General features: G+C 71.1%; 51 protein-coding genes and 5 tRNA genes (2 of these 56 running past the window's edge). 23 read left to right on the forward strand and 33 right to left on the reverse strand.

Features of this window, described 5'->3' with window-relative positions; genetic code table 11:
• On the forward strand, nucleotides 1–83 hold the 3' end of the coding sequence (locus ACFW6B_RS04500; protein WP_386591905.1) for an LLM class flavin-dependent oxidoreductase. The gene continues 886 nt to the left of window position 1, outside the view; only the last 83 of its 969 coding nucleotides appear in the window; the start codon falls outside the window, past its left edge; its stop codon occupies nucleotides 81–83.
• Between the two features lie 128 nt (nucleotides 84–211).
• Here ACFW6B_RS04500 and ACFW6B_RS04505 read toward each other — a convergent pair whose 3' ends face one another.
• Nucleotides 212–1,606, reverse strand: a complete 1,395-nt coding sequence (locus tag ACFW6B_RS04505) for a sugar porter family MFS transporter (RefSeq protein WP_386591907.1) — start codon at nucleotides 1,604–1,606, stop codon at nucleotides 212–214.
• A gap of 353 nt (nucleotides 1,607–1,959) precedes the next feature.
• On the opposite strand from ACFW6B_RS04505, the gene ACFW6B_RS04510 reads away from it, so the two are divergent.
• Nucleotides 1,960–2,301, forward strand: a complete 342-nt coding sequence (locus ACFW6B_RS04510) for a DUF4326 domain-containing protein (protein ID WP_386591908.1) — start codon at nucleotides 1,960–1,962, stop codon at nucleotides 2,299–2,301.
• A gap of 84 nt (nucleotides 2,302–2,385) precedes the next feature.
• On the opposite strand, the gene smc is transcribed toward ACFW6B_RS04510, so the two are convergent.
• The 3 genes from smc to ACFW6B_RS04525 form a co-directional block, all read right to left on the reverse strand.
• Nucleotides 2,386–5,988, reverse strand: a complete 3,603-nt coding sequence (gene smc / locus ACFW6B_RS04515) for a chromosome segregation protein SMC (RefSeq protein ID WP_386591910.1) — start codon at nucleotides 5,986–5,988, stop codon at nucleotides 2,386–2,388.
• Between the two features lie 219 nt (nucleotides 5,989–6,207).
• On the reverse strand, nucleotides 6,208–6,411 hold the full coding sequence (locus ACFW6B_RS04520) for a hypothetical protein (RefSeq protein WP_028802434.1): 204 nt from the start codon (nucleotides 6,409–6,411) through the stop codon (nucleotides 6,208–6,210).
• A 381-nt stretch (nucleotides 6,412–6,792) separates the two neighbouring features.
• Entirely contained in the window at nucleotides 6,793–7,074 is a 282-nt protein-coding gene (locus ACFW6B_RS04525) for an acylphosphatase (protein WP_386591912.1), read from the reverse strand.
• A gap of 153 nt (nucleotides 7,075–7,227) precedes the next feature.
• On the opposite strand from ACFW6B_RS04525, the gene ACFW6B_RS04530 reads away from it, so the two are divergent.
• Together ACFW6B_RS04530 and ACFW6B_RS04535 are read left to right on the forward strand one after the other, a co-directional pair.
• Complete coding sequence (locus ACFW6B_RS04530) at nucleotides 7,228–8,256, forward strand: CAP domain-containing protein (RefSeq protein WP_386591915.1); 1,029 nt, start codon at nucleotides 7,228–7,230, stop codon at nucleotides 8,254–8,256.
• A gap of 152 nt (nucleotides 8,257–8,408) precedes the next feature.
• Nucleotides 8,409–8,855, forward strand: coding sequence for a winged helix-turn-helix transcriptional regulator (locus ACFW6B_RS04535; protein WP_386591917.1), 447 nt, complete (start codon nucleotides 8,409–8,411; stop codon nucleotides 8,853–8,855).
• A gap of 30 nt (nucleotides 8,856–8,885) precedes the next feature.
• On the opposite strand, the gene mutM is transcribed toward ACFW6B_RS04535, so the two are convergent.
• The 7 genes from mutM to rsmD all read right to left on the reverse strand — a co-directional run bounded on the left by mutM (nucleotide 8,886) and on the right by rsmD (nucleotide 14,089).
• Entirely contained in the window at nucleotides 8,886–9,746 is an 861-nt protein-coding gene (gene mutM / locus ACFW6B_RS04540) for a bifunctional DNA-formamidopyrimidine glycosylase/DNA-(apurinic or apyrimidinic site) lyase (protein ID WP_386591919.1), read from the reverse strand.
• 204 nt (nucleotides 9,747–9,950) lie between these two features.
• On the reverse strand, nucleotides 9,951–10,805 hold the full coding sequence (rnc, locus tag ACFW6B_RS04545) for a ribonuclease III (RefSeq protein ID WP_386591922.1): 855 nt from the start codon (nucleotides 10,803–10,805) through the stop codon (nucleotides 9,951–9,953).
• Between the two features lie 19 nt (nucleotides 10,806–10,824).
• Nucleotides 10,825–10,998, reverse strand: a complete 174-nt coding sequence (gene rpmF, locus ACFW6B_RS04550) for a 50S ribosomal protein L32 (RefSeq protein WP_028802425.1) — start codon at nucleotides 10,996–10,998, stop codon at nucleotides 10,825–10,827.
• Between the two features lie 2 nt (nucleotides 10,999–11,000).
• Entirely contained in the window at nucleotides 11,001–11,645 is a 645-nt protein-coding gene (locus tag ACFW6B_RS04555; RefSeq protein ID WP_386591925.1) for a YceD family protein, read from the reverse strand.
• A 174-nt stretch (nucleotides 11,646–11,819) separates the two neighbouring features.
• On the reverse strand, nucleotides 11,820–12,896 hold the full coding sequence (locus tag ACFW6B_RS04560) for a cell division initiation protein (RefSeq protein WP_386591927.1): 1,077 nt from the start codon (nucleotides 12,894–12,896) through the stop codon (nucleotides 11,820–11,822).
• A gap of 99 nt (nucleotides 12,897–12,995) precedes the next feature.
• Entirely contained in the window at nucleotides 12,996–13,505 is a 510-nt protein-coding gene (gene coaD / locus ACFW6B_RS04565; RefSeq protein ID WP_386591929.1) for a pantetheine-phosphate adenylyltransferase, read from the reverse strand.
• The gene (gene rsmD / locus ACFW6B_RS04570; protein WP_386591931.1) at nucleotides 13,502–14,089 is read right to left on the reverse strand and encodes a 16S rRNA (guanine(966)-N(2))-methyltransferase RsmD; all 588 of its coding nucleotides are present in this window, start codon (nucleotides 14,087–14,089) and stop codon (nucleotides 13,502–13,504) included. Before rsmD ends, coaD begins: the two co-directional genes overlap by 4 nt.
• A 115-nt stretch (nucleotides 14,090–14,204) precedes the next feature.
• Here rsmD and ACFW6B_RS04575 point away from each other — a divergent pair, with 115 nt between their 5' ends.
• Nucleotides 14,205–15,401: an RNA-guided endonuclease InsQ/TnpB family protein gene (locus tag ACFW6B_RS04575; protein WP_386591933.1), complete on the forward strand. Its 1,197-nt coding sequence runs from the start codon at nucleotides 14,205–14,207 to the stop codon at nucleotides 15,399–15,401.
• A 157-nt stretch (nucleotides 15,402–15,558) separates the two neighbouring features.
• On the opposite strand, the gene recG is transcribed toward ACFW6B_RS04575, so the two are convergent.
• On the reverse strand, nucleotides 15,559–17,775 hold the full coding sequence (gene recG, locus ACFW6B_RS04580; RefSeq protein WP_386591935.1) for an ATP-dependent DNA helicase RecG: 2,217 nt from the start codon (nucleotides 17,773–17,775) through the stop codon (nucleotides 15,559–15,561).
• A 167-nt stretch (nucleotides 17,776–17,942) separates the two neighbouring features.
• Here recG and ACFW6B_RS04585 point away from each other — a divergent pair, with 167 nt between their 5' ends.
• Both ACFW6B_RS04585 and ACFW6B_RS04590 read left to right on the forward strand, forming a co-directional pair.
• The gene (locus ACFW6B_RS04585) at nucleotides 17,943–19,781 is read left to right on the forward strand and encodes an HSP90 family protein (protein WP_386591937.1); all 1,839 of its coding nucleotides are present in this window, start codon (nucleotides 17,943–17,945) and stop codon (nucleotides 19,779–19,781) included.
• Entirely contained in the window at nucleotides 19,778–22,768 is a 2,991-nt protein-coding gene (locus tag ACFW6B_RS04590; RefSeq protein WP_386591939.1) for a tetratricopeptide repeat protein, read from the forward strand. Before ACFW6B_RS04585 ends, ACFW6B_RS04590 begins: the two co-directional genes overlap by 4 nt.
• A 10-nt stretch (nucleotides 22,769–22,778) precedes the next feature.
• Here ACFW6B_RS04590 and ACFW6B_RS04595 read toward each other — a convergent pair whose 3' ends face one another.
• Nucleotides 22,779–23,717, reverse strand: coding sequence for a LysR family transcriptional regulator (locus tag ACFW6B_RS04595; RefSeq protein WP_386591941.1), 939 nt, complete (start codon nucleotides 23,715–23,717; stop codon nucleotides 22,779–22,781).
• Between the two features lie 80 nt (nucleotides 23,718–23,797).
• Between ACFW6B_RS04595 and ACFW6B_RS04600 the strand changes: the two genes are divergently transcribed.
• A complete protein-coding gene (locus tag ACFW6B_RS04600) occupies nucleotides 23,798–24,724 on the forward strand; it encodes a DMT family transporter (RefSeq protein ID WP_386591944.1) in 927 nt (308 codons plus the stop codon).
• An 18-nt stretch (nucleotides 24,725–24,742) separates the two neighbouring features.
• Here the strand turns inward: ACFW6B_RS04600 and ACFW6B_RS04605 are convergent, their stop codons facing one another.
• A complete protein-coding gene (locus ACFW6B_RS04605; protein ID WP_386591946.1) occupies nucleotides 24,743–26,563 on the reverse strand; it encodes a DAK2 domain-containing protein in 1,821 nt (606 codons plus the stop codon).
• Nucleotides 26,564–26,827: 264 nt separating this feature from the next.
• Here ACFW6B_RS04605 and rpmB point away from each other — a divergent pair, with 264 nt between their 5' ends.
• Nucleotides 26,828–27,013 carry a 50S ribosomal protein L28 gene (gene rpmB, locus ACFW6B_RS04610; RefSeq protein ID WP_037625034.1) on the forward strand — a complete coding sequence of 62 codons (186 nt, stop codon included), beginning with the start codon at nucleotides 26,828–26,830 and terminating at the stop codon, nucleotides 27,011–27,013.
• A gap of 149 nt (nucleotides 27,014–27,162) precedes the next feature.
• Here the strand turns inward: rpmB and ACFW6B_RS04615 are convergent, their stop codons facing one another.
• A complete protein-coding gene (locus tag ACFW6B_RS04615) occupies nucleotides 27,163–28,128 on the reverse strand; it encodes a thiamine-phosphate kinase (protein WP_386591948.1) in 966 nt (321 codons plus the stop codon).
• A 206-nt stretch (nucleotides 28,129–28,334) separates the two neighbouring features.
• Here ACFW6B_RS04615 and ACFW6B_RS04620 point away from each other — a divergent pair, with 206 nt between their 5' ends.
• Together ACFW6B_RS04620 and ACFW6B_RS04625 are read left to right on the forward strand one after the other, a co-directional pair.
• Nucleotides 28,335–28,568, forward strand: coding sequence for an Lrp/AsnC family transcriptional regulator (locus ACFW6B_RS04620; protein ID WP_037625030.1), 234 nt, complete (start codon nucleotides 28,335–28,337; stop codon nucleotides 28,566–28,568).
• A 20-nt stretch (nucleotides 28,569–28,588) separates the two neighbouring features.
• The gene (locus ACFW6B_RS04625; RefSeq protein WP_386591950.1) at nucleotides 28,589–29,098 is read left to right on the forward strand and encodes a DUF3515 domain-containing protein; all 510 of its coding nucleotides are present in this window, start codon (nucleotides 28,589–28,591) and stop codon (nucleotides 29,096–29,098) included.
• Between the two features lie 21 nt (nucleotides 29,099–29,119).
• Here ACFW6B_RS04625 and ACFW6B_RS04630 read toward each other — a convergent pair whose 3' ends face one another.
• From ACFW6B_RS04630 to ACFW6B_RS04640, 3 genes are all read right to left on the reverse strand, one after another.
• Nucleotides 29,120–30,277, reverse strand: a complete 1,158-nt coding sequence (locus ACFW6B_RS04630) for a D-alanine--D-alanine ligase family protein (RefSeq protein WP_386591952.1) — start codon at nucleotides 30,275–30,277, stop codon at nucleotides 29,120–29,122.
• 117 nt (nucleotides 30,278–30,394) lie between these two features.
• Nucleotides 30,395–31,405, reverse strand: coding sequence for an NAD(P)H-dependent glycerol-3-phosphate dehydrogenase (locus tag ACFW6B_RS04635; protein WP_386591954.1), 1,011 nt, complete (start codon nucleotides 31,403–31,405; stop codon nucleotides 30,395–30,397).
• Nucleotides 31,402–32,172, reverse strand: a complete 771-nt coding sequence (locus ACFW6B_RS04640; RefSeq protein WP_386591956.1) for a lysophospholipid acyltransferase family protein — start codon at nucleotides 32,170–32,172, stop codon at nucleotides 31,402–31,404. Before ACFW6B_RS04640 ends, ACFW6B_RS04635 begins: the two co-directional genes overlap by 4 nt.
• A gap of 144 nt (nucleotides 32,173–32,316) precedes the next feature.
• On the opposite strand from ACFW6B_RS04640, the gene cofC reads away from it, so the two are divergent.
• Together cofC and ACFW6B_RS04650 are read left to right on the forward strand one after the other, a co-directional pair.
• A complete protein-coding gene (gene cofC, locus ACFW6B_RS04645; protein WP_386591959.1) occupies nucleotides 32,317–32,955 on the forward strand; it encodes a 2-phospho-L-lactate guanylyltransferase in 639 nt (212 codons plus the stop codon).
• A 34-nt stretch (nucleotides 32,956–32,989) separates the two neighbouring features.
• Nucleotides 32,990–33,193 (forward strand): hypothetical protein, encoded by a 204-nt coding sequence (locus ACFW6B_RS04650; protein WP_386591961.1) that lies wholly within the window; start codon nucleotides 32,990–32,992, stop codon nucleotides 33,191–33,193.
• 104 nt (nucleotides 33,194–33,297) lie between these two features.
• Here the strand turns inward: ACFW6B_RS04650 and ACFW6B_RS04655 are convergent, their stop codons facing one another.
• From ACFW6B_RS04655 to leuC, 4 genes are all read right to left on the reverse strand, one after another.
• Nucleotides 33,298–33,939, reverse strand: a complete 642-nt coding sequence (locus ACFW6B_RS04655) for an HU family DNA-binding protein (protein WP_386591963.1) — start codon at nucleotides 33,937–33,939, stop codon at nucleotides 33,298–33,300.
• Nucleotides 33,940–34,078: 139 nt separating this feature from the next.
• Nucleotides 34,079–34,309, reverse strand: a complete 231-nt coding sequence (locus tag ACFW6B_RS04660) for a hypothetical protein (RefSeq protein WP_386591965.1) — start codon at nucleotides 34,307–34,309, stop codon at nucleotides 34,079–34,081.
• Nucleotides 34,310–34,584: 275 nt separating this feature from the next.
• Entirely contained in the window at nucleotides 34,585–35,178 is a 594-nt protein-coding gene (gene leuD / locus ACFW6B_RS04665) for a 3-isopropylmalate dehydratase small subunit (protein WP_386591967.1), read from the reverse strand.
• Between the two features lie 5 nt (nucleotides 35,179–35,183).
• Nucleotides 35,184–36,608, reverse strand: coding sequence for a 3-isopropylmalate dehydratase large subunit (gene leuC / locus ACFW6B_RS04670; RefSeq protein WP_386591969.1), 1,425 nt, complete (start codon nucleotides 36,606–36,608; stop codon nucleotides 35,184–35,186).
• A gap of 191 nt (nucleotides 36,609–36,799) precedes the next feature.
• Between leuC and ndgR the strand changes: the two genes are divergently transcribed.
• Nucleotides 36,800–37,516, forward strand: coding sequence for an IclR family transcriptional regulator NdgR (gene ndgR / locus ACFW6B_RS04675; RefSeq protein WP_028806673.1), 717 nt, complete (start codon nucleotides 36,800–36,802; stop codon nucleotides 37,514–37,516).
• Between the two features lie 233 nt (nucleotides 37,517–37,749).
• Here ndgR and ACFW6B_RS04680 read toward each other — a convergent pair.
• From ACFW6B_RS04680 to ACFW6B_RS04720, 9 genes are all read right to left on the reverse strand, one after another.
• Nucleotides 37,750–37,822, reverse strand: a tRNA-Glu gene (locus ACFW6B_RS04680).
• Between the two features lie 29 nt (nucleotides 37,823–37,851).
• A tRNA-Gln gene (locus ACFW6B_RS04685) sits at nucleotides 37,852–37,923 on the reverse strand.
• Nucleotides 37,924–37,947: 24 nt separating this feature from the next.
• Nucleotides 37,948–38,020 (reverse strand) — tRNA-Glu (locus ACFW6B_RS04690).
• Between the two features lie 62 nt (nucleotides 38,021–38,082).
• A tRNA-Glu gene (locus ACFW6B_RS04695) sits at nucleotides 38,083–38,155 on the reverse strand.
• Nucleotides 38,156–38,197: 42 nt separating this feature from the next.
• Nucleotides 38,198–38,269: transfer RNA gene (locus ACFW6B_RS04700), tRNA-Gln, on the reverse strand.
• A gap of 90 nt (nucleotides 38,270–38,359) precedes the next feature.
• Nucleotides 38,360–39,094: an HAD family hydrolase gene (locus ACFW6B_RS04705; protein ID WP_386591972.1), complete on the reverse strand. Its 735-nt coding sequence runs from the start codon at nucleotides 39,092–39,094 to the stop codon at nucleotides 38,360–38,362.
• A 377-nt stretch (nucleotides 39,095–39,471) separates the two neighbouring features.
• Complete coding sequence (gltX, locus tag ACFW6B_RS04710) at nucleotides 39,472–40,941, reverse strand: glutamate--tRNA ligase (RefSeq protein ID WP_386591975.1); 1,470 nt, start codon at nucleotides 40,939–40,941, stop codon at nucleotides 39,472–39,474.
• Complete coding sequence (locus ACFW6B_RS04715; protein ID WP_386591977.1) at nucleotides 40,934–41,710, reverse strand: fumarylacetoacetate hydrolase family protein; 777 nt, start codon at nucleotides 41,708–41,710, stop codon at nucleotides 40,934–40,936. The genes gltX and ACFW6B_RS04715 overlap by 8 nt, the downstream gene beginning before the upstream one ends.
• Nucleotides 41,711–41,937: 227 nt before the next feature.
• Complete coding sequence (locus ACFW6B_RS04720; protein WP_386591979.1) at nucleotides 41,938–42,126, reverse strand: hypothetical protein; 189 nt, start codon at nucleotides 42,124–42,126, stop codon at nucleotides 41,938–41,940.
• 602 nt (nucleotides 42,127–42,728) lie between these two features.
• Here ACFW6B_RS04720 and ACFW6B_RS04725 point away from each other — a divergent pair.
• From ACFW6B_RS04725 to ACFW6B_RS04760, 8 genes are all read left to right on the forward strand, one after another.
• On the forward strand, nucleotides 42,729–46,472 hold the full coding sequence (locus ACFW6B_RS04725) for a nitrate- and nitrite sensing domain-containing protein (protein ID WP_386591981.1): 3,744 nt from the start codon (nucleotides 42,729–42,731) through the stop codon (nucleotides 46,470–46,472).
• A 9-nt stretch (nucleotides 46,473–46,481) separates the two neighbouring features.
• A complete protein-coding gene (locus ACFW6B_RS04730) occupies nucleotides 46,482–46,895 on the forward strand; it encodes a roadblock/LC7 domain-containing protein (RefSeq protein ID WP_386592182.1) in 414 nt (137 codons plus the stop codon).
• A 111-nt stretch (nucleotides 46,896–47,006) separates the two neighbouring features.
• The gene (locus tag ACFW6B_RS04735; protein WP_386591983.1) at nucleotides 47,007–47,405 is read left to right on the forward strand and encodes a DUF742 domain-containing protein; all 399 of its coding nucleotides are present in this window, start codon (nucleotides 47,007–47,009) and stop codon (nucleotides 47,403–47,405) included.
• On the forward strand, nucleotides 47,386–47,961 hold the full coding sequence (locus tag ACFW6B_RS04740) for an ATP/GTP-binding protein (protein WP_386591985.1): 576 nt from the start codon (nucleotides 47,386–47,388) through the stop codon (nucleotides 47,959–47,961). Before ACFW6B_RS04735 ends, ACFW6B_RS04740 begins: the two co-directional genes overlap by 20 nt.
• 351 nt (nucleotides 47,962–48,312) lie before the next feature.
• Nucleotides 48,313–51,531 carry a nitrate- and nitrite sensing domain-containing protein gene (locus tag ACFW6B_RS04745; RefSeq protein WP_386591987.1) on the forward strand — a complete coding sequence of 1,073 codons (3,219 nt, stop codon included), beginning with the start codon at nucleotides 48,313–48,315 and terminating at the stop codon, nucleotides 51,529–51,531.
• 10 nt (nucleotides 51,532–51,541) lie between these two features.
• Entirely contained in the window at nucleotides 51,542–51,955 is a 414-nt protein-coding gene (locus ACFW6B_RS04750) for a roadblock/LC7 domain-containing protein (RefSeq protein WP_037625176.1), read from the forward strand.
• A 94-nt stretch (nucleotides 51,956–52,049) separates the two neighbouring features.
• On the forward strand, nucleotides 52,050–52,643 hold the full coding sequence (locus ACFW6B_RS04755; protein ID WP_386591989.1) for a DUF742 domain-containing protein: 594 nt from the start codon (nucleotides 52,050–52,052) through the stop codon (nucleotides 52,641–52,643).
• Complete coding sequence (locus ACFW6B_RS04760) at nucleotides 52,624–53,205, forward strand: ATP/GTP-binding protein (RefSeq protein ID WP_151472110.1); 582 nt, start codon at nucleotides 52,624–52,626, stop codon at nucleotides 53,203–53,205. The genes ACFW6B_RS04755 and ACFW6B_RS04760 overlap by 20 nt, the downstream gene beginning before the upstream one ends.
• A 295-nt stretch (nucleotides 53,206–53,500) precedes the next feature.
• Here ACFW6B_RS04760 and ACFW6B_RS04765 read toward each other — a convergent pair whose 3' ends face one another.
• Complete coding sequence (locus ACFW6B_RS04765; RefSeq protein WP_386591991.1) at nucleotides 53,501–53,692, reverse strand: acyl-CoA carboxylase subunit epsilon; 192 nt, start codon at nucleotides 53,690–53,692, stop codon at nucleotides 53,501–53,503.
• 57 nt (nucleotides 53,693–53,749) lie between these two features.
• On the reverse strand, nucleotides 53,750–55,357 hold the full coding sequence (locus tag ACFW6B_RS04770; RefSeq protein ID WP_386591993.1) for an acyl-CoA carboxylase subunit beta: 1,608 nt from the start codon (nucleotides 55,355–55,357) through the stop codon (nucleotides 53,750–53,752).
• Between the two features lie 511 nt (nucleotides 55,358–55,868).
• Between ACFW6B_RS04770 and ACFW6B_RS04775 the strand changes: the two genes are divergently transcribed.
• Nucleotides 55,869–56,236, forward strand: partial view of a YceI family protein gene (locus ACFW6B_RS04775; RefSeq protein ID WP_386591996.1) — the 5' portion only. It continues 253 nt past the right edge of the window; 368 of the gene's 621 nt are visible here — the first part of the coding sequence; its start codon is at nucleotides 55,869–55,871; its stop codon lies off the right edge, out of view.

Genomic DNA, 56,236 nt, shown 5'->3' on the forward strand with positions numbered 1-56,236 from the left:
CGCTCTCCGGCGGGATGCCCGTCGACGAGGGCTGGCGCAGCCTGCGTCTGTTCTGCGAGAGCGTGCTGCCCCGGCTCGCGTGACCCGGGGGTCCGGGCCGGGACGGCACGCTTCCTCACGAGTACGGGGAGAGGGGCAGCGGGGACTTGGCCCCTCCCCCCGGGTCGGGACGGCCACCGGCGGCCGCGGGAAGCCGCCGGTGACACGGACGTCAGCCCATCTCCTCCAGGGCCTTGCCCTTCGTCTCCTTGACGAACTTCAGGACGAAGGGGATGGAGAGCACGGCGAAGCACGTGTAGATGACGTAGGTGGCCGAGAGGTTCCAGTCGGACAGCGACGGGAAGCTCGCGGTGATGGCCCAGTTGGCGATCCACTGCGCGGAGGCGGCGACGCCGAGCGCGGCGGCGCGGATCCGGTTCGGGAACATCTCGCCGAGGAAGACCCAGACCACGACACCCCAGGAGAGGGCGAAGAAGAGGACGAAGACGTGGGCGGCGATCAGGGCGACCCAGCCCTGGGTGGCCGGCAGCTTGCCGTCGACCAGGTCGTAGGAGAAGGCCCAAGCTTCCAGGCCGAGACCGATGGCCATGCCCACCGAGCCGATGAGGGCGAGCGGCTTACGGCCGATGCGGTCCACGAAGATCATGGCGATCACGGTGCCGATGATGTTGATGATCGACGTGGTGAACGAGTAGAAGAACGAGTCCGACGGGTCGACACCGACCGACTGCCACAGCGTCGCGGAGTAGTAGAAGGCGACGTTGATGCCGACGAACTGCTGGAAGGCCGAGAGGCCGATACCGATCCAGACGATCGGCAGGAAGAGGAAGCCGCCGCCGAGCAGGTCCTTGAAGGTCGACTTGTGCTCGCCCCTCATGGCCGTCTCGATCTCGTTCATGCGGGCTTCCAGGTCGATCTTGTCGCCCTCGACCTCCTTGAGCACCTCACGGGCGCGGTCCCTGCGGCCCACCTCGAGCAGGAAGCGCGGCGACTCGGGGATGACGAAGGAGAGCAGACCGTAGAGGACGGCCGGGACGACCATGACGCCGAGCATGACCTGCCAGGCCTCCACACCGAGGAGCTGACCTCGCTGGTCACCGTCGGCGGCGTTCAGGATGGCCCAGTTGACGAGCTGCGAGATGGCGATGCCGACGACGATCGCGGCCTGCTGGAACGAGCCGAGCCGTCCGCGGTACGCGGGCGGGGAGACCTCGGCGATGTAGGCGGGGCCGATGACGGAGGCCATGCCGATGGCGAATCCGCCGATGATGCGCCAGAAGGCGAGGTCCCACAGCGCGAAGGGCAGCGCCGAACCGATGGCGCTGACGGTGAACAGGACCGCGGAGATCTGCATGCAGCGGATGCGTCCGATGCGGTCGGCCATACGGCCGGCGGTCGCGGCGCCGACGGCACAGCCGATCAGCGCGATGGCGATGACCTGGGCCAGGGCCGCGGAGCCGATGTCGTAGCGGTCCCGGATCCCCTCGACGGCACCGTTGATCACGGCACTGTCGTAGCCGAACAGGAAGCCGCCCATCGCGGCCGCCGCCGCGATGAAGATGACGTGCCCGAGATGCTCGGGATGGGACGTCCTGCCTTCTGACATGGGTACCTGCGATCCGCCGGTCACATAAGACTCCTCGGGCCACCGGCCTCGCCCCCCGGGGTGGGGACGAAGGCCTTCGCTGGTGGTTACCAGTGGCGCACAGGTTCACCCGGGACACCACCTGAAGGGAAAAACGACGTCGGAGAGAATATTCCTTCAAGCTTCGAAGTCAAACCCGGGGCAGAAGTGGACTCCAGACGAACCATCGGCCCACTTGTGTTCAATAGTTGAACATCAAGTGCCCGGACGGTTCGGCGAAGGCCCCGTGGCACACCCGGCTACCCCTCGTCCCGCCGTGGAAACCGGCCGTGTTCGCGTTGCCCGCGGCGGGCCGGGCGACGAGGATCCGGTCCATGCAGCGGACCACGGTCGTCAACCTCAAGGGGCACCGCGACGATCCCGCGTACGCCGACGTGGTGTACGTGGGCCGCGCCATGCACCGGGGCGGCTGGCACCTGTCCGGCTCCCCGCTGGCGAGCCCGTTCCGCCCCGGCCACGACGGCACCCGGGAGGAGGTCGTCGAGATGTACCGCGCCTACCTGCTGGCGCGCCCGGAGCTGCTGGCCCGGCTGCCCGCCCTGCGCGGCCACCGGCTCGGCTGCTGGTGCGTCCCCGAGCGCTGCCACGCCGAGGTGCTCGCCGAACTCGCCGACGAGGGCGTGGGCGAGGACCTTCCGGGGCCGGACGGATCGTGAGACCTTCCGGGGCCGGACGGATCGTGAGACCTTCCGGGGCCGGACGGGTCGTGAGACCTTCCGGGGCCGGACGGGTCGTGAGGATCAGCGCAGGCGCTGGCTGATGACCTTCGAGACGCCGTCGCCCTGCATGGAGACGCCGTACAGCGCGTCGGCGACCTCCATCGTGCGCTTCTGGTGCGTGATCACGATGAGCTGGGACGCCTCCTGAAGCTCCTGCATGATCCTGATCAGCCGCTGGAGGTTGGTGTCGTCCAGCGCCGCCTCGACCTCGTCCATCACGTAGAACGGACTGGGGCGCGCCTTGAAGATCGACACGAGGAGCGCGACGGCGGTCAGCGAACGCTCGCCGCCGGAGAGCAGGCTGAGCCGCTTGACCTTCTTGCCCGGCGGCCTGGCCTCCACGTCGACACCGGTGGTGAGCATGTTGTCGGGGTCGGTCAGGACGAGCCGCCCTTCCCCGCCCGGGAACAGCCGGCTGAAGACGCCCTCGAACTCCCGGGCCGTGTCCCGGTACGCCTCGGTGAAGACCTGCTCGACGCGCTCGTCGACCTCCTTCACCACCTGGAGAAGGTCGGCGCGCGTCTTCTTGAGGTCCTCCAGCTGCTCGCTGAGGAACTTGTGGCGCTCCTCCAGCGCGGCGAACTCCTCCAGGGCCAGCGGATTGACCTTGCCGAGCTGCTGGTACGCCCGTTCGGCCGACTTGAGCCGCTTCTCCTGCTCGGCACGGTGGAACGGCCGGGGCCGGTTGCGCGGGTGCTCGGGGTCCTCGGGCAGTTCCTCGCCCTCGGCGGGCAGCGACGGCGGTACGAGCTGGTCGGGACCGTAGTCGGCGACCAGTCCCGCCGGCTCGACGCCGAGCTCGTCCAGCGCCTTCGCCTCCAGCTGCTCGATGCGCATCCGCTTCTCGGCGCCGAGCACCTCGCCCCGGTGCACCGAGTCGGTGAGCTTGTCGAGCTCCGCCTTGAGGTCTCGGCCCCGGCCCCGCGCGGTCACGAGCTCCTGCTCACGGCGGGCCTTCGCGGCGTCGGCGGCGGTGCGCTCCTCCTCGGCGCGGGCGAGCGAGACCTCGACGTGCGCGAGGAGCTGCCGGGCGCCGGAGGCGACGGCCCCGGCGACGGCGGCCTCGTGGCGGAGCCGGGCGCGCCGCTGCTCGGCACGCGCGCGTGCCTCGCGTTCGGCGCGGGCCGCGCGGTCCAGCGAGTCGGCCCGTCCGGCGAGTCCCTTGACCCGCTCCTCGTGCGTCCGCACCTGGAGCCGGGCCTCCATCTCCGTCTGCCGCGCGTTGGCGCCGTCCGCGGCGAGCCGGTCACGGACCGAGGTGTCGGGTTCCTCCTCGACCGGCATCTCCTCGGCCACGGCGAGCCGTTCGGCCAGCTCCTCCGCCTCCGCCACGGCCCGGTCGAGGGCTTCCTGCGCGCGGACGGCCGCGGCGGTGCTCCGCTCCGCCTCGCCCGCCGCGCCGCGCGCCTGCCCGGCCAGCCGTCCCAGCTGCTGCGCGACGGACGACTTCTGCCGCTCGGCGGCCCGCCGCCGCTCCCCCAGCTCCTCGACGAGCGTGGCCCGTTCCCCCCGCCGCCCGGTCGCCTGCCGCTGCGCCTCGGCCAACTCCTCGCAGCGCACGGCCAGTTCCTCCAGCTCGGCCGTCGCCTCGTCCACGGACGCCTGCACTTCGAGCAGACTGGGCGCCCCGGCGGACCCTCCGTGCGCGAAGTGCGCCCCGAGCAGGTCGCCCTCGGCGGTCACCGCCGTGAGGCCGGGCCGCGCGGAGACCAGGTCCTCGGCCTCCTCCAGGGTGCCGACGACGACGATCCCGCGCAGCAGCCGTCGTACGGCGGGCATCAGCTCGGCGGGCCCCCGGACGAGACCGGCGGCGTACGGCGGCGCGTCGCCGTCGGGGGGTACGTGCGTGGAGGCGCCGTCCGCCGGTCCGGCACCGGCGTGGGCCTCGGCGCCGGGCTCCTCGGGTGCTCCGGCGAGCAGCAGTGCCGCGCGGCCCGCGTCCTGCTTGCGCAGCAGACGGATGGCCTCGGCGGCGGAGGCGGGGCCGGTGACCGCGACGGCGTCGGCGGCCGCGCCGAACGCGGCGGCGAGCGCGACCTCGGAGCCGGGGGTGACCGACAGCAGTCCGGCGGCCGGACCGAGCACCCCGGCGAGCCGGTCCGTGACGCCGAGCAGCGCTCCCGTGCCGTCCTTGCGGCGCAGGCCGAGGGCGAGGGCGTCCCGGCGGGCCCGGGTGGCGGCCCGCTCGCGTTCGGCGGCGCCGGCGGCCTCGCGGGCGGCGCTCAGCGCCCCCTCCGCGTCGGACAGGGCGCGCCGGGCCGCCTCGTGCCGTTCGGCGAGGTCGGCGTCGTCCGCGTCGAGGCCGTCGACCTCGGCCTTGAGCTGCTCGTACTCCTCCTGTGCCGTGACCGCGCGCTCCTGGGCCTCGTCGCGGGCGGCGGCGAGGCGGTCGATCTCGGCCTGCGCGGAGGCGGCGCGCGAGCGGGCGGCGTGGACCTGGCCGCCCAGGCGGGCGAGGCCCTCGCGGCGGTCGGCGATGGCGCGGGCCACGTCCTTGAGACGGCGTTCCTCGGCGGTCAGCTCGCGCTCCAGCTCGGCGCGGTGCGCGACGGTGTCCTCCAGGGCCCGTTCGGCCGCCTCCAGGGCCGCTTCGAGCTCGGCCTCCTGTTCGCGCACCCGGACGGCCTCGCGCTCCATGTCCTCGGGGTCGCGTCCGCGCCGTTCCTCGGCGGGCACCGAGGTGGCGCTCTTGACGCGCGCGTCGGCCAGCGAGACCGTGCCGCGCACCCGCTCCGCGAGCTGGGAGAGCTCGTACCAGGTCTGCTGGGCGCGCTGGAGGCGCGGTGTCAGCTGCCGCACCTCGTCCTCCAGCAGGGCTTCCCGCTGGAGCGCCTTCCTGAGCTCGGCCTCGGTGGTCTCCTTGCGCTGCTTGAGCGCGGCCTCGTCGGCGATCTCGGACTGGAGGGCGCCCCGCAGCCGTACGAGGTCGTCGGCGAGGAGGCGCAGCCGGGCGTCGCGCAGGTCGGCCTGGATGACGGCGGCGCGGCGGGCCACGGCGGCCTGCCGGCCGAGCGGCTTGAGCTGGCGCCGCAGTTCGTCGGTGAGGTCCTGCACGCGCGCGAGGTTGGCCTGCATCGCGTCCAGCTTCCGCAGCGCCTTCTCCTTGCGCTTGCGGTGCTTGAGGACGCCCGCCGCCTCCTCGATGAAGGCGCGGCGGCCCATCGGGTCGGCGTGCAGGACGGAGTCGAGCTGCCCCTGTCCGACGATGACGTGCATCTCGCGGCCGATGCCGGAGTCGGACAGCAGTTCCTGGATGTCGAGCAGCCGGCAGGTGTCTCCGTTGATCTGGTATTCGCTGCCGCCGTTGCGGAACATGATCCGCGTGATGGTGACCTCGGCGTACTCGATGGGCAGCGCGCCGTCGGAGTTGTCGATGGTCAGGGAGACCTCGGCACGGCCGAGCGGCGGACGCCCGGTGGTACCGGCGAAGATGACGTCCTCCATCTTGCCGCCGCGCAGCGACTTGGCCCCCTGCTCGCCCATGACCCAGCTCAGCGCGTCCACGACGTTGGACTTGCCCGAGCCGTTGGGGCCCACGACGCAGGTGATGCCCGGTTCGAACCGCAGTGTGGTCGCGGAGGCGAACGACTTGAACCCTCGCAGGGTCAGGGCCTTGAGGTGCACGCCGCCGGACTCTACCTTTCGAGCCGGTCTCACTCCATGAACACGCGGTTTCACCCATGAACGCGCAGGGCAGACCAGACGTTAAAGAGGGGGGAAGGTTGCTCGGGGAAAGCTTCGGAGAAAGAAAGAAGGGACGCCGGACGGCGTCCCTTGCAAATCTGACAACGTAGCGGTTGATTCGGGCCGCCCAACCACTGCTGTCATGGTGCAGTGCAGTGATCAGGTGAGCGCAGGCTCCGCCTGGGGTACGTCGATGCTCTCGAGAAGCGAGTCGTGAGAAGCGGCAGCCGCGAGCGCGTCGTTCTCGGCCTGGATCCGTACGAGCTCGGATTCGAGGTCCTGGACGCGCTGCTGGAGCCGTCGCATCTCGGCGATGAGCCGCGGGTCGGAACCGCCGACGTAACCGAGAAGCGCCTTTGCCATGATGGATGGTCCTCCACACTGAGTGACCGACCGAAGCGGTGTGGGTCGTGAGGGATCGCACCCGCGATGCTTGACACTGCTGATGTCCTGCTGCCGTTCCACATGCCAAACAGCTAAGGTGCGCGGGGCTTTCAGCGTCTCACCAAAAAGTTTGACGGTCAACACGATCACGCCCTGCATCGGCGGGCAACCCTCTGTCGCGCGGCTTCTGAAGCGGCGGCGCTGCGACTCCGGTGGGGCCCTCAGGGCGTCGGGATCATCGTTATCTCGGGAGCCTGCCACTTCGAGCCGTTCTTGGCAACCACCAGGGGGTTTCCACTACTGACGGGTGCCGGAGGCATACTCCACGCCACCTCCCGGGGGCCGTGGGGGACGTCCCCGTCAGCGGATGGCGAAGCCGTCGTAGACCCCCCGGGGCGTGTCCCAGATCTCAGTGACTCCGTCCACCCGACCGGGCGTGTCGTCCCCCTGGAGCCAGTCGAGCAGGCTCTGGCAGCCGGCCCGGGGGCCCTCCGCGACCACCTGGACGCGTCCGTCGTCGAGATTGAGAGCAAAACCACTCAGCTCCCCGATCTCCAGGGCCCGGGCCCGGGTAAACCAGCGGAAACCCACACCTTGGACGCGCCCGCGGACCCAGACGACCAGTCGTGAAACCTCGTTCATGGCTGCACGCTAACCGGACAATGTCTCCTGGAGCACATCCTCCCCTTGCGCCATGCGGTACCGTCCCGACCCAATGAGTCTCATTAGAAACTCACTCTTTAGGGTGAGGTTCGCGTGAGGATCGCTGACTCAAGACCGAGGAAGGCCCAAGAGATGGGACGCCACCGACGCTCCGACGCCGGCCGCGCCGCCACAGGGCGCGCCACCGGAGTCACCGAAACGAGCGGGATCAGCGCGGAGAGTTACGGCCCGGAGAACCTGTACGGCTACGCGGCCGTCGCCGATCTCCCGTCGGCCTCCGCCGCCCGCTCGCACCGCAAGCGGAAGGGCCCGAGCCCGGTCAAGACCGGACTGCTCGGCGTCTCGGCGGCCATGGCCATCGGTACCGTGGCCGTCGCGGCCGGCGTCGTGCCCGGCGCCGAGAACTACGCGCTCGGCGGTGGCAGCACCAATTCCGACAGCGTCCAGGCGGCGAGCCAGCCCTCCAGCGTGGCGACCCAGCAGGGCGGCACATCGGGCAGCGCGGACGACCGCGAGGACACGTCGACGAGCCGCGGCTCCGGCCGCGCCGAGACTCCCTCGACCTCCGCCCCCTCGGCCTCCGCGCCGCCGTCGGCCGCTCCGGCCACGACCGAGCCGTCGGAGAAGCAGAACAACGGCAAGGGCAACGCCAACGGCAACGGCAACGGCAACGGGGCCGCCAAGGAGGAGAAGACGAAGGAGCCCAAGGCTCCCGAGGCTTCCACGCCCTCCAAGAACGAGACCAAGGCCCCGGTCGCCAAGACCCCGGCGGACGTGTCCGCGGTGGCCGCCGCCGAGGCCGAGGTGCTCAAGCTCGTCAACGACGAGCGCGCCAAGGTCGGCTGCAGCCCGGTGGCCGCGAACAGCGCCCTGACGGACCTGGCCCAGGTCTTCAGCGAGGACATGGCGGCCCGGGACTTCTTCGACCACACCGACCCGACCGGGCTCAGCCCCTGGGACCGTGCGGCGAAGGCCGGGATAACCAGCCTCGGCGGCGAGAACATAGCCCGCGGCCAGGCCGACGCGGCGGCCGTGATGGAAGCCTGGATGAACAGCCCCGGCCACAAGGCCAACATACTGAACTGCGACTTCAAGACCCTCGGCGTCGGAGTCCACTTCGCCGAGGGCGGTCCCTGGTGGACGCAGGACTTCGGCTACTGAGACAGCCGCGCATCGCATGGCCGACCCGCTCGGGGGGTCGGCCATGCGGCGTTTCCGGGGCCGGGCCGGGCCCGGCCGGGCGCCCGTACGGGGAGCTAACCGTGAGTTAGCGCAACCTGCCGGAGGGCGCTGTGGCTGAGTATGCTGGCGGTATGGAATCGTCCGCGCCGATCACGGAGCGCGCCGGGAGCGGCGAGGGCGCCGTGAGCTCCGGCGGCAAGGACCTCGCGTACGACGTGTTCGCCCGCGGCTGTCCGTCCCGGGGCACCCTGGAGCACGTCACCGGCCGCTGGGGCTCCCTCACGCTCGGAGCGCTGCACGACGGCACGTTCCGGTTCAACGAGCTGCGCCGCCGGGTGGACGGCGTCAGCGAGAAGATGCTCTCGCAGACCCTGCACGCGCTGGAGCGCGACGGTCTGGTGCACCGGGACGCGCGGCCCACGAACCCGCCGCGCGTCGACTACACCCTCACCCCCCTGGGCCGCGAGGTCGCCGAGCGCCTGCTCGCCCTCATCGGCTTCGTCGAAGGGCGCATGGACGACGTCCTGGAGGCCCGCGGGCGCTACGACGAGGCCCGCGGGGCCCGGCAGGACGCATAGGGCGTACCGCGGGGCCCGGGGTGCCGGGGGTCAGGCCGCCGGGCGGGGCGGGCGCTGGCAGCGGGGGCAGAAGTAGCTGGAGCGGTTCATCCAGGCGCGTCTGCGCATCGGTGTCCCGCAGCGCCGGCAGGGTTCGCCCTCGCGCCCGTACGCGTCGAGCGAGCGGTCGAAGTAGCCGGACTCGCCGTTGACGTTGACGTACAGGCTGTCGAAGCTGGTGCCTCCGGCGGCGAGGGCGTCGTTCATGACCTCGCGGACGTGACCGAGGAGTTCCGCGGTGCGCGGCCGGGTCATGGTTCCCGTGGGACGTTCGTAGTGCAGCTTCGAGCGCCACAGGGCCTCGTCCGCGTAGATGTTCCCGACGCCGCTGATCAGCGACTGGTCGAGCAGGGCGCGCTTGAGGGTCGTACGGCGGGCGCGCAGCGCGGTGTGGAACGCGGCGTCGTCGAAGAGGGGGTCGAGCGGGTCGCGGGCGATGTGCGCGATGACGTCGGGGAGGCCGTCCGCGGTGTTCTCGTGCAGTGACAGGCCGCCGAAGGTGCGCTGGTCGACGAAGCGCAGCTCGGTGCCCCGCTCGTCCTCGAAGCGGACGCGGATGCGCAGGTGCTTCTCCTCGGCCGCCTCCTCCGGCTGCACGAGGAGCTGACCGCTCATGCCGAGGTGCGCGAGCACGGAGTACGGGGAGTCCTCCAGCGGCAGCCACAGGTACTTGCCGCGGCGCATGGCCTCGCCCACGCGGTGTCCGGCGAGCGCCTTCGCGAAGCCGTCGGGCCCCGCCAGATGCCGCCGCACGGCCCGCGGATGCCGGACCTCCACCGACCGCACGACCCGCCCGGTGACCCAGCGCTCCAGACCCCGCCGCACGACTTCGACTTCGGGCAGCTCGGGCACGGAGGTCCTCCAGGGGGCGGGCTGGGCCGGTGATGCCGGAAGGGTACATCGCACCCGCCGACGACCGTCGCCGAGCGGCAACGGCGGCAGCAGCGGCAACGGCAACGCGCGGACCCCGCCGCGGCGTGTGCGCCGTGACGGGGTCCGGTGGTGCGGTTCCGCACGGTGCCGCGGACATCGCGGCACGTGCGGTGGATGAAGGATTCAGGCCGTGGCCGTGTCGGTGGGCGTCGAGGAGGCGTCGGCGGTCTCCTCGCCGTTCTGGGCCGCCTGGTGGGCGGCACGGACCGCCTGCTCGGCGGCCTGGGCCGACTTCGCCCGTTCGTCCGCGGCGGAGTGGATGGCACGCCACGCGGATTCCGCGGCCTGCTGCTCCGCCTCCTTCTTGCTGCGGCCGGTGCCGGTGCCGTACGAGACGCCTCCGACGCGGGCGGCAGCAGTGAAGACCTTCTCGTGGTCCGGGCCGGTCTCCGTGACCAGGTACTCGGGAACCCCGAGCCCCTCGGTCGCGGTGAGCTCCTGGAGACTGGTCTTCCAGTCCAGGCCGGCACCGAGGTTCGAGGACTTCTCGATCAGCGGGTCGAAGAGCCGGTGGACGAGTTCGCCCGCCGCTTCCAGCCCCTGGTCGAGATAGACGGCGCCGATCACCGCTTCGAGGGTGTCGGCGAGGATGGACGCCTTGTCCCGGCCTCCCGTGCCTTCCTCGCCCCGGCCGAGCCGGATGAAGGAGCCGAGTTCGAGGCCGCGGCCCACCTCCGCCAGCGCACGAGAGTTGACCACCGCGGCCCGCAGCTTGGCCAACTGGCCCTCGGGCAGGTCGGGGTGGGTGCGGTACAGCGTGTCCGTGACCACGAGGCCCAGCACGGAGTCCCCGAGGAACTCCAGGCGTTCGTTGGTCGGCAGACCGCCGTTCTCGTACGCGTAGGAACGGTGGGTCAGCGCACGCACCAGAAGGGCGGACTCGAGCTTGTAGCCGAGCCGCCCTTCCAGAAGCGTGTGGGACGAGGCTGTGTTGTCCGCCTTTTTCTTGGCGTTTGAATCCGCCTTGGCGTCAGACATCAGACCTCTCACCAGCCGCTCAGACCTCGAGGACCTGGCGCTTGTTGTAGGTGCCACAGGCAGGGCACGCGATGTGCTGCTGCTTGGGCTCGTGGCAGCGCTCGCACGCAACCAGGGTGGGGACCGCAGCCTTCCACTGCGACCGGCGGTGGCGCGTGTTGCTGCGCGACATCTTCCGCTTCGGAACAGCCACGGCTACTTCTCCTGCTTCTCGTCGACGCCAGGCTCGGCGCCGCTCAACTCGTCCTTCTCGCCATCTTCGAGTGAACCGGCGAGTCCCTGCAGTGCCGCCCAACGGATGTCGACGGCGTCATGGTGGTGGTCCGGGTCGTCCGCGAGCCGGGCTCCGCATTCGGAACACAGACCCGGGCAGTCGTCCTGGCACACCGGCTGCATCGGCAGTGCGAGCACCACCGCATCCCGCAGCAAGGGTTCGAGGTCGAACAAGCCGTCCTCGAGGAAGAGAGTCTCCTCGTCGTCCTCGGCGTCGTCGACCGGCTCCGCCTTGGGGCGGCCCCGGTCATCGGCGTCAGGGTACGAGAACATCTCCTGGAAGTCCGCTTCGAGCACCTGCTCAAGCGGCTCCAGACACCTTACGCACTCCCCTTCGGCCGATGCACGGGCGGTGCCTGTGACAAGCACCCCTTCCATGACCGACTCCAGACGGAGTTCGAGCTCCACCGGGGCGCCTTCCGGCACTCCGATGACACCCTGGATCCCGAGATCCCTGGGAGCGTCGATCGTGCGGGTCAGGCGCTGCAGCGCGCCAGGACGCCGCCCCAGCTCGTGTGTGTCGAACACGAGAGGATTGCGGTGGTCGAGGCGGGCGTTCAGAGCCATTCCTGCTTTCGATCTTCGAACTCTTGGGGACGCCGCCCTCGGTGTCCCTCGGGCAGCGCTGATCGCGGACGTACGCGCGACCGAAGAGCCAGGATACTGGACCTTTCGCTCTCGGCCCAATCCGGTGCGCGCCCGCGCCCCGGCGGGCGGAGCGCACCCCTCCTGACCGGGCGGTCAGTGCCCGCCGCGCCCCTGCTCGTACGCCCTGAGCTGCTCCGCGCTGATCATGCTGGTGTCGAAGAGGCTGACCTCGTCGAGGGGATGGTCCTGCTGGTCCATGCCGTGGGCCTGCTGTCCGTAGACCTGCCCGCCCTGGTCGTAGCCCTGCTGGTCGTAGCCCTGCTGCTGGTAGGCGGCGTACGGGTCGGCCTGCTGGTAGCCGTACGCGTCCTGCTGCTGGGCGTACTGCTGCTGGTAGCCGTACGGGTCGGCCTGCTGCTGGTAGCCGTACGCCTCCTGCTCCTGCCGGTCGTAGGACGGCTGGGCGGCCGGCTCCGGGGCCCGGGGGGCCTGCCCGGGTTCGTCGGCGAGCTCCGCGAGGCCGGCCAGGTAGTCGGCGTCGCTGGTGTGCGCGCCCGGCGTCCCGTCCTCCCCGAAGGCCGCGAGCGCGCCGAGGTCGTCGGTGGCGGTACGGCCCTGGAGCTTCTCCCGGCCGCGGCCGACGGCGTCCAGGGTCTTGGCGAGGACGGCCTCGAAGGCGCCGAGCTTGGCGTCGACGTACGCGTCGGCGTTGCGGCGCAGGGTCTCCGGGTCGTAGCTGCGCTCGGGGGCGTCCTCGTCCTCGTAGCCGTCCTCGTCGAGGCCCGGGCCGGTGCCGAGGAGCTTCTCGCGGCCGCGGCCGACGGAACCGATGGTCTTGGTGAGGACGACCTCGAAGTTGGCGAGCTGGGAGTCGACGTAGTCGTCGGCCTCCGCGCGGATCTCCTCGGCCTCCTTGCGGGACTCGCCCAGGATGCGGTCCGCCTCGTTCTGCGAGCGGCGGGCGACCTCGGTGTCGGAGATCAGCGAACCGCGCTCGGCGTGCGCGGTCTCGATGATCCGCTCGGCCTCCTGCCGGGCCCGCTCGACCATCTCCTCGCGGCCGCCGATCAGCTCCTGCGCCTGGGCGAGGGAGCCGGGCAGCGCCTCGCGCACCTCTTCCAGCATCGAGAGCAGTTCGGCGCGGTTGACCACGCACGACGCCGACATGGGCATGGAGCGGGCACCGCTGACCACCGCGACGATCTCATCGAGCTTCTTCTGCACGTCCACCGTGTGCTCGCCACTCTCTACAGCTGTGATGGAGACGGACGGGACGACTGTACGACCACGTCGGCACCGTCCGACACCGGGTGACGGACTGTCAGTCGCTCAGCCCTCGCGCAGGCGCTCCGTGAGGGCCTCCAGGACCACCGGCGGCACCAGGTGGGAGATGTCGCCGCCCCAGTTCGCGACTTCCTTCACCAGCGAGGAGGAGAGGAAGCTGTAGGTGGGGCTGGTCGGGATGAACAGGGTCTCGACGCCCGAGAGGCCGTTGTTCATCTGGGCCATCTGGAGTTCGTAGTCGAAGTCGCTGACCGCGCGCAGGCCCTTGACGATGGCCGGGATGTCCCGCTGCTTGCAGTAGTCGACGAGGAGGCCGTGATAGGCCTCGACCTGGACGTTGCCGAACTCGGCCGTCACCTCGCGGATCAGCTCGATCCGCTCGTCGACCGTGAACAGGCCCTTCTTCGACTGATTGATCATCACCACGACGTGCACGACGTCGTACAGCGCGGAGGCGCGGGCGATGATGTCGAGGTGTCCGTTGGTGATGGGGTCGAATGACCCCGGACAGACGGCGCGGCGCAACAGTGGTCCCTCGCTCTCCGGTCCGGTCATCGTGCGTCTTCGCACGTAGAGGCGGCGCGACCGTACCAAAAGGTGCCCTCGCCGTAGCGACGGGCCCTGAGGGCCTCGAAACCCTCGGGCCAGCCGAATTCACCGCCTCTGGTGCTGCGCTCCACGGTGACGAGCGCATCCTCCGCGAGCCAGCCCCCGGTGCGGAGTGTGAGCAGAATCTCCCGAAGATCGTCGTCCGCGACGACGTACGGCGGGTCGAGGAAGACCAGGTCGTACGGCTCCCCGGGCGCCGCCGTCCGGACGATCTGCTCGGTTTTGCCCGCTCTGACCTCGGCGCCGGGCAGGCCCAGCGCCCTCACGTTGTCGCGGATGACCCCGGCCGCGCGGGCGTCCGCCTCCACGAGCAGGGTGTGGCCGGCACCGCGGCTGAGCGCCTCCAGGCCGACGGCGCCCGAACCCGCGTACAGGTCGAGCACGCGCTCGCCCTCCAGCGGGCCGCCGAGCAGGGACTGCCAGGTGGAGAAGAGGCCCTCGCGCGCCCGGTCGGAGGTGGGTCGGGTGCCGGTGCCCGGCGGGACGGCCAGACGGCGTCCACCGGCCCGGCCGGCGATCACGCGGGTCATCGAAGCTCTCCTTCATGGATACCCCCGGCTCCGGCCTGGGGAGGAAACGGATCTTCTATGGAGCAGGACAGGGAAAGCCAGGCACTTCACAAGCTACCGTGATAATTTGTGAAGCATGACCAGCCATGTGAAGCGGGCATTCAAATACCGCTTCCGTCCGACGGATGCGCAGGCGGCTGAGCTGTCGCGCACGTTCGGGTGTGTGCGCAAGGTCTACAACATGGCGCTCGCGGCCCGTACCGAGGCGTGGGTGCGGCAAGAGCGGGTCAACTACAACCAGACCTCGGCAATGCTGACGCTCTGGAAGAAGTCCGAGGAGCTGGCCTTCCTCAACGAGGTGTCCAGCGTTCCGCTCCAGCAGGCCCTGCGGCACTTGCAGGTGGCGTTCACGAACTTCTTTGCCAAGCGGGCGAAGTACCCCCGCTTCAAGTCGCGGAAGAAGTCCCGCAAGTCCGCGGAGTACACCACCAGCGCGTTCCGTTTCCGTGACGGGAGGCTGACCCTGGCCAGGATGTCCGAGCCGCTGGACATCGTGTGGTCCCGGCCCCTGCCCGATGATGCGGCCCCGTCGACGGTGACCGTGTCGCAGGATTCGGCCGGCCGCTGGTTCGTGTCGCTCCTGGTCGAGGATCCGGCTGTGAAGCCGCTCCCCGCGATCGGCACGGCGGTCGGTATCGACGTCGGCCTGACTCACCTGCTGACCCTGTCCACTGGCGAGAAGATCACCAACCCGAGGCACGAGCGCCGCGACCGTGCCCGGCTCGCGCTCGCCCAGCGCAGCCTGGCGAAGAAAGCGAAGGGCGACGGAGCCAACCGGGCCAAGGCCCGGCGCAAGGTCGCCCGCATCCATGCCCGGATCACCGACCGCCGCCGTGACCACCTGCACAAGCTGACCACCCGACTCGTGCGTGAGAACCAAACGCTCGTGATCGAGGACCTGAGTGTCCGCAACCTGGTCAGGAACCGGAAGCTTGCCCGCGCCATCTCGGACGCGGCGTGGTCGGAGTTCCGGAGCATGCTGGAGTACAAAGCCGCCTGGTACGGACGGGAAGTGATTTCCGTGGACCGCTTCTTCCCCTCGTCCAGGCTGTGCTCCCACTGCGGCACCCTCCGAGGGAAGATGCCGCTCGACGTCCGCGAGTGGACGTGCGCCTGCGGAACGGTCCACGACCGTGACGTGAACGCCGCGAAGAACCTGCTGGCCGCCGGACTGGCGGTGTCTGCCTGTGGAGCCGGTGTAAGACCTCAACGGGAGTCCTCCCGGACGGGGCGGTCGGCGACGAAGCAGGAACCCCCACGGCGCGAGCCGTAGGAATCCCCTCTCTTTGGGAGGGGAGGAAGTCAAGAGGGTCCTTTGCGCTGGCCTGGGACAGCGAGCGGCTGGCTCGCGGGCGCTGGGCCGGGCTTGGGCACAGCCTGATGTGTGTCGGTTCCCCCCAGTCTCTCAGCCGGCGACCGCCCGCCGCCGCTCAGCCCTTGTCCAGGTACTGCTCCCGTTCCTCGTCCAGCAGGGCGTCCAGGGCGACGCGCAGGCCGGGCAGGCCCGTGAGGTCCGGGTCGGCGGCGACGACCGCGGTGGCCTCCTCGCGGGCCTCCGCGATGATCTCCTCGTCGTCGATGACGGCGAGCATGCGCAGCGAGGAGCGGACGCCGGACTGGGCCTGGCCGAGGACGTCGCCCTCGCGGCGCTGTTCGAGGTCGATGCGGGAGAGCTCGAAGCCGTCCAGGGTCGAGGCCACCGCGTTCAGCCGCTGGCGGGCCGGGCTCGCCTCCGGCATCTCGGAGACCAGCAGGCACAGCCCCGCCGCCGAGCCGCGGCCGACACGGCCGCGGAGCTGGTGGAGCTGGGAGACGCCGAAGCGGTCGGCGTCCATGATCACCATGGCGGTGGCGTTCGGTACGTTCACCCCGACCTCGATCACGGTCGTGGCGACCAGGACGTGCGTCTCGCCGGCGGCGAAGCGGCGCATGACGGCGTCCTTGTCGTCCGGGTGCATCCTGCCGTGCAGGACCTCGACCCGAAGGCCCTGGAGGGGGCCCTTGGCGAGCTGGTCGGCGACGTCCAGGACGGCCAGCGGCGGACGCTTCTCCGCCTCGTCCTCGGGGGACTTCTTCCGGGCGCCCTTCTTCGGGTCGTCCTCCTCGTCACCGATGCGGGGGCAGACGACGTACCCCTGATGGCCGTTCTCCACCTCCTCGCGCACGCGCTCCCACGCGCGCGTGAGGAAGTGCGGCTTGTCCGCGGCCGGGACGACGTGGCTGGCGATCGGGGAGCGTCCGGCGGGGAGCTGGTCGAGCACGGAGGTCTCCAGGTCGCCGAAGACCGTCATCGCGACCGTGCGCGGGATGGGCGTGGCGGTCATGACCAGGAGGTGCGGGGGCTGCTTGCCCTTGCCGCGCAGGGCGTCGCGCTGTTCCACGCCGAAGCGGTGCTGTTCGTCGACCACGACCAGGCCCAGATCGTGGAACTGCACCTTGTCCTCGATCAGGGCGTGGGTGCCGATCACGATCCCGGCCTCGCCGGTGACGAGGTCGAGCAGCGCCTGCCGGCGGGCGGCGGCGCCCATGGAGCCGGTGAGCAGCACGACCTTCGTCGCGTGCTCGGCCCCGCCGAGCATGCCGCCCTCGGCCAGCTCGCCCATCATCTCGGTGACCGACCGGTGGTGCTGCTGGGCGAGCACCTCGGTGGGCGCGAGCATCGCGGCCTGCCCGCCCGCATCGACGACGGCGAGCATGGCGCGCAGGGCCACCAGCGTCTTCCCCGACCCCACCTCTCCCTGGAGCAGCCGGTGCATCGGGTGTTCGGTGGCGAGGTCGTCGAAGATCTCCTTGGAGACCTTCTGCTGGCCCTCGGTGAGGGTGAAGGGCAGTCTGGCGTCGAAGGCGGTCAGCAGGCCGTCGGGGGCGGGGGTGCGGGCGACGGCCGGGAGCTGGCCGTCGGCGTGGCGGCGGCGGGCCAGGGCGACCTGGAGGACGAAGGCCTCGTCCCACTTGAGACGGGCGCGGGCGTCGTGGATGTCCGCCTTGGTGTGCGGGCGGTGGATCTTGAGGAGGGCCTCGGGGAGGGTGACGAGACCGCGGCCGTCCCGCAGCGGGTCCGGGAGCGGATCGACGGCCTCCTGCGCGCTCGGCAGCACCGTCTGCACGGACTTGGCGATCTTCCAGGACTCCAGCTTGGCGGTGGCCGGGTAGATCGGGATGAGGGCGCCCGCCCAGCTGTCGACGCTCTCCGCCGCCTCGTCGCCCTCGCCGCGCAGCAGTTCGTAGGCCGGGTGGGCGAGCTGGAGGCGGCGGTTGAAGACGGAGACCTTGCCGGAGAACATCGCGCGGGTGCCGGGCAGCAGGTCCTTGTGGGGCTTGTGCACGCCGTTGCCGAAGAAGACGAGCTGGACCCGGCCGCTGCCGTCCGTGATGGTCACCTCCAGGCGCTGGCCCTTGCCGCGGGGCGCCTTGGAGGAGGCGAAGGTGTGCAGCCGGGCGTCGGCGACCTGGGCCACCACCGTCACGTGCTCGTCCATCGGCAGGTCGGCGAGGTGGGTGAGCTGTCCGCGCTCCTCGTATCTGCGCGGGTAGTGGTGCAGCAGGTCGCCGACCGTGTGCAGGCCGAGGTGCTCGGCCATCACCTTCGCGGTGGCGGGACCGAGCGCCTTCTTCAGTGGTTCTTCGAGCACGGGCACGAGATCCATTGCACACCACGACACTGACAATGCCGTATACGTCCTGGAAATCCGCTGGTCAGACGGCTGGTTCCGGGCCTAGGATGGCGCGCTCCGGCCCTCTTCGCGGTCACCTCCCCCGGGACCGCCCGACCCCGCGCCGTCGCCCGTCCCCCCCACCGACCGGCGCAGCGACGATGGACTCCCAGACCTCACAGCCGTCCCAGGCATCCCCGTCACCTCATACGTTCCAGGTCGACCTGCGCGGTCTGGTCGACCTCCTCTCCCACCACCTCTACTCCAGCCCCAAGGTCTACCTGCGCGAGCTGCTGCAGAACGCCGTCGACGCGATCACCGCGCGGCACGCCGAGGAGCCGGACGCCCCGGCCACGGTGCGGCTGCACGCGGAGGGCGGGACGCTGCGGGTGGAGGACTCCGGTGTCGGGCTCACCGAGTCCGACGTGCACAGTCTGCTGGCGACCATCGGCCGCAGCTCCAAGCGGAACGACGGCCTGGAGTCGGCGCGTTCGGACTTCCTCGGGCAGTTCGGCATCGGACTGCTGGCGTGTTTCGTCGTCGCCGAGCGGATCCGGGTGGTCAGCCGCAGCGCCCGGACGCCCGACGCGGCGCCGGTCGAGTGGACCGCGGCCGACGACGGCTCGTACACGGTGCGCACCCTGCCGCACGAGGCGCGCCCCGAGCCGGGCACCACCGTCCACCTGGTGGCGCGGGCCGGGGCCGGCGAGTGGCTGAGCCGGGAACGGGTCCTGGCGCTGGCGCGCGACTTCGGGGCGCTGCTGCCGTACGACGTACGGGTCGGCGACGAGGCGGTCGCGGACCTGCCCGCGCCGTGGGACCGGCCCCACCCGAGCCCCTCCGCCCGGCGGGTCGCCCTGGCCCGGCACTGCCGGGAGCTGTTCGGGTTCACCCCGCTGGACTCGATCGGCCTGGACGTGCCGCTCGCCGGGATCCGCGGGGTGGCCTACGTGCTGCCGACGGCGGTCAGTCCCGCCCAGCGCGCGAGCCACCGCGTGCACCTGAAGGGCATGCTGCTCACCGAGCGGGCCGAGCAGCTCCTGCCCGACTGGGCGTTCTTCGTGCGCTGCGTCCTCGACACGGACAGCCTGCGGCCCACCGCGTCCCGCGAGTCGCTGTACGAGGACGAGACCCTGGCCGCCGTACGGGAGGCGCTGGGCGAGCGCATCCGGTCCTGGCTGACGGGGCTCGCGGCGGGTGATCCGGAACGGCTGGCCGCCTTCCTGTCCGTGCACCACCTGGGCGTGAAGTCGCTGGCGCGGCACGACGCGGAGATGCTGCGCACGATGCTGCCGTGGCTGCCCTTCGAGACGACCGACGGACGGCTGTCCCTGGAGGAGTTCGCGCAGCGCCACCCGGTGGTGCACTTCACCCGGACCGTGGAGGAGTACCGGCAGGTCGCGCCGATCGCCTCCGCGCAGGGTGTCGGGGTCGTCAACGGCGGCTACACGTACGACAGCGAGCTGATCGAGGCCCTGCCCGCCGTGCGCCCGGGCACGGCCGTCTCGGAGCTGGACGCGGACACCGTGACGGCCCACCTGGACACCGTCGACCCGGCCGAGGAACTGGCGCTGGCCGGCTTCCTCGCCGCCGCGCGGGCCCGGCTCGACCCGCTGAACTGCGACGTGGTGCTGCGCGCCTTCCACCCCCTGTCGGTGCCCGCCCTGCACCTGGACGACCGGGCGGCCCGCCACGAACAGGCCCGGGCGGAGGCCGAGGAGCAGGCCGACGACCTGTGGGCGGGCATCCTCGGCTCGCTGCGCGGCAGCGCCCCCCGCGCGCGTCTGGTCCTCAACCACCTCAACCCGCTGATCCGCAGGATCAGTTCGCTCGGCGATCCGGACCTCATAGGAACCGCCACGGAGTCCCTGTACGGGCAGGCCCTGCTGATGGCCCAGCGCCCGCTGCGCCCCGCGGACTCGGCGCTCCTGAACCGCGCCTTCATCGGCCTCCTGGAATGGGCCACCCACACCGACCCCGGGAAGGACGACCGCCGATGACCCCGGCCATGGACTTCGACACGCTGCGCCGGGCGATGGCGGACAACTACGAGCAGCCCGAGGGGCCCGGCCGCAACGCGCGCGCGGAGCAACTGCTCGTGGAGGCCGAGGGGCTGGACGTCCCGCTCGCCGTCATCGAGGCGCTCGGGCACCAGCTCAAGGTCTACAACTACAGCTCCGAGAAGGACAAGATGTTCGTCCCCTTCGCGCGCCTGCTGCGCATGTGGGACGAACACCCCGAGGACTTCGACGAGTTCGAGATCCACTCACTGCACTGGGTCTTCAAGTGGATGTCGTCGGGCATGCTCGACCAGCCGCACGTCCCGCTCGCCTCCATAGAGAAGTGGCTCGGCGAGATGGAGCGGCGCTACCGTCTCGCCGGTCATTCCGAACGGGCCGTGCGCAGCGCCGAGTTCAGCGTCGCCGCCCATCTGGGCGATCTGGAGCGCGCCGAGCGGGCGTACGGCGCCTGGCTGGCGGCGGACCGTGACGCGATGGCCGACTGCCACGCGTGCGAGCTGCACGGACAGGGCTGGTGGCGCGCGGTGCGCGGCGCGGACGGGGAGGCGCTGGAGCTGTGGGAGCCGGTGCTCCGGGGCGAGTACGCCTGCGCCCACGAGCCGCACACCGTCCTCGCCTCCTCCCTGCTGCCGCTGCTGCGCCTCGGGCGCGTCGAGGAGGCGCGCGCCCACCATCTGCGGGGCTTCCGGCTGGTGCGGGCCATGGAGAGCATGCGGGGCGCGTACGCGGACCACGTGGAGTTCTGCGCCCTGACCGGCAACGAGGCGCGCGCCCTGGAACTGCTCGCGGAGCGTCCGGCCTACTTCACGGACTCCGGGGACCCGCGCAGCAAGCTGGACTTCCTGTCGGTCGTGGCGCTCACGACGGACCGGCTGACCGCGCTCGGGCTCGGCGGACAGCCGGTTCCCGGGCCCGCCGGGCGCGCGTGGACGGCGGCGGAACTCGCCGCCCACGCGCGCGGGGAGGCGCTCGCGCTGGCCGCGCGGTTCGACGACCGCAACGGCACGTCGTACATCGGTGAGCGGACCCTCGCGCGCATGGACCAGCCGGTGCTGGTCGCCCGGCTGCCGCTGGGCGTCCGCTCCGCGGCCCCGGCGCGCGCGGCGTCCCGGCCGTCGGTGCCGGTGCCCGCGCCCCCGGGGCGGACGGTGGACGGGGCCGCCGCCGAACCGGGCCTGGACGCGCTGCTCGCCGAGGCCCGGCGGCTCTCGGCGCTGCGGGACCCGGACGCGGTCGAGGCGTGGGCCGCGGTCTCGCGCGCCGCCGAGGGCCACGAACTCACGCTCCGCGACCGCGCGGAGATCGCCGATCACGCGGCGATGGGCCTCGGGCCGCGGGGCGCCGCGCCCTTCCTCCAGGCCGCCGTGCTGTACGGCGAGGCGGGCGACCCCGGTGAGGCGCTGGCGGCCCGTTCCCGCGCCGCGTACGTCCAGGCCCTGTCGGGCGGGTCCGTGGAGGCCCTGGAGGCCGTCGCGGAGCTGCGCGCGCAGGTGCTCGCCCTCTTCTCGGAGGGCGGGACGCAGGCCTCGCAGACGGCGTCCGTCCTGGTGAGCCGGGCCCGGACGCTGATGCACCGGGTGGACGAGCTGGAGACGGCCGCGGTGAACGGGCGGCCGCTCGCCGACACCGGCTCCGAGGGCGATGTCACGGTCGCCGCCGAGGAGGCCGCGCGGGAGCTGCTGGCCCTCGCCGGGCCGCACGCCGGGGACGACGTGGGACTCGCGTCACGGGCCGCCGAGGCGTACGCGATGCTCGGGGAGCTCGCCGCGCGCGCCGACGACGCCGAAGGGGCCGCCGCACTGCTGCGGCACGCCGTGGACGGGTACGTCGCGGCGGGGCTGCCGTGGTTCGCCGTCGAGTACGACTCCCGGCTCGCCGGGATCGCGACGCATCTCGGCGACATGGAGGAGGCCGAACGGGCGACACGGGCCGCGCTGGAACACGGGGGCTCCCACCTGGAGCCGGCCGGGCACGCCCAGCTCCACCTCCAGCTGGCCGACGCGCTCGACGCCACCGGGCGGACCGGCCTCGCCGCGGAGCACGCCCTGGAGGCCGCGCACTGGGCCGACGAGGCGGGCGAGGCCGCCACGTTCGGGGCCTGGGCACGCCACCACCTCGGTGGTTTCCTGCTCCGCCTGGGGCGGTGGGCGGAGGCCGCCGAGATCCTGGAGTCGGCGCTGCCCGACCTGACCGCCGAGACGCACGGCGAGGGCGCGATCGTGCAGACGCGCTGGTGGCTCGGCGACTGCCTCACCGAGCTCGGCGAGCACCGCGAGGCCGCCGGGCACTGGCTGCGCGCCGCCGACGTCGCCCGGCACTGGCCCGAGCAGCGCGACCACGCGATGCTCGCGAACCTCGCGGCCGAGGCCCTCGGGCACGCCGGGATGACCGACCGGGCCGATCAGGCGTACGCGCGCGCGTGCGACCTGTGGCGCGAGCTGGGCGACGTCCCCGGGGCCGTCCGCGCGCTGCGGGCACGCGCGTGGGGCGCGGCCCGGCGGGACGGAGGACTCGACGAGGCGCGGAGGCTGATGGCGGAGGCGGTCGAGGAGTGCGGGGCGGCGGGGGCCGGCACCGGAGCCGGCCCTGTGGACGAGGAGGCGGACGCGGGGCGCCGTGTCGTCGCCGAACTCGGGCACACCCACCGTCAGTTCGGGGACCTGCTGGCCCGCTCCGTGGCGGACGACGCGGAAGAGGCCGTCGTGCGGGAGGTGTTCGAGGAGGCCCTCGGACACGTGGTCCGGGCGATCACCGTGTTCGCCTCCCTCGGCGACCCCCTGCTCGGTGCCCGGACGGGCGCCGAACTGGCGGCCGGCCTGCTGGAGGCCGACCTGGGACGGCACGGGACCGCCTCGGCACGCGCGCGCTCGGTCCTCGCCGTGTGCGACCGGCTGGACGGGGAGACCGCCGGGGCCCGGCGGGCCGGGGCCGAGAGGATCCTCGAACTCGTGGAGGAGGCGGGCTAGTGCCGCGGCACTAGGACCCGTCAGCCGTCCGGCCGGGGGTGGTGTCGGGGGCGTCGCCGGTGCGGATCGTCTCGGCCGCGCGGCGCAGTTCGTCGAGGACTGTCCGTACGGCTCTGCGGGCCGCGCGTTCGGGGCGGTGGAGCACGTCGATGCGGCGCACCGCGTGGACCCCCGTGAGGGGTCTGAGGACCAGGGCGGGATGCGGGCGCGTGGTCCAGCGGGGCATCAGGGCGAGACCGCCTCCCGCGGCGACGGTCTCCGCGACCACCGCGAACTCGTTGATGCGGTGGACGATGTCGAGCCGCCGGTTCGCGGCGGCCGCGATGGCCTCGACCGTGGCCAGCAGCGGGAAACCGTCGTGCACCGTGATCCAGGGCAGGCCCGCGACGTCGCCCGGGGTCAGGCTCTCCTCGCGGGCCAGCGGATGGCCGGCCGGCAGGGCGACGTCGAGGGGTTCGCTCAGCAGCGTGGTCGCGGTGACCGTGCGCGGCCAGGGCGGTGTGTGCGCGAGGTGGTGGGCGACGACGAGGTCGTAGTCCCGGGTCAGCCGGGGGAAGTGGTCCTGCGCCACGTCCTCGTCGGCGAGCGAGAGCCGCGGCGCCGTCCGGGGCCGGTCGCGCAGCAGGACCGGGAAGAACGTGGCGGCCGCGCTGTGGAAGGCGGCCACCGACACCTCTCCGGCCGGCTCGTCGACGAAGTCGTCCACGCAGGTCCGTGCCCGGGCGAGGGCGCCCTCCACCTCGATCGCCGCTCCGGCCAGCACCCGCCCGGCGTCCGTCAGCACCAGCCGTCGTCCGTCGCGTTCGGTGAGCGGGACCGGGATCGAGCGTTGCAGCAGGCGCAGGTGCTGCGAGATCGCCGAGGGGGTCATCAGCAGCGCCTCCGCCACGGCGGTGACGCTTCCCAGCTCGCCCAGTTCACGCAGGATCCGCAGCTGCCGCTCGTTCACCCGTTCATTGTAGTGATGCTTAAAAGACACTGAAGAAGCTCGCTCTGGGCTTCAGGGTCGGCGTACGGGAGCGTGTGGGCGTGTCCCGAGTCCGCAGCACCGACGCGGTGCTCCTCCTTGTCGCCGTCGTCTGGGGTTCCAGTTATCTGGCCGCCAAGACCGCCACTTCGGCGCTCCCCGTCCTGCTCGTCCTGTTCGCGCGGTACGCCGTCTCGGCGGCCGCCTGCGTGACGCTCGTCGCCGCCCGGCGCCGGACGAGGCGCTGCACGCGCGACGAGCTCCGCGTCGGGGCGGTGCTGGGGGTCACCCAGGCCGCCGTCCTGGCGCTGGAGACGTACGGCGTCGCCCACACCAGCGCCGCCAACGCGGGCCTGCTGATCAGCCTCACCATCGTGCTCACCCCGCTGCTGGACCGCCGGTCCGGGACGGCGGGGCTGCCGCTCCGCTACTTCGCCGCGACGGGCCTGTGCCTGCTGGCCGTCGGGCTCCTGGTGTCCGGCAGCGGCTTCCGCTCGCCCCGCGGCGGCGACCTGCTGATCCTCGCCGCCGCGCTGGTCCGCGCCGCCCACGTGGCGCTCGTGGGACGGCTCACCGCCCGCCACCGGGTACGGCCGCTGCACGTCACGACCGTCCAGACGGTCGTCGGCACCGCCCTGTTCGTGGTGCCCGTCGCCGGCTCCCTGCCCGCTCTCGGCGGCGTCGACGCGGCGGGCTGGGCCCAGCTCCTCCATCTCGCCCTGCTGTGCAGCGTGTTCGCGTTCCTGGCGCAGACCTGGGCGGTGCAGCGCAGTTCCGCCAGCCGGGCCAGTCTGCTGCTGGGCACCGAGCCGGTCTGGGCCGTCGTGGTCGGCATCGGGCTCGGCGGCGAACACCTCACGGTCCTCACCGCGCTCGGTGCCGTGCTCATGGTCGCCGGGACCTACTGGGGGCAGGCCGTCGAGCGCGCCCACCGGACGGCCGGGATCCCGGAGGTCCCCCGGCGCGCCGAGGTGCCCGCGGGGGCCTGAACGCCGGTGCGGGGTCCGCTACTCGACGCCGATCAGCAGCAGCGCGCCCTGGCGCCCGCCCCGGTACACCACGGTGTCCACCGCGAGGTACGACTCCCGCACCCGTGACTCCAGGTGCGCGGCGATGGTCTCGGGGGCCTCGTCGCCCAGCACGAGGGTGACCATCTCGCCGCCCGCCGCGAGCATGCGGTCGAGGACGGTCTCCGCCGTGGCGGTGACGTCGGCGCCGATGACGGCGACGTCACCGTCGACGAGACCGAGGACGTCTCCGGCCTGGCAGATGCCGGCCATGGTCCAGGACTGCCGCTCGGCGACGGTGACCTCGGCGTAGCGGGTGGCGCCCGCGGCCGAGGTCATGGCGACGACGTCCTCGTCGAAGCGGCGCTCCGGTTCGTGCACGGCCAGCGCCGCGATGCCCTGCACCGCGGAGCGGGTCGGGATGAGAGCGACCCGGACGCCCTCGGCGCGGGCCTGTTCGGCGGCCGCTCCGGCCGTGTGCCGCAGGTCGGCGTCGTTGGGCAGCAGGACCACCTCGCGCGCGTGGGCCCGTCGTACGGCCTCCACGAGTTCCCCGCTGGCGAGCGGTTCCCCCGGCCGCGCGAGCACGGTGGTCGCCCCGGCCTCCGTGTAGAGCCCGGCCAGACCCTCGCCGGGCACGACGGCCACGACGGCTCGCTGCGCCCGCTCACGGTTCGGACGCCCCGCCGCGGCTCCGGCGTGCGCGTCGTCGAGCCCGAAGTGGGTGATCCGGATGCGGTGCGGGCGCCCCGCCTCGACGCCCGCCTCGACGGCCGCGCCCGCGTCGTCCACGTGCACGTGGACGTTCCACAGGCCGTCGCCGCCGACCACGACGAGCGAGTCGCCGAGGCCGTCGAGCCGTTCCCGCAGACGGTCGACGGCGGCGTCCTCCGCCTCCAGGAGGTAGATCACCTCGAAGGCGGGACCGCCGCCCTCCGCGGTCCCGTCCCCGCAGCCGCCCGCCACGTGGGCTCCGGATGTCCCGGCGGGGGCGTCCGGTGCGCCCGCCGTGGCGGGAACGGCCCCCTCCGCCGTCCCGTGGGGTCCGGCGGGGGCCGCGAACGGCCTCGGCGCCTGTCCCGTGAACGTCTCCACCAGTGCCGCGAGGACCGTCAGCAGTCCTCGTCCGCCCGCGTCGACCACCCCGGCGTGCTCCAGGACGGCGAGCTGTCCGGTGGTCGCGGCGAGCGCGGTGCCCGCGCCCTCGTAGGCCGCGAGCGCGACCGTGCCGCAGTCCCCCTCGACACCGCAGGCCGCGTCGGCGGCGGCCGACGCGACGGTGAGGACCGTGCCCTCGACGGGGTGCGCGACGGCCCCGCGGGCGGAGTCGGCCGCGTTGCGCAGGGCGAGGCACAGGCCCCGGCCGTCGGCGTGAGCGGTCCCGCCGTCGGCCGTGAGCACCTGGGCCATGCCCCGCAGGAGCTGCGCGAGGATGGTTCCGGAGTTGCCCCGGGCCCCGATCAGGGCCCCGTGCGCCATGGCCCTGATGGCGTCGGAGAGAGGGACGTCACTCCCACCGGGGCCCCCGGCCCCCGCGGTCTCCCCGGGCGTCCCGGTTCCACCGACGGCGTCGGCCGCCGCGGTCGCCCCCGCCTCCGCCTCTGCCTCCGGGGTCACCGCCTCGTGTCCCGCGAACACCGCCTCGACCGCCGCCGTGGCCGACTCCACCGTCAGGTACAGGTTCGTCCCCGTGTCCCCGTCGGCGACCGGGTAGACGTTGATCGCGTCGATCTCCTCGCGCGCACGGCCCAGGGCCCGGAGCGCGAGCCCGCACCAGGTGCGCACCGCGAGAGCATCGAATGTCTGCGGCACCTGCGGCACCTGCGCCTCCTTGAGCTGCTGGACGTGGGACGCAGCGTAGACCCAGGACGGGTTACTGCCGGTAGAGGGCCCCGGGGCCGGGGAGGGCGGAGTGACAACCGGCAGATCATGGTAGTTTCGTTCTCCGGACGCAGTCGTTGTATGCTGCTCCAGTTGCCCGATCCGATCGGGCCGTCCCCCTGGCACCGCCACTCAGATCCTAGATCTTGATCCTCGGCATGCCGGGATCAACCGTAAGTGCATCTGAAGTCTTTGGAGTGACCCGTGGCTGCCAACTGCGACGTCTGCGGCAAGGGGCCGGGCTTCGGCAACAACATCTCGCACTCGCACCGCCGTACACCGCGTCGCTGGAACCCCAACATCCAGCGCGTCCGTACCGTGGTGGGCGGGACGCCGAAGCGCGTGAACGCTTGCACCTCGTGCATCAAGGCCGGCAAGGTCACGCGCTGACAACCGCCAGCGCGCGGCCACTGCTGGTTCGCTTGCACTGAACCCGTCCACCTCACGGTGGGCGGGTTCTTTGCTGCCCTCGCGCCCGCCGCCCCGCGCCCACGGGGCGCCCCCGGCGTCCGGGGTGCGCACCCCGGACGCCGGAAGCCTCAGGACTCGATGTCCCCGAAGTGGTCCCAGCCGCCCTTGACCGTCCACGGGGCGCCGTCCACGGTCACCCGGGGCAGCGCCGACGGGTTGAGGACCTCGCCGATCACCTTCCAGCGCGCGGGCAGCTTCACGTCCGGCGGGAACGTGGCGACGATCGCGTGGTCCTCGCCGCCGGTGAGCACCCACTGCATGGGGTCGATGCCGACGGCCTGGCCGATGTCGTTCATCTGCGAGGGGATGTCGATGTCCCCGGAGCGGATGTCGATCCGTACCTTGCTCGCCTCGGCGATGTGCCCGAGGTCGGCGATCAGACCGTCGCTGACGTCCGTCATCGAGGTCGCGCCGAGTCCGGCCGCGGCCGGACCCGCGTGGTACGGCGGTTCGGGCCGGCGGTGGGCCTCGACGAAGGCGCGCGGCGACCGGAAACCCCGGGAGAGCACCGCGAAGCCCGCCGCGGACCAGCCCAGCCAGCCCGTCACGGCGACGACGTCACCGGGCTGCGCGCCACCCCGGGTGACCGGTTCGTGGTTGCGCAGATCGCCGAGCGCGGTGATCGAGACGGTGATGGTCTCGCCCCGTACGACGTCCCCGCCGACCACGGCCGCGCCCGCGACCTGGCACTCGTCGCGCAGCCCGTCCATCAGCTCCGAGGGCCAGGTGGCCGGAAGTTCGGCGGGCACGACCAGACCGAGCAGCAGCGCGGTCGGCACCGCGCCCATCGCGGCGATGTCCGCGAGGTTCTGCGCGGCGGCCTTGCGGCCGACGTCGTACGCCGTGGACCAGTCGCGGCGGAAATGACGTCCTTCGAGGAGGATGTCGGTGCTCGCCACGACCCTGCGGTCCGGCGCTGCCACCACCGCGGCGTCGTCGCCGGGGCCGACCCGGACCGCCGGGGTGGTGGTGAGGCGCGAGGTGAGCTCTCGGATGAGCCCGAACTCCCCCAGCTCGCCCACGGTGCCCTTCATGATCGTCGTGCTCCCTTAGTCGCTGCTCGTGCCCGGTCGCGAGCCGTCTGAGTACTCGGTACGGTCGAACTGACCGTCAACTTGCGCAGTCCCTCCACCCCGGCGCGCGAGCCCCAGTCACCGCGGGTCTCCCCGCGGCGAGCGGCAACGCGATACCGTGGCGTTCCTTTTCCCCACATGATCCTCGTGGCCGCCCTGGAGGTTCCGTGGTACAGGCGTACATCCTGATCCAGACGGAGGTCGGCAAGGCGTCGACCGTCGCCGAGACGATCGGCAAGATCCCGGGGGTGATCCAGGCCGAGGACGTGACCGGACCGTACGACGTGATCGTGCGCGCCCAGGCCGACACCGTCGACGAACTCGGCCGCATGGTGGTGGCCAAGGTCCAGCAGGTGGACGGCATCACCCGCACCCTGACCTGTCCGGTCGTGCACCTGTAGCCCCCGTCTACCCTTGGCCGGTGAACTTCTTCCGTCACCGGCACACCGCTTCCCCCGGGCTGCCCGCTCTCGCGGCTCTGATCGCGATCGCGGGCTGCTCCTCAGCAGACGACAGCGCGTCCGCCGCGGTTCCGAGCCCGGACACGAAGGTCACCGAGCTGTGCCGGAACCTGGACAAGGCACTGCCGCGGACCGTGGACGGCCGGCGCCGTCAGGACCCGCAGCCCCGGTCCGCGCTGACCGCGGGCTGGGGAAGCCCGGCGATCATACTGCGCTGCGGTGTCGAACGGCCGCCCAAGATGACCGACCCGAAGGTGGCCACGGGCGACGACCCGAAGGCGATCGGCGGCGGAGCGAACGGCGTCGACTGGCTGATGGAGCAGCAGGACGACGGGACGACCCGCCTCACCACCGCGTCACGTCTGGCGTACGTCCAGGTCGCCGTGCCCCGGGGCGCCGACGTCTCCGGCGTGCTCGTCGATCTGGCCCCCTCCGTCAAGAAGGCGATCCCCAAGGGGATCGCCGACTGACACGCGGGTCCCGCGGGACGCTCAGCGCAGCCCGGTGGACCGTCGCAGCGCCGCCTGGATCAGGCGGTCGACGAGCTCCGCGTAGCCCACGCCCGTCTCCCGCCACATCCGCGGGTACATGGAGATCGGCGTGAAGCCCGGCATCGTGTTGATCTCGTTGATCACGAACTCGCCGTCCTCGGTGAGGAAGAAGTCGGCGCGGACCAGTCCCTCGCAGGAGGCCGCCTCGAAGGCGTCGACGGCCAGGCGGCGGACCTCGGCGGTCTGCTCCTCGGTGAGCGGCGCCGGCACGATCCCGTCGGCGGCGTCGATGTACTTGGCCTCGAAGTCGTAGAACGCGTGCGACTGCACGGGCGGGATCTCCGCGGGGACCGAGGCGCGCGGCCCGTCCTCGAACTCCAGGACCCCGCACTCGATCTCGCGGCCGCGCAGCAGCGCCTCCACGATGATCTTCGGGTCGTGGCGCTGGGCCTCCTCGATCGCCTCGTCGAGGCCCGAGAGGTCGTCGACCTTCGTGATGCCGAACGACGAACCCGCGCGGGCGGGCTTCACGAAGAGCGGCCAGCCGTGCTCACCGGCGAAGTCGACGATCTTCTTGCGGGCGGCGGACTGGTCCTGCTGCCACTCGCGCGGCCGGATCACCACGTACGGGCCCACCTTCAGGCCGAACGAGGTGAACACCCGCTTCATGTAGTCCTTGTCCTGGCCGACGGCCGAGGCGAGGACGCCCGAGCCGACGTAGGGGACCCCGGACAGCTCCAGGAGACCCTGGAGGGTGCCGTCCTCGCCGTACGGGCCGTGCAGCATCGGGAAGACGACGTCGACCTCGCCGAGCGCCTTGGGGACCGACCCGGGCTCGTTGTAGACGACTTCACGGTTGGCGGGGTCGACGGGGAGCACCACGCCGCCCTCGCCGGACTCGGCGAGCTGCTCGACGCTGGGCTGCTTGCGGTCGACGATCGCCATGCGTTCCGGCTCGTCCGCGGTGAGCGCCCAGCGGCCGTCCTGGGTGATGCCGATCGGCAGTACGTCGTACTTCGTACGGTCGATGGCGCTCAGGACGGCGCCGGCGGTGACCACGGAGATCCCGTGTTCGGAGCTGCGGCCGCCGAAGACGACGGCCACACGCGGCTTGCGAGGCGCCTGCTCAGGGCTCTGGGGGAGGTTCTCGGTGCTCATATCGGGTTGAGAGTACCCGGTGGTACGGCGGTGAGTCAGCGCCCCACGGCCGCCGTTGCTCAGCGTCGTGCCCACCGTCGCTGAGCGTCGCCCACCTGGCGGTTCGGCGGGGCCGGCTCAGCGGCGTTCGGGCTTCGCGCTGCGTCCCATCAGCTCCTTGAGGGCGACCACCGGCGGCTTGCCCTCGTGGACGATGCTGACGACCGTCTCCGTGATCGGCATGTCGACGCCGTGCCGGCGCGCCAGATCCAGCACCGACTCACAGGACTTGACCCCCTCGGCGGTCTGCCGGGTGACCGCGATGGTCTCCTGGAGGGTCATGCCCCGGCCGAGGTTGATGCCGAAGGTGTGGTTGCGGGACAGCGGCGAGGAGCAGGTCGCGGCGAGGTCGCCGAGGCCCGCGAGGCCGGAGAACGTCATCGGGTCCGCGCCCATGACGAGTCCGAGCCGGGTGGTCTCGGCCAGGCCGCGGGTGATCAGCGAGCCCTTGGCGTTGTCGCCCAGGCCCATGCCGTCGGCGATGCCGACGGCGAGACCGATCACGTTCTTCACGGCGCCGCCGAGCTCACAGCCCACCACGTCGGTGTTCGTGTACGGACGGAAGTACGGCGTGTGGCAGGCGGTCTGGAGGCGCCGGGCCACCGCCTCGTCACGGCAGGCCACGACGCCCGCGGCGGGCATCCGCTGGGCGACCTCCTTGGCGAGGTTGGGCCCCGTGACGACGGCGACACGGTCCGCGGAGACCTTGGCGACCTCCTCGATGACCTCGCTCATCCGCTTCACCGTGCCGAGTTCGACACCCTTCATGAGCGAGACGAGCACGGTGCCGGGAGCCAGCAGCGGCACCCATTCCGCGAGGTTGCCGCGCAGTGTCTGGGAGGGGACGGCGAGGACGGTGAAGTCCGCGTCGCGCGCGGCCTCGGCGGGGTCGGCGGTGGCCCGCAGGTTCTCGGGGAGTTCGATCCCCGGGAGGTAGTCCGGGTTCATCCGTGTGGAGTTGACCGCGTCGGCGAGCTGGGGCCGGCGCGCCCACAGGGTGACGTCGCACCCCGCGTCGGCGAGCACCATGCCGAAGGCCGTGCCCCACGATCCGGTCCCGAAGACTGCCGCCCTGACCGGCTTGCTCACGTGCCCTGCCCCTCTTCCTGCTGTGCCTTCGACTTGGCCGCGGCCTTGCGGCGCTGCGCGATGCGCACCTCGCGCGGGTCGTACACCTTCTCGGGCGCCTTCTCGCCGCGGATCAGCTCGAGCTGCGCGGTGACGGCCGCCATGATGACCTCGGTGACCTCCTTCAGGAGGTCCGGGCTCATCTCCCGGTCGTAGTAGCGCGAGAGGTCCACCGGCGGGCCCGCGAGCACGCGGTGGGTCTTGCGCGGGAGGATGTCGGGCTTCTTCGCGTACGGGGGCAGCAGTTCGTTGGCGCCCCACTGGGCGACCGGGATCACCGGGCACCTCGTCTGGAGGGCGACCCTCGCCGCACCGGTCTTGCCGGTCATCGGCCAGCCGTCGGGGTCACGGGTGAGCGTGCCCTCGGGGTAGAACGCCACGCACTCGCCGCGTTCCACGGCGTCGATCGCGGCGCGGAAGGCGCTGAGGGCGTCGGTGCTCTCGCGGTAGACGGGGATCTGTCCGGTGCCGCGCATCGCGGCGCCGACGAATCCCTTCTTGAAAAGCCCGGCCTTCGCCAGGAAGCGCGGAACACGTCCGGTGTTGTACTGGTAGTGCGCATACGCGAACGGGTCCACATGAGAATTGTGGTTCACCGCGGTGATGAATCCGCCCTCGGCCGGAATGTTCTCCATCCCGCGCCAGTCCCGCTTGATCAGAACCATGAGCGGCGGTTTGACGAGAACCGCTGCGAAGCGGTACCAGAAGCCGATTCTGCGGCGGGGCACGCGGGCACCTTCCTCTAGAGCCTGGGGGGCCGCACAAGTGTCGCTCCAGGCCGCCTGTCTGTCGAGGACACCGTACGCCCCGACACCCTGACCGCCAGGGAGACCAGGTCACAATAAGGCGTGACTGGAGAGGGTGGAGAGCTCGTGCGGTGGACCTTGGTCATACCCCTCAAACCCTTGGCGCGCGCCAAGAGCAGGCTGGCGGACACCGCTTCCGACGCACTGCGTCCCGGGCTCGCCCTCGCGTTCGCGCAGGACACCGTGGCGGCGGCGCTGGCCTGCGCCGCCGTCCGGGATGTGGTGGTCGTCACGGGTGACGCCCTGGCCGCGGTGGAGCTGGCCGCGCTCGGCGCGCACATCGTCGCGGACGAGCCGGGCGGGGGTCTCAACGCGGCGCTGGCGCACGGCGCGCGGGTCGTGCGGGCCCGGGATCCCGAAAGCGCCGTCGCGGCGCTGAACGCCGACCTGCCCGCGCTGCGGCCTTTGGAATTGGGCCGGGTACTGGCCGCCGCCGGTGAATTCCCCCGTGCTTTTCTGGCCGATGCGGCCGCAATCGGCACCACGCTCCTGGCCGCTTCCCCCGGCCGGGAATTGCTCCCCGCTTTCGGCGGTGATTCCCGGGCCCGCCACCGCGCCTCGGGGGCCGCGGAACTCTGCCCCGACGCGGTGGACTCCGTACGCCAGGACGTGGACACCCGGGAGGACCTGCGGGCGGCGCTGGCGCTCGGCGTGGGACATCGCACGGCGGCCGCGGCGGCACGGCTGCTGATTCCCGGGCAATAGGCGGACCACGGCGGACGGGCCGTAGGCTGCCCCCATGCAGGCGACCTCGTACACGTACGACCCCGGGACCCGCAGCGGACAGGTGCTGCTCGACGACGGCACCCCGGTGCCCTTCGACGGTCCGGCGTTCGACGCCGGGGGGCTGCGGCTGCTGCGGCCGGGCCAGCGCGTGCGGATCGAGACCGAGGGCGAGGGCGCGGAGCTCCGGATCACCCTGATCACGCTGCAGACGTTCTGAACACGCACGCCGCGGACGGCGTGGACATGCCGCGGGCCGGGCTCCCGGTGGGAGCCCGGCCCTGCGCATGAGGTGTGAGGTGTGAGGTGCCCTCGCACCGGCTTCTAGCGGGCGGTGGCCTTCTTGGCGGCGGTCTTGCGGGCCGTCGACTTCTTGGCGGGGGCCTTCTTGGCCGTGGCCTTCTTCGCCGGAGCCTTCTTGGCGGCGGTCGTCTTGGCCGCGGTGGTCTTCGCCGTCGTCTTCTTGGCGGCGGCAGTCTTCGCCGTCGCCTTCTTCGCCGTGGCCTTCTTCGCCGCCGCCGTGGTCTTCTTCGCGGCGGCCGTGGTCTTCTTCGCCGCGGTCCTGCCGGCCGCCGCCTTCTTGGCGGTGGTGGCCTTCTTGGCCGCGGCCTTCTTCACCGTCGCGGAAGCGCCGCCGGAGAGGCTGCCCTTCGGGGCCTTCTTGACCGCGACGTCGTTCTTCGGGAGCTTCTTCGAGCCGCTCACCAGGTCCTTGAACCCCTGACCGGCACGGAAGCGCGGCACGGAGGTCTTCTTGACCCGAACACGCTCACCCGTCTGAGGGTTGCGGGCGTAACGGGCGGGACGGTCGACCTTCTCGAAGGAACCGAAGCCCGTGACCGAGACCCGGTCTCCGCCGACGACCGCACGGACGATGGCGTCCAGGACCGCGTCGACCGCGTCGGCGGCCTGCTGACGGCCGCCGACCTTGTCGGCAATCGCTTCTACGAGCTGCGCCTTGTTCACGTCTTCCCCTTCGGAGACATTGCCCGAACGAATGCGTTCAAGCTTTTTCGCACGTTAGGCAGATATATACCGCAAATCAAACACGAAACGGGCTAATCACCCTTGTGCCGCAACGAACTCGGGCCGCAGCGCGGTTCGATCAGTGATCCCCTTCGAGGAATCGACCCTCGTCGAGGTCGGTGGTGAACCGCTCCAGCCGCCTTGTCGTGTCGGCGAGATCGTGCTTGGCCGCGGCCGTAATGACCAGCAGCTTCCGGGTCAGCGCCATCCGTACGCCCTCCGGGACTTGCAGTGCGCGCACTTTTGTGTGCGCTTCCTTCAGTTGGGCCGCGACTGCCCCGTAGAGCTCGAGTTGGCTGTCACGTTCCATGCACAGATTGTGCCATCTGGGGCGAGTTGTCGCCTGCGCAGGGGGCAACTGCCGCCCCCCGAAAGCCTCCTGGCCTCCTTGGCCGGAAGTCGCCCACGTACCCGACTGCCCAGGCAACCCGCTTTGTAACTAAGGGAGTTGACCGTCTTCGTGGGGGCGGGCGGGAGCCCTCCGGGGGCGGAAACAGCTGTACCCCCAACCGTCCACGATTGGGGGTACAGAGGGGTGTTGCGTGGCTGGAATCAGTCGCGCCCGGCCGCGGCCCGGCCCGGCGGTCAGACCTGGAGCGTCTTCGGCTTGTACGAGGGCCGCTTGGCCTCGTACGCCGCGATGTCGCTCTCGTTCTGGAGGGTGATGGAGATGTCGTCCAGCCCGTTCAGCAGCCGCCAGCGGGCGTTCTCGTCGAGCTCGAAGGCGGCGGTGACGCCCTCGGCGCGCACCTCGCGGGCCTCCAGGTCGACCGTGATCTCCGCCTGCGGGTCCTTCTCCGACAGCTCCTGGAGCGCGTCCACGATCTTCTGGTCCAGAACCACCGTGAGCAGGCCGTTCTTGAGCGAGTTACCGCGGAAGATGTCGGCGAACCGGGAGGAGATCACGGCCTTGAAGCCGTAGTTCTGCAGCGCCCAGACGGCGTGCTCGCGCGAGGAGCCCGTACCGAAGTCGGGACCCGCGACCAGCACCGTGGCGCCCTGGCGCTCGGGCTGGTTGAGGACGAAGGAGGCGTCCTTGCGCCAGGCCTCGAAGAGGCCGTCCTCGAAGCCGTCCCTGGTCACCTTCTTGAGCCAGTGGGCGGGGATGATCTGGTCGGTGTCGACGTTGCTGCGGCGCAGCGGTACGGCCCGGCCGGTGTGCGTGGTGAATGCTTCCATGGCTCTCAGACTCCAGCGGGCGCGGGGGCGTCGGACAGGTCGGCCGGCGAGGCCAGGTGACCGAGGACCGCCGAGGCGGCGGCGACCTGCGGCGAGACCAGGTGCGTACGGCCGCCCTTGCCCTGCCTGCCCTCGAAGTTGCGGTTGGAGGTGGACGCGGAGCGCTCACCGGGGGCGAGCTGGTCGGGGTTCATGCCCAGACACATCGAGCAGCCCGCGTGCCGCCACTCGGCGCCGGCCTCCTTGAAGACCACGTCCAGACCCTCGGAGACGGCCTGCAGACCGACCCGCGCGGAGCCGGGGACGACCAGCATCCGTACGCCGTCGGCGACTTTGCGGCCCTCGACGATCGAGGCGGCGGCGCGCAGGTCCTCGATGCGGCCGTTGGTGCACGAACCTACGAAGACGGTGTCGACCTTGATGTCGCGCAGCGGCTGTCCGGCGGTCAACCCCATGTACTCCAGGGCCTTTTCGGCAGCCAGCCGCTCCGAAGCGTCTTCGTACGAAGCCGGGTCGGGGACGTTCGCCGAAAGCGGCGCTCCCTGGCCGGGGTTGGTGCCCCAGGTGACGAACGGCGACAGGGAGGCGGCGTCGATGACGACCTCCGCGTCGAATTCGGCGTCGTCGTCGGACCTCAGCGTCTTCCAGTACGCGACGGCGGCGTCCCAGTCCTCGCCCTCGGGGGCGTGGACGCGGCCCCTGAGGTATTCGAAGGTGGTCTCGTCGGGGGCGATCATGCCCGCGCGGGCACCGGCCTCGATCGACATGTTGCAGACGGTCATCCGGGCCTCCATCGAGAGCTTCTCGATGGCGGAGCCGCGGTACTCCAGGATGTAGCCCTGGCCGCCGCCCGTACCGATCTTGGCGATGATCGCCAGGATCAGGTCCTTGGCGGTGACGCCGGCGGGGAGATCGCCCTCGACGGTGATGGCCATGGTCTTGGGACGGGCCAGCGGCAGCGTCTGGGTGGCCAGCACGTGCTCCACCTGGGAGGTGCCGATGCCGAACGCCAGGGCGCCGAAGGCACCGTGCGTGGAGGTGTGCGAGTCGCCGCAGACCACCGTGGTGCCCGGCTGGGTCAGTCCGAGCTGCGGCCCCACCACGTGCACCACGCCCTGCTCGACGTCGCCCAGCGAGTGCAGCCGGACGCCGAACTCGGCGGCGTTCTTGCGCAGCGTCTCCAGCTGGACCCGGGAGACCGGGTCGGCGATGGGCTTGTCGATGTCGAGGGTCGGGGTGTTGTGATCCTCGGTAGCGATGGTGAGGTCGAGGCGCCGCACCCGGCGGCCCGCCTGACGCAGGCCGTCGAAGGCCTGCGGGCTGGTCACCTCGTGCAGCAGGTGCAGATCGATGAAAAGGAGGTCGGGCTCGCCCTCGGCGCGCCGGACGACGTGGTCGTCCCAGACCTTCTCCGCGAGTGTCCTACCCATCGCTTTCCCTCCGGCCGGCTCGTGTGGCGCCGGCCCAACTAGAGATTTCAGGGGCGGTGGACGTCCGCACCCCTCGTGCCGGACGTCGTCCGCCGGGCCCGTTGGTCCGCGGGCCGCTGTGCCTACCAGGGTGGCGCGTTTCACCGGAAATTGAACTTGCGTTTCACAGAGTGAGACGCGAGTATCGTTTCATGGACAACAGTAGCGGCGTCGGCGTTCTGGACAAGGCAGCCCTTGTCCTGAGCGCCCTGGAGTCCGGTCCGGCCACCCTCGCAGGCTTGGTCGCGGCGACCGGACTGGCACGACCCACGGCACATCGCCTGGCCGTGGCACTTGAGCACCACCGCATGGTGGCGCGGGACATGCAGGGCCGTTTCATCCTCGGCCCCCGGCTCGCCGAGCTGGCCGCGGCCGCCGGCGAGGACCGCCTCCTCGCGACGGCGGGCCCGGTGCTCACCCACCTGAGGGACATCACGGGCGAGAGCGCGCAGCTCTACCGCCGCCAGGGCGACATGCGCATCTGCGTCGCCGCGGCCGAACGGCTGTCCGGTCTGCGGGACACGGTCCCGGTGGGCTCCACCCTGACCATGAAGGCCGGTTCCTCCGCCCAGATCCTGATGGCCTGGGAGGAGCCGGAGCGGCTGCACCGCGGTCTGCAGGGCGCCCGCTTCACCGCCACCGCCCTGTCGGGGGTACGACGGCGGGGCTGGGCCCAGTCGATCGGTGAGCGCGAGCCGGGCGTGGCGTCCGTCTCCGCGCCGGTCCGCGGCCCCTCGAACCGTGTCGTGGCCGCCGTCTCGGTCTCCGGGCCGATCGAGCGCCTGACCCGGCACCCGGGCCGCATGCACGCCCAGGCCGTCATCGACGCCGCCGGGCGTCTCTCCGAGGCCCTGCGCCGCACGGGCTGACCTCGGCCCCGCTCCCGCTCGACGGGAGGGCCGGCCCCAACGCCGCGGCAGGCCCTCCCCGAAGCACACCGTCCCGTACGCGGGGTACACCGGCCCTCCAGGCCCTGGTGCACCCCGCGTCTCGTCTCCCGGGTGATCCAACTCACGGGGACGCGTGCCGGGTTGATCACCGGAGGCCGGTGGCCGAACGCCGAAAGGGCCCCCACCGAAGTGGAGACCCTTTGCGGACCGTGTACCCCCGACCGGATTCGAACCGGCGCTACCGCCTTGAGAGGGCGGCGTGCTAGGCCGCTACACAACGGGGGCCTGAATCTTGCGTTCCCGCAGATTCGGGGCTGGGCTACCAGGACTCGAACCTAGAATGACGGTACCAGAAACCGTAGTGTTGCCAATTACACCATAGCCCATGGTGGTTTAGACCATTTGGTCAGTACCCCCGACCGGATTCGAACCGGCGCTACCGCCTTGAGAGGGCGGCGTGCTAGGCCGCTACACAACGGGGGCCCTAGCGATCCTGCATGAGGGACAGCGGGTGCGACCCGGACTGCCTCCCTGGGAAGGATCTGTACCCCCGACCGGATTCGAACCGGCGCTACTGCCGTGAGAGGGCAGCGTGCTAGGCCGCTACACAACGGGGGCTTTGCGGATCTGGATCTCCGCGGTGCAGATGAGCTCTGCGAGCTGGCCTACCTGGACTCGAACCAAGACTAACGGAACCAGAAACCGTCGTGCTGCCAATTACACCATAGGCCACTGAAACGCGACCCCGCGGGGGGATCTTGTTTTAGCTAGCGCCTCCGAGCTCCGGCCTTTCGGCCCGCTCCCGGCGGCGCAGAAAGAACATTACCCGAAGGTGGACGGCGCTCCAAAACGGGTATCGGCGGCGAGGATCGCGGGCAACTCGGCGAGCGATCCGATGCGGTGCGGACCCGGCCGTCCAGCGGCGCCGGCGGCATGCGCGCCGCCCCGGTCGATCCACACCGAGAGCAGCCCCGCGTCGGCCGCGCCCCGCCCGTCGACCTCCGGGTGGTCCCCCACGTAGGCGACGCGGTGCGGCGGCAGCCCCAGGGCGTCGCAGGCCGCGTGGAAGGCCGCCGCGGCGGGTTTGGAGACGCCGAGCTCGGCGGCGCACAGGATGGCCTCGAAGCGGTCGTGGACGCCGAGGACGCGCAGCTTGCGGTCCTGCACGAGGAGGCTGGAGTTGGAGAGCACCGCGTGCCGGTGGCCGGCGGCGAGCGCGTCCAGGACGGGCAGGACGTCCGGGAAGAGCGTCCAGGCCCTCTCGTAGTGCGCGACGTACCGGTCGAACCACGCGTCGGCCTCGGTGTCGCTCAGCGACCGGCCGAGAAACACCCGGACGCGGTCCCGGCGCTGGCCCTGCCAGTCGGTCTCACCGGCCGCGTACCGCGCCCACTGGGCGTCGGTGATCTCCCGCCAGCGGGTGAGGGCCTGCTCGACGGTCGTACCGCCGTCGAGCAGGCCCTCGGCCGCGAGGTGGTCCCGCATGCCCGCCCGGTCCGCGCTCGTGTAGTCGAAGAGCGTGTCGTCGATGTCCCAGACCACGGCGTCGATGCTCATGCGCCGACGGTATCGCCGGGGACGGGCCGCTGTCCCCGGGCCGGTGGGTGGGTCGGGGCCGTGCCGGTGCATCAGCCCGTCGCCGTCGGGTGAGGCGTGGGCGTCGGTGGCGACGGGCGTCGACGTACCGGCACGGCCCCTCCGGCCGGATCCCGGCTGCGGAGGTACGGGGCCGCCGGGGCGAACCCTCGGGGACGGATCGCGCTCCCTCCCCCGTGCCACGGCACACGGGCGCACCATGAGCACGAGGGGCATACGACCGCCGTCCCGGAAGCGGGAGTTGGCGGGAACGGTGGACTCCGGGCGGCCGTCCCGCGCATACGACAGGGGGCGGCACCCGGGGACTCCGGGTGCCGCCCCTCACGTACACCTGCGTGCTACGCCGACAGCTTCGCCAGCGCCGCGTCGACGCGGGCCAGCGTCTTCTCCCTGCCCAGGATCTCCAGGGACTCGAAGAGCGGCAGGCCGACCGTGCGGCCCGTCACCGCGACGCGGACCGGGGCCTGGGCCTTGCCGAGCTTGAGGCCGTGCTCCTCACCGGCGGCCAGGACGGCCTCCTTGAGGGACTCCGGGGAGGTCCAGTCGGCCGCCTCCAGCTTCTCGCGGGCCGTGCGGAGCAGGGCGTCGCTGCCCTCCTTCATGGCCTTCGCCCAGGACGCCTCGTCGACGGCCGGCTCCGGCAGGAACAGGAAGTCGACGTTGTCCGTGATCTCGGAGAGGACCTTCATCCGGGACTGGGCGTGCGGGGCGATCGCCTGCCACTTCGTCTCGTCGAAGTCCTCCGGCGCCCAGGGCGCGAAGGGGGCGCGCAGCCAGGGGGCGCAGCGCTCGGTGAAGTCCTTCACGTCGAGCATGCGGATGTGGTCGGCGTTGATCGCCTCGCACTTCTTCAGGTCGAAGCGGGCCGGGTTCGGGTTCACGTCCGTGACGTCGAACGCGGCGACCATCTCGTCGATCGAGAAGATGTCGCGGTCTGCGGCGAGCGACCAGCCGAGCAGCGAGAGGTAGTTCAGCAGGCCCTCGGGGAGGAAACCGCGCTCGCGGTAGAGGTTGAGCGAGGACTCCGGGTCGCGCTTGGAGAGCTTCTTGTTGCCCTCGCCCATCACGTACGGGAGGTGGCCGAAGGCCGGGGTCTCCTTGGCGACGCCCAGCTCGGTCAGCGCCTTGTAGAGGGCGATCTGCCGGGGGGTGGAGGAGAGCAGGTCCTCGCCGCGCAGGACGTGGGTGATCTCCATCAGGGCGTCGTCGACCGGGTTGACGAGCGTGTACAGCGGCGCGCCGTTGGCCCGGACGATGCCGTAGTCCGGGACGTTCTCCGGGAGGTACGTGATCTCGCCGCGGACCAGGTCGTCGAAGGTGATCGCCTCGTCGGGCATCCGGAAGCGGACGATGGGCTTGCGGCCCTCGGCCTCGTAGGCGGCCTTCCGCTCGTCGGACAGGTCGCGGCAGTGGCCGTCGTAGCCGGAGGGCTTGCCGGCGGCGCGGGCGGCGTCGCGACGGGTGTCCAGCTCCTCGGTCGAGCAGTAGCAGTGGTACGCGTGGCCCGCGTCCAGGAGCTTGGCGGCGACGTCCGCGTAGATGTCCATGCGCTGCGACTGGCGGTACGGCGCGTGCGGGCCGCCGATCTCGGGGCCCTCGTCCCAGTCGAAGCCCAGCCAGCGCATCGAGTCGAGCAGCTGCTCGTACGACTCCTCGGAGTCGCGCGCCGCGTCGGTGTCCTCGATGCGGAAGACCAGGGTGCCCTCGTTGTGCCGGGCGAACGCCCAGTTGAACAGGGCGGTACGGACCAGCCCGACGTGGGGGTTGCCGGTCGGGGAGGGACAGAAACGTACACGGACGTTAGCCACGCTTGATCACCTTGTTGGTGAGAGTGCCGATGCCTTCGATGGTGACGGCGACCTCGTCGCCGACGTTCAGGGGGCCGACCCCAGCCGGGGTGCCGGTGAGGATCACGTCGCCGGGGAGCAGCGTCATGGCCTCGGTGATGTTGACGACGAGGTCCTCGATGGAGTGGATCATCTCGCTCGTGCGGCCGAGCTGGCGCTGCTGCCCGTTGACCGTGCACTGGATGGTCAGGTCGGCGGGGTCGAGGTCCGTCTCCACCCAGGGGCCGAGCGGGCAGGAGCTGTCGAAGCCCTTGGCCCGGGCCCACTGCTTCTCGCGCCGCTGCACGTCGCGGGCGGTGACGTCGTTGGCGCAGGTGTAGCCGAGGATGACGTCCTTGACGCGCTCGCGCGGGACCTCGCGGCACATGCGGCCGATGACGACGGCGAGCTCGGCCTCGTGGTGGAGCTCGCTGGAGAAGGAGGGGTACTGGATCGGGTCACCGGGGCCGGTCACCGAGGTCGACGGCTTGAAGAAGGCGAACGGGGCGTCGGGCACCTCGTTGCCGAGCTCCTTGGCGTGCTCCGCGTAGTTGCGGCCGAAGGCCACGACCTTGTTCGGGAGCACCGGCGGCAGCAGCCGGACCTTGTTCAGCGGGACCTTCGTACCGGAGAGCTCGAAGTCCGCGAACGGGATGCCCTTGATGATGTCGAGGACGAGCTCGTCCGGCTTGTCACCCTCGACCGCGCCGAAAGCGACGTTGCCGTCGATGGAGAACCTGGCGATGCGCACGGGATCCTTGCGCCCCTCACTGAGCTGGCTGGAGTCTGACGCTCCAGGCTAACGCGGCAGGGGCCGCGGGCTTCGCGTATATACGCCGGGGTGGTGAGAGGCGGGGGCGCGGGGCGGTGAGAGGTGGGGCGCGGGGCACCGGCGGCGGACGACGGTGTCACCGTGACCGGGGTGTCCGTGACCGGCGGGGCCGCGCGCCGGGCGCGGCCCTCGGCCGGTCGCCGCGTTCACTCCGCGGCGGGGACCGTGACCGGGGCGTCCATCAGGACGGTGCGGCGGGGGTTGGCCGTCTGGAGGGGGAGGTCGACCGAGTGCTCCGGCTGTTCCGGCGCGCGCAGGGCGTCGGCGTCCTCGAGGTGCGCCAGCGTCGTGCGCCGCGGATTGGCAATGTTGCGGAACATCATCGTCGTCTTCACCGTTTTGCTCGACCTTGTCGTCCTGGGCGCCGGTCGGGGTCAAAGAGCCCCACATGGACGCGGGTTGTCGGATTCGCCATCCCTGTAAAGCGTCAGGCTAAACATTCAATTGCCTGGCGATGTCGTGAAGGAGCCATGATCTGCGTGTGAGTTTCCTCACTCACCAAGGGGCAAACCGGTCAATCGAGGCCCTCAACTCGGCCCGACCAAACGGACATTACGCCACTGAACCAATCATTCCGCTCCTGATCATCGCGACTGGGACAGGATGGGGGCGCCCGCGACTCGTAGGCTTACGCCCGGTTTGCACGGGAACCCCTTACACGCCTGGTGACAGTCCACTCACATCCTGTCACGAAGGTCACAGCCTGGTACACGGGCCTTGTTGGAGATCCTGCGCTGTGCTGGAATTCCACGGACCGCCGCGGATTCACGATCCGGCGCGCAGGGGCGCTTCTTCAAGCGCCGAGTGGCGGTGAGGAGGGGGAACCTGCGCCGGTCACTCAGACCACATACACAGGACGCATCTGCGTCCGTGTACAACTCCGACACCGTCCCTCCGTTCCAGCGGAGGGGCGCCTGGTCCAGAGGTTGCGACGCTAGTGCAGGGACGTTTCAAGAGGGATGGCAGCGCTTCGGCGGAGCCGGAGCCGCGCGGCGGGACCGACCGCGGTTCCTCGCCCCAGCACGCCCAGAACCCGGGACCGGCGGAGGGCGGCGGCAGCGGTGAACACTCCGCTCGCGCCGGCGCGAAGCCCAAGGCTCCCGCCACCACGACCGATGCCGCGTCGACGGGCTCGGAGGGCTACGGCTCTCGCGTAGCCCTGCGGAACTGGCGCATCTCGACGCGACTCGTCTCGCTGCTCGCACTCCCCGTGGTCGCCGCGACCTCGCTGGGTGCGCTCCGCATCAACGAGTCGATGGACAACATCCAGCAGCTCGACAACATGCGGCTGCTGACCGAGATGACCAAGCAGGCCACCGAGCTCGCCGCCGCGCTCCAGAAGGAGCGTGACGAGTCGGCCGGTCCGCTGGCGCACGGCGCCCTGGCCAACGACTACGAGGTCAAGTCGGTGCGCGACGCCACCGACGTGGCGAAGAAGCACTTCCTCGAGGGCACCCAGGAGGTCGACAACGCCACGGCCCAGGGCCAGCTCTCCGGCGTGCACGACAGCCTCGTCGGTGTCGTGAGCGAGCTGTACAACCTCAACAAGATCCGCAGCGACGCCTACAACGACCCGCAGAACTCGACCCAGACGGTGGACGCGTACCACCGCCTGGTCACCCAGCTCCTCGCGCTGTCGCAGGACATGGCCGAGGCGACCAGCAACCCGGAGATGATCCAGCGCACCCGCGCGCTGGCGTCGTTCTCCTCCGCCAAGGAGTACGCCTCCATCCAGCGGGCCGTCATCGCCGCCGCGCTGCCCAAGCGCCCGACGACCTTCGGAACCCTCTCCAAGAACGACCAGCAGTACGCGCTGTCCGCGCAGGAGAGCCAGGAGTCCGAGAACGAGGCCTTCAAGAACATCTACGGCGCCGGCAGCACGGACCTCCTCCTGCCGATCGAGGGCGACAACCCGACGATCAAGTCGGCCGACCAGTACGCCAAGCGCGTGCTGAGCAACCCCGAGGGTCTGCGGACGCAGAACAAGCGGTCCTACAAGGACTGGCTCGACGACGGCTCGTCCAAGATCGACCAGATGTCGAAGATCGAGACCACGCTGCTCAGCGAGATGGAGCAGAAGGCCCGTGAGCTGCGCAACGAGTCCCAGCGCGAAGCGATCATCTCCGGTGTCCTGATCCTGCTCGTCCTCGGCGTCTCGCTCGTCGGCGCCTTCGTCGTGGCCCGGTCCATGATCCGCTCGCTGCGCCGTCTGCAGGACACCGCCACCAGGGTCGCCCAGGACCGTCTGCCCGAGCTCGTCAAGCAGCTCTCGGAGTCGGACCCGCAGGACGTCGACACCTCCGTGGAGTCGGTCGGTGTGCACTCCCGGGACGAGATCGGCCAGGTGGCCGCGGCCTTCGACGACGTGCACCGCGAGGCCGTCCGCCTCGCCGCCGAGCAGGCCCTTCTGCGAGGCAACGTCAACGCGATGTTCACCAACCTCTCGCGCCGTTCCCAGGGTCTTATCCAGCGCCAGCTCTCGCTCATATCCGAGCTCGAGTCCCGCGAGGCCGACCCCGACCAGCTCTCCTCGCTGTTCAAGCTCGACCACCTCGCGACCCGCATGCGCCGTAACGGCGAAAACCTCCTCGTCCTCGCCGGTGAAGAGCCCGGTCGCCGCTGGACCCGCCCGGTCCCGCTGGTCGACGTCCTCCGCGCCGCCGCGTCCGAGGTGGAGCAGTACGAGCGCATCGAACTCGCCTCGGTGCCGGGCACCGAGGTCGCCGGCCGGGTCGTCAACGACCTCGTGCACCTCCTCGCAGAGCTGCTGGAGAACGCCACCTCGTTCTCCTCCCCGCAGACCAAGGTCAAGGTCACCGGTCACGCCCTGCCCGACGGCCGCGTGCTGATCGAGATCCACGACACCGGTATCGGTCTGTCCCCCGAGGACCTGGCCGCGATCAACGAGCGGCTCGCCGCTCCGCCCACGGTGGACGTCTCCGTCTCCCGACGCATGGGTCTGTTCGTGGTCGGTCGTCTGTCCCAGCGTCACGGCATCCGCATCCAGCTCCGCCCGTCCGACTCCGGTGGTACGACCGCGCTGGTCATGCTGCCCGTGGACGTCGCCCAGGGCGGCAAGAAGCCCATGCCGAACAAGCCGGGCCAGGGTGCCTCCGGCGGCGGCCCCGCCGCGGCGCAGGCCGCGGCCGGCGCGGCCGCGGCCCGTCGCCCGGGCGGCGGCTCGCTCGGCGCCGGTTCCCCCTCCGCTCCCGGCGGTCCCCTCGGGGCCCCGCCGCAGCGCGGGCAGGTCGGCGCGGGCCAGGGTCCGCGGGCCGCGCTCCCCGGCACGGGCCAGGGCGGTCGCCCCGGTGCCGGCGGCGGAGCGCGTGGCCAGCAGGGCCAGCAGGGCAGGCAGGCTCCCGCCGGTGCGAACGCCTTCGGGCAGAGCCCGCAGCAGGGCTTCCCCGCCCAGAACGGCTCTCAGCAGCAGGGCTTCGGCGGCGGAGCCTCTTCGCCGAACGCCTTCGGCGACACCTCCGGCGGCCGGAAGAACTCGTTCGGCAACCCTTCCGGCGCGGGCCAGAACTCCTTCGGCGACAACAGCCAGGCTCCCGCCGCCCCGGCGGAGGCCCCCTCCCGCGGCAAGAGCGGCCGTCGCCGGCCGCAGCTCCCGGGCCGCGGTGGCGCACGCGCCGAGCTGCCCGGCGGCAACGCCGGCTCCCGCACGCCGAGCTGGAGCGACGACAACGCGCAGCCGCCGGTTCCGCGTACGTCGCCCGACACCCCGCGCGGTCACGAGGAGCCCGACGCCACGTCGCGCATGCCGCGCGTCGACGACCGGCAGGGCCCCGCCTCCACCGCCGAGTTCGCCCGTCCCGACTTCGACGCCCCGCGCCCCGGCGCGAGCGCGCCGCAGAACAACGGCCAGTACGGCTACGCTTCCGGCAACCAGTCCCCCGCCGGCCAGAACCCGGCCGCGACGGGACAGTTCCCGGCCCAGGGCTACGGCGCCTCCCCGGCTTCGTCGTCCACCGGCCAGTTCGCCCAGCCCGGCTACGCGCCCGCCCAGGACCCCTCGTCCACCGGACAGTTCGCGGCGCCCGGCTACGGCAACAACCAGGGCCAGGGGCAGTCGTCCACCGGGCAGTACGAGCGGCCGGCCACCCCACAGGCCCCCGCCCGTCCGCAGGCCCCCGAGGCGCTTCCCCCGGCCCCGACCGCCGGCGACGGCCGTACCCCGCTGTACGACACGCTGGAGACCAACTGGTTCCACGGTCAGGCGAACGGCTCGGACGGCGCTCCGGCGAACGGCACCGCCCAGAGCAACGGCACCGTCCAGAGCAACGGCACCGCCCAGAACAACGGATCCCAGGGATACGCGCAGGCCGCCCCCCAACGGCCGCAGACTCCCCCGGCTCCGCAGCGGCCGGCCGCCGCACCGGTCACCACCCAGTGGCGCAGCTCTCCGAACGACGATCTCGTCAAGCAGGCGGAGCGCTCCCGTAAGCCGTCGGCAGGAGGGGTCACCACCTCAGGCCTGCCGCGCCGAGTCCCGCGAGCCAACCTCGTCGCGGGCACGGCCCAGCAGCAACAGAACCAAAGCGGTCCTCAGGTCTCTCGTGCGCCCGATGACGTACGTGGCCGGCTGACCAATCTCCGTCGGGGCATTCAGCAGGGTCGACAGGCCGGCAACGGCCAGACCGGCAGCTTCCCCAGCCCCACTCACCAGCAGGAGCGTTAGTTGAGCCCGATGAGCCAGGCGGCACAGAACCTCAACTGGTTGATCACCAACTTCGTGGACAACACCCCCGGGGTGTCCCACACCGTCGTCGTGTCCGCCGACGGACTCCTTCTGGCGATGTCCGAAGGCTTTCCCCGCGACCGCGCCGACCAGCTCGCGGCCGTCGCGTCCGGTCTGACCTCTTTGACCGCGGGCGCGTCCCGCATCTTCGAGGGCGGCCACGTGAACCAGAGCGTCGTGGAGATGGAGCGGGGATTCCTCTTCCTCATGTCCGTCTCGGACGGCTCGTCCCTCGCGGTCCTCTCCCACCCGGAGTGCGACATCGGCCTCGTCGGCTACGAGATGGCACTGCTCGTCGACCGTGCGGGCGCCGTCCTCACGCCGGACCTGCGTGCCGAACTTCAAGGCAGTCTGCTTCACTGACCGCCGCCGGATCCAGACACCGCACGAAATCACCGTCCGGCCGCCACAATCCCCCCACCGGCCCCAACAGACGGCACGACTGACCGACTTGCTGTCCCGCCCGGAGGATTCATGACCCCGCCCCCCGCCTCTCATGATCCGTACGCCGAGTCGTACGGGGATGAGGGCGACCAGCCGCTGGTACGTCCGTACGCGATGACCGGCGGCCGGACCAGGCCGCGGTACCAACTGGCCATAGAGGCTCTGATCAGCACCACGGCCGATCCGGCCCAGCTGATGGGACTGCTCCCCGAACACCAGCGCATCTGCCATCTGTGCCAGGAAGTGAAGTCGGTGGCCGAGGTGTCGGCCCTCCTGGGCATGCCGCTCGGCGTGGCCAGGATCCTTGTCGCGGACCTCGCCGAGGCCGGACTTGTCGCCATTCACCAGCCTGGCGGCGATGAGAACAACGGTGGCGCGCCGGACGTGACACTGCTCGAAAGGGTGCTCAGTGGACTTCGCAAGCTCTGACGGAGGCCGGGCGACCACCTCCGCGAAGATCGTCGTAGCGGGTGGTTTCGGCGTAGGCAAGACCACGTTCGTGGGTGCCGTCTCCGAGATCAACCCCCTGCGTACCGAGGCCGTCATGACCTCCGCCTCGGCGGGCATCGACGACCTCACCCACACCGGGGGCAAGACCACCACCACGGTGGCCATGGACTTCGGTCGTATCACCCTCGACCAGGACCTGATCCTGTACCTCTTCGGTACGCCGGGCCAGGACCGCTTCTGGTTCATGTGGGACGACCTGGTCCGCGGCGCCATCGGCGCCGTGGTCCTGGTGGACACCCGGCGTCTCGCCGACTGCTTCCCCGCGGTCGACTACTTCGAGAACAGCGGCCTGCCGTTCGTCATCGCCCTCAACGGCTTCGACGGTCACCAGCCGTACCAGCCCGAGGAAGTACGCGAGGCCCTTCAGATCGGCCCGGACGCCCCGATCATCACGACGGACGCGCGACACCGTGCAGATGCGAAGAGCGCTCTGATCACCCTGGTCGAGCACGCCCTCATGGCCCGACTGCGTTAGTGATCAAGTAGACGGCCCTGTATGGAAGTTGTCGTAGTCACATTGGAGCCGGCTGTGTCATTTGACACGGCCGGCCTCGGTGTTCATAACGTTTCGACAGAGAATTTCGCTGGCCCTGACACGCATAGCGGTCACCCGGTGCCGCTGCGTTCATGAAAGCCCCGTCTTTTGGCGGGGCTCGCTCTTTATGACCGTTTTATCCGTGGTCAGCGCCACTCGGAATCAACCGGTCCGAGTGTTTGGAATGGCGCTGCTTGGCGTGCTGGAATGCGCTGAACTGCCCAGTAGTCAAGGGCGCTGGTAGATACGGCGGCACACAGTGGGTGCCGACGCCGAGAGGTTGTTGGTCGAGTGAGGCGAAGCATGAACGGTCCCGAGCCGTCGGCACGGGGCAACTTCACCCCGCCGGCGCGCGGAGCGGCGCCCGCACAAGTCGCCGGCCCCGAGCCCACGCCGGCGCCCGCGCCGAGCGGGGGCCGATTCTCCCCGCGCAACTGGCGCGTGCCGACCAGGCTGAACGCGATCCTGCTCATACCCGTGGTGGTCGGCCTCGTCATGGGCGGCTTCCAGGTGAAGGGCTCGATCGACACCTGGCAGGAAGCCCAGGACGCCGAGAAGACGGCGCGCCTCGTGCAGGCGGCACTGACGTACGGCGACAAGCTGTTCGAGGAGCGCGACCTCAGCGCCGCGCCCCTGCTGTCCGGCAAGGGCAAGAGCGACCCCACCGTCGTCAAGGTCCGACGAGAGACCGACCTGGCTGCCGACGCCTTCGAAGAGGCCGTCAAGGACATGCCCCAGACTCCGGGCCTGCAGCGCCGCCTGGACGTCTTCCGCGGCGTCGAACCCGGCCTCACGAAGCTGCGGGCCGCCGCGTACACCACCGCGCTTCCCGGTGTGAAGACCGAAGAGGGCTACCTCCAGATCCAGCACCCGCTGATGGAGTTCGCCAACGAGCTCGGCCTGGGCACCGGAAACATCACCAGCTACGGCCGTACGGTCTACGCGATCTCGCTGTCCAAGGCCGCCCTGTCGCTGGAGCGGTCCATCGGCACGCACCTGCTGGTCAAGCCGGGCCCCGGCATCGCCAGCCTCTCCAGCCAGCGCGTCGCCCTGTCCTCGTACGCCTACCTCGAGGGCATCGCCATCGAGGAGTACAAGGGTGGTGGCACCGAGGCCGACGCGGCCAAGCTCGACGAGGCCGCCGCGAAGATCAAGGCGGACCTGACGACGAAGGCCCGCGAGGCCGCGGCCGCCGACCCGAACTACGTGCCGCCGCCCACGGGCGACACCGAGATGGTCAAGGCACTCTCCGGGCTCGCGTCCCCGCTGGAGAGCGACCGTCAGGCACTCGCCGCGAAGGGCGTCACCGCGCAGAACTGGATGGCGGTCAACACCGCCAAGTACAACGCGTACCGCCAGATCGAGTCCGACCTCGCCGACAAGGCCGTGGCCGAGGCCGGTGACATCTCCGACAGCGCACGGACCGACGCCTTCATCACCGGCGCCATCGTCGTCGTCGCCCTGCTCGCCGCGTTCATCCTCGCCGGCATGGTGGCCCGCCAGATGAGCCGCTCGATGCGCCAGCTCCGCAGCGCCGCCTTCAACGTCGCCGAGCAGCGCCTGCCGATGCTGGTCGACCAGCTCTCGCGCACCGACCCCGGCCGGGTCGACACCCGCGTGCAGCCGATCCCGATCACCACCACGGACGAGATCGGCGAAGTCGCCCGCGCGTTCGACCAGGTCCACCGCGAGGCCGTGCGACTGGCCGCCGAGCAGGCCCTCCTGCGAGGCAACATCAACGCGATCTTCACCAACCTCTCGCGCCGCAACCAGTCGCTGATCGAGGGCCAGCTGACCCTGATCACCGACCTGGAGAACAACGAGGCCGACCCGGACCAGCTGGAGAACCTCTTCCGCCTGGACCACCTCGCGACCCGTATGCGCCGCAACGGCGAGAACCTCCTCGTCCTCGCCGGCGAGGAGCCCGGCCGCCGCTGGGACCAGCCGGTCCCGCTGGTCGACGTCCTGCGCGCCGCCTCCTCCGAGGTGGAGCAGTACGAGCGCATCGAGCTCTCCGGCGTCCCGGAGGCCGAGATCCACGGCCGCGCCGTGACCGACCTCGTGCACCTGCTCGCCGAGCTCCTTGAGAACGCCACCACGTTCTCCTCGCCCCAGACCAAGGTCCGCGTCACCGCGACCCGTCTCCCCGACGGCCGCGTGATGGTCGAGATCCACGACAAGGGCATCGGCCTCACCGCCGAGGACTTCGCGGACATCAACCACAAGCTGGCCAACCCGCCGACCGTGGACGCCGCGATCTCGCAGCGCATGGGCCTCTTCGTGGTCGGCCGTCTGTCCGACCGCCACGGCATCCGCGTCCAGCTCCGCCCCTCGGGCGAGCAGGCCGGCACCACCTCGCTGGTCATGCTCCCCGACGCCATCACCCACGGTGGCGGTGGCGAGCAGCAGCCGATGGGCGACGAGTTCACCGTGTCGCAGATCATCCCCGAGCAGCAGCAGCAGTTCCCGGGCGAGAACTTCGGCGCCCAGCAGCAGCAGCCCGTGCTGACCGCCGCGGACCTCGGTTTCGACGACAGCCGCTACGAGGTCCCGGACGACATCCGCGATCTGGACCCCGTGGGCCGCTCCCTGATGCGTGAGGGCCGCCGTGCGGCCCTGGAGGCCCAGACGCAGGGTCCGGAGGCCATCGAGGGCTCCCAGGACTTCGCGGACGGCTTCGACGCCCAGCAGGCGCCCGCGTACGACGAGGGACAGCAGTCCTTCGACGGCGCCCCGGCGTACGACGGCGCCCAGGGCGTGCACGAGGAGCAGCAGACCACGTACGACCAGCAGACGTCGTACGAGGAGCCGCAGCAGGCTGCGTACGACGAGGCGTACTTCCCGTCCAACGGCGGCTACCCTGAACCCTCCTACACGGAGCCGGTCCAGCAGGAGCACGCCGGACCGGGTGGATCCGCCCCCGAGACGATGTCGGGCTTCGGTGAGCCGTCCTACCAGGACGACTGGCCGCAGCAGGACGCGTACCAGGGCGGGTACCAGCCCGGCTACGCTCCGCAAGCGGAATCTCCGCAGGTCGCTGACGCGGGCGAGCAGAACAGCGTAGGCTTTGGTCGTCCGGGACCGGCCACTTCGGCCCCCCACACGATGACCGACGCGGGACTCCCCCGCCGCGGACCCGCCCCCGCCGGCAACGCCCGGCGCCCCGCGGAACCGCCGAGGGAGCAGGCGGCGCCCATGTCCTCCGGGAACGCGGGCGGCGAATGGCGGTCGTCGAACGACGATCGGTGGCAGCGCGCCGAGTCGCTGAAGAAGCCCAAGGCGGGCGGGGTCACCTCGTCCGGTCTGCCGCGGCGGGTGCCCAAGGCCAACCTGGTCGAGGGAACCGCGGAATCGACCCCCCAGGGAGGCCCCCAGGTCTCCCGCGCTCCCGAAGACGTCCGGGGCAGGCTGAGCAACCTGCGTCGCGGTGTCGAGCGGGGACGCAGTGCAGGTAGTGAGACGAACGGTCAGGGCTTCGGTTCTGACAGCACCTACAACCAGGAGCGTTAGTGTGAGCCCGATGAGCCAGGCGGCACAGAACCTGAACTGGTTGATCACCAACTTCGTGGACAACACCCCTGGTGTGTCGCACACAGTGGTGGTCTCCGCCGATGGACTCCTTCTGGCTATGTCCGAAGGCTTTCCCCGCGACCGTGCCGACCAGCTGGCGGCCGTCGCGTCCGGTCTGACCTCTTTGACCGCGGGCGCGTCCCGTATCTTCGAGGGCGGCCACGTGAACCAGACCGTTGTGGAGATGGAGCGGGGATTCCTCTTCCTCATGTCCATTTCGGATGGTTCTTCACTCGCAGTACTTGCACACCCTGAGGCGGACATCGGTCTCATTGGGTACGAGATGGCGCTTCTGGTGGACCGTGCGGGCACGGTCCTCACTCCGGATCTTCGTGCGGAGCTCCAGGGCAGCCTTCTCAACTAATAGACAGACGGTGCGAATTGTCGTCCCGGGGCCGTAAGGTTTCGGGACGCGGTCCCAGCGTTGGGTGCCCGGCACAGTCGGAGGAGGAGAGAAAGTGGTAACACCCCCAGGCGGTTCGTCTTCGGGCAATTGGTCGTACGGCCCCGGCCAGGGGCAGGGCGGCGGTTCAGGCGACCCCAACAGGTACAACTTTCCCTCCGCACCCAGCCAGCGACAGCAGCCGTACGCGCCCCAGGGTCCGCAGGGCCCCGGGCCGTCCCCGTACGACCAGCCGTCGGCACCGCGCATCCAGCCCGTGCAGCCGCAGCGACGCTCTCCCGAGGCGTCGCCCGCCGGAGGGTCGAACAACAACCCCCTGGTGCGTCCGTACGCCATGACGGGTGGCCGCACCAGGCCGCGTTACCAGCTCGCCATCGAGGCGCTGGTGCACACCACCGCGCAGCCGCACCAGATGCAGGGCCAGCTGCCCGAGCATCAGCGGATCTGCAACCTCTGCCGGGAGATCAAGTCGGTGGCCGAGATCTCGGCCCTGCTGACCATCCCTCTCGGTGTCGCCAGGATCCTCGTCGCCGACTTGGCGGAGGCGGGCCTGGTCGCCATCCATCAGCCCGGCGGCGACGAAAACGCCGGCGGCCAGCCAGACGTGACTTTGCTCGAAAGGGTGCTCAGTGGACTTCGCAAGCTCTAGCGGAGGGCCTTCCCGCTCCACCACGTCCGCGAAGATCGTGGTGGCGGGCGGCTTCGGCGTGGGCAAGACCACGTTCGTCGGCGCCGTCTCGGAGATCAACCCGCTGCGCACCGAAGCCGTCATGACGTCCGCCTCGGCGGGCATCGACGACCTCACGCACACCGGAGACAAGAAGACGACGACCGTCGCCATGGACTTCGGCCGTATCACCCTCGACCAGGACCTGATCCTGTACCTCTTCGGTACGCCCGGTCAGGACCGCTTCTGGTTCATGTGGGACGACCTGGTCCGCGGCGCCATCGGCGCGATCGTCCTGGTGGACACCCGGCGTCTGGCCGACTGCTTCCCCGCGGTCGACTACTTCGAGAACAGCGGCCTGCCGTTCGTCATCGCCCTCAACGGCTTCGACGGCAACCAGCCGTACCAGCCCGAGGAAGTACGCGAAGCCCTTCAGATCGGCCCGGACGCCCCGATCATCACGACCGACGCCCGCCACCGCGCGGACGCCAAGTCGGCGCTGATCACGCTGGTCGAGCACGCCCTCATGGCGCGCCTCCGCTAGCGTCCCCCGCTCGCACGACGACGGCCCCTGCCTCTCCGCCCGGAGAGGCAGGGGCCGTCGTCGTCCCGGGACCGCCACGGTCCGGGGAGGTCCGGAGCCCGGCCGCAGGGGAACACGTGGCCGAACTCCCGCCCCGTACGGCCCCGTTGGGCGGCCGGGCAGCCCGGGGAACGCCCCGGAACCGCCGCGGCCCCCTGGAGGCCCTGGAGGGCGTCCAGGGGCCTCCCGGACCCGCGCCCGGACACACCACAGCCCCGTCCTCCCTCGGGAGGACGGGGCTGTCGGCGTCGGACACTCAGCGCCAGCTGTGCGGCGCCCGGAAGCCGGGCTCCCTCTCCAGCCGGCGCCAGCCCGCCTTGCGGTGGGGACGGTGGGAGGAGGCATCAGTGGGAGCGGAGGCGGCACGGGCCAGGAGGATCGCCGTGATGGCGGCGACCTCCTCGGGCTCGGCGTGGCCCTTCTCGACGCGGATGTCAGGAGTGCTCATAGGTTTCAGTCTCCAGGAGAGAGGTTTCCGCGGGGGTACCGCGGAGGATCCGCCGGGTTACTGCGGGGGGTTGCCGTGCTTGCGGGAGGGCAGGTCCGCGTGCTTCGTCTGCAGCATCGCGAGCGACCTGATCAGGACCTCACGGGTCTCGGCGGGGTCGATGACGTCGTCCACCAGGCCGCGCTCCGCCGCGTAGTACGGGTGCATCAGCTCGGACTTGTACTCCTTGACCATGCGGACCCGCATGGCCTCGGGATCGGCGGCGTCGGCGATCTGACGGCGGAAGATGACGTTGGCGGCACCCTCGGCGCCCATCACGGCGATCTCGTTCGTCGGCCAGGCGTAGGTGAGGTCGGCACCGATGGACTGGCTGTCCATGACGATGTAGGCACCTCCGTACGCCTTGCGCAGGATGAGGGAGATCCGCGGCACCGTCGCGTTGCAGTACGCGTAGAGCAGCTTCGCGCCGTGCCGGATGATCCCGCCGTGCTCCTGGTCGACACCCGGGAGGAAGCCGGGCACGTCCAGCAGCGTGATGATCGGGATGTTGAAAGCGTCACACATCTGGACGAAGCGCGCAGCTTTTTCGGACGCCTCGATGTCGAGGACACCCGCCAGGGACTGCGGCTGGTTGGCGACGATGCCGACGACCTGGCCGTCGAGGCGGGCCAGCGCGCAGATGATGTTGCGGGCCCAGCGCTCGTGGACCTCGAGGTAGTCGCCGTCGTCGACGAGCTCCTCGATGACCTTGGTCATGTCGTACGGACGGTTGCCGTCGGCCGGGACCAGGTCCAGCAGCACCTCGCTGCGGCGGTCGGCCGGGTCCGCGGACTCCGCGCGCGGCGGGTTCTCGCGGTTGTTCTGCGGCAGCATCGACAGGAGGTAGCGCACCTCGGCGATGCAGGTCTCCTCGTCGTCGTAGGCGAAGTGGCAGACGCCGGAGGTCTCGGCGTGCACGTCGGCGCCGCCCAGGCCGTTCTGGGTGATCTCCTCGCCGGTGACCGCCTTGACGACGTCCGGGCCGGTGATGAACATCTGCGAGGTCTCGCGGACCATGAACACGAAGTCCGTGAGCGCGGGGCTGTAGGCCGCGCCGCCCGCACAGGGGCCGAGCATCACCGAGATCTGCGGGATGACGCCGGAGGCCTTGGTGTTGCGCTGGAAGATGCCGCCGTAGCCGGCGAGCGCGGAGACGCCCTCCTGGATACGGGCGCCGGCGCCGTCGTTCAGCGACACCAGCGGGGCGCCGGCCGCGATGGCCATGTCCATGATCTTGTGGATCTTCGTGGCGTGGGCCTCGCCCAGCGCGCCGCCGAAGATCCGGAAGTCGTGCGCGTACACGAAGACCGTACGGCCCTCGACCGTGCCCCAGCCGGTGATGACACCGTCGGTGTAGGGCTTCTTGGCCTCCAGGCCGAACCCGGTCGCCCGGTGCCGGCGCAGCTGCTCGACCTCCCGGAACGAGCCCGCGTCGAGCAGCAGCTCGATCCGCTCCCGGGCGGTCAGCTTGCCCTTGGCGTGCTGCGCCTCGGTCGCCTTCTCGCTGGGACCCTGCAGCGCCTGGGCACGGATGGCGTGCAGTTCGGCCACACGGCCACGCGCGTCCGTCGGTTCGTCTGAAGGGAGCGTGGAGCTCGCGGTGTCGGCCTCGTCCAAAACGGTCATGTAGCGACCATACGAAGCCCATCAAGAAAAAAGGCCCGTCGACTCTGCACAGTCTCCGGACCGTTTTCCTGGTGCCACTGAACAGAACCACCATCACATGCAGGCGATCCGACTGCCCGGAGGGGCATGGGGTTGTGGGGGTCTCACAAACCGTTCGACCTGGTGCCACCTCGCATTCACGAGGGGCACATGCCGTCACCGGAGTGAAGCGGACCCCTATTCGGCGGTTCGCACGCCCCGGGGCGACGCCCCGGCGGCCGCACGGACATACGGCGGCACCTCCTGTTGGGCCGACCGTACAGGGGTACACGGGGACCGCGTCCGAGTTCCGGGCGCGTCCGCCGAGTCCCGGGCGCGCGCGACCCACCGTGACGCGTCGCGCACGCTCCGGACACTGTTGAAACTTGAACGGAATAGGTCTACGGTTGCCCGTGTTGACCTCGTTGAACATTCAACAGAATGACGCCGTGGTTCTCCCCGGAACCGCGGCCCGTCCCCCAAGGAGCATCTGATGGGCATCTTCGGCCGCAAGACCACCGACACCGCCGACACCTCCGCCGTCGCGACGGCCACCGCCGTCAGCCCGGACCTCGCCGCGCTGACCGGCGACTACACCATCGACCCGACCCATTCGACGATCGGCTTCGTCGCCCGGCACGCGATGGTGACCAACGTCAAGGGCTCGTTCAAGGACTTCGAGGGCACGCTGCGCCTGGACGGCTCCGACCCCGCCGCGTCCACGGCCTCCCTCGACATCAGGATGGACAGCATCGACACCGGGTCCGCCGACCGCGACGGCCACCTCAAGAGCTCCGACTTCTTCAAGACCGACGAGTTCCCGGTGATGACCTTCCGTTCCACCAAGGCGGAGGCCCTCGG

Origin of the sequence: Streptomyces sp. NPDC058751, from assembly GCF_042746485.1 — a bacterium.
GTDB lineage: Bacteria > Actinomycetota > Actinomycetes > Streptomycetales > Streptomycetaceae > Streptomyces.

What these genes read in the sequence shown, in the direction of transcription:
- leuD (WP_386591967.1), bottom strand. Translation starts at nt 35,178, where the DNA reads ATGGAAGCATTCACCACGCACACCGGCCGGGCCGTACCGCTGCGCCGC.
- ACFW6B_RS04615 (WP_386591948.1), bottom strand. Translation starts at nt 28,128, where the DNA reads ATGAAGGGCACCGTGGGCGAGCTGGGGGAGTTCGGGCTCATCCGAGAG.
- ACFW6B_RS04505 (WP_386591907.1), bottom strand. Translation starts at nt 1,606, where the DNA reads ATGTCAGAAGGCAGGACGTCCCATCCCGAGCATCTCGGGCACGTCATC.
- ACFW6B_RS04750 (WP_037625176.1), top strand. Translation starts at nt 51,542, where the DNA reads ATGAGCCAGGCGGCACAGAACCTGAACTGGTTGATCACCAACTTCGTG.
- recG (WP_386591935.1), bottom strand. Translation starts at nt 17,775, where the DNA reads ATGGATCTCGTGCCCGTGCTCGAAGAACCACTGAAGAAGGCGCTCGGT.
- ACFW6B_RS04765 (WP_386591991.1), bottom strand. Translation starts at nt 53,692, where the DNA reads ATGAGCACTCCTGACATCCGCGTCGAGAAGGGCCACGCCGAGCCCGAG.
- ACFW6B_RS04730 (WP_386592182.1), top strand. Translation starts at nt 46,482, where the DNA reads ATGAGCCAGGCGGCACAGAACCTCAACTGGTTGATCACCAACTTCGTG.
- leuC (WP_386591969.1), bottom strand. Translation starts at nt 36,608, where the DNA reads ATGGGTAGGACACTCGCGGAGAAGGTCTGGGACGACCACGTCGTCCGG.
- ACFW6B_RS04590 (WP_386591939.1), top strand. Translation starts at nt 19,778, where the DNA reads ATGACCCCGGCCATGGACTTCGACACGCTGCGCCGGGCGATGGCGGAC.
- ACFW6B_RS04555 (WP_386591925.1), bottom strand. Translation starts at nt 11,645, where the DNA reads ATGGCTCTGAACGCCCGCCTCGACCACCGCAATCCTCTCGTGTTCGAC.
- ACFW6B_RS04735 (WP_386591983.1), top strand. Translation starts at nt 47,007, where the DNA reads ATGACCCCGCCCCCCGCCTCTCATGATCCGTACGCCGAGTCGTACGGG.
- ACFW6B_RS04770 (WP_386591993.1), bottom strand. Translation starts at nt 55,357, where the DNA reads ATGACCGTTTTGGACGAGGCCGACACCGCGAGCTCCACGCTCCCTTCA.
- ACFW6B_RS04535 (WP_386591917.1), top strand. Translation starts at nt 8,409, where the DNA reads ATGGAATCGTCCGCGCCGATCACGGAGCGCGCCGGGAGCGGCGAGGGC.
- ACFW6B_RS04520 (WP_028802434.1), bottom strand. Translation starts at nt 6,411, where the DNA reads ATGGCAAAGGCGCTTCTCGGTTACGTCGGCGGTTCCGACCCGCGGCTC.
- ndgR (WP_028806673.1), top strand. Translation starts at nt 36,800, where the DNA reads ATGGACAACAGTAGCGGCGTCGGCGTTCTGGACAAGGCAGCCCTTGTC.
- ACFW6B_RS04530 (WP_386591915.1), top strand. Translation starts at nt 7,228, where the DNA reads ATGGGACGCCACCGACGCTCCGACGCCGGCCGCGCCGCCACAGGGCGC.
- coaD (WP_386591929.1), bottom strand. Translation starts at nt 13,505, where the DNA reads ATGACCGGACCGGAGAGCGAGGGACCACTGTTGCGCCGCGCCGTCTGT.
- ACFW6B_RS04585 (WP_386591937.1), top strand. Translation starts at nt 17,943, where the DNA reads ATGGACTCCCAGACCTCACAGCCGTCCCAGGCATCCCCGTCACCTCAT.
- ACFW6B_RS04650 (WP_386591961.1), top strand. Translation starts at nt 32,990, where the DNA reads ATGCAGGCGACCTCGTACACGTACGACCCCGGGACCCGCAGCGGACAG.
- rnc (WP_386591922.1), bottom strand. Translation starts at nt 10,805, where the DNA reads ATGTCTGACGCCAAGGCGGATTCAAACGCCAAGAAAAAGGCGGACAAC.
- ACFW6B_RS04705 (WP_386591972.1), bottom strand. Translation starts at nt 39,094, where the DNA reads ATGAGCATCGACGCCGTGGTCTGGGACATCGACGACACGCTCTTCGAC.
- rsmD (WP_386591931.1), bottom strand. Translation starts at nt 14,089, where the DNA reads ATGACCCGCGTGATCGCCGGCCGGGCCGGTGGACGCCGTCTGGCCGTC.
- ACFW6B_RS04525 (WP_386591912.1), bottom strand. Translation starts at nt 7,074, where the DNA reads ATGAACGAGGTTTCACGACTGGTCGTCTGGGTCCGCGGGCGCGTCCAA.
- ACFW6B_RS04660 (WP_386591965.1), bottom strand. Translation starts at nt 34,309, where the DNA reads ATGGAACGTGACAGCCAACTCGAGCTCTACGGGGCAGTCGCGGCCCAA.
- ACFW6B_RS04630 (WP_386591952.1), bottom strand. Translation starts at nt 30,277, where the DNA reads ATGAGCACCGAGAACCTCCCCCAGAGCCCTGAGCAGGCGCCTCGCAAG.
- ACFW6B_RS04575 (WP_386591933.1), top strand. Translation starts at nt 14,205, where the DNA reads ATGACCAGCCATGTGAAGCGGGCATTCAAATACCGCTTCCGTCCGACG.
- ACFW6B_RS04510 (WP_386591908.1), top strand. Translation starts at nt 1,960, where the DNA reads ATGCAGCGGACCACGGTCGTCAACCTCAAGGGGCACCGCGACGATCCC.